General features: G+C 43.4%; 44 protein-coding genes, 1 pseudogene and 1 riboswitch (1 of these 46 only partly in view). Of the genes and pseudogenes, 23 read left to right on the top strand and 22 right to left on the bottom strand.

Annotated elements, in window-relative coordinates; all coding sequences use genetic code 11:
- The 4 genes from mukB to cmoM form a co-directional block, all read right to left on the bottom strand.
- Positions 1 to 3,111 carry the 5' portion of a chromosome partition protein MukB gene (gene mukB, locus MED222_RS14430; RefSeq protein ID WP_009846360.1) on the bottom strand. Its footprint begins 1,344 nt before the window's first position, so only the first 3,111 of its 4,455 coding nucleotides appear in the window; it begins with the start codon at positions 3,109 to 3,111; the stop codon falls past the left edge of the window.
- Positions 3,108 to 3,914, bottom strand: a complete 807-nt coding sequence (gene mukE / locus MED222_RS14435) for a chromosome partition protein MukE (protein WP_032555182.1) — start codon at positions 3,912 to 3,914, stop codon at positions 3,108 to 3,110. Before mukE ends, mukB begins: the two co-directional genes overlap by 4 nt.
- The gene (gene mukF / locus MED222_RS14440; RefSeq protein WP_009846358.1) at positions 3,895 to 5,232 is read right to left on the bottom strand and encodes a chromosome partition protein MukF; all 1,338 of its coding nucleotides are present in this window, start codon (positions 5,230 to 5,232) and stop codon (positions 3,895 to 3,897) included. The genes mukE and mukF overlap by 20 nt, the downstream gene beginning before the upstream one ends.
- Before the next feature lie 124 nt (positions 5,233 to 5,356).
- Positions 5,357 to 6,142, bottom strand: coding sequence for a tRNA uridine 5-oxyacetic acid(34) methyltransferase CmoM (cmoM, locus tag MED222_RS14445; protein WP_009846357.1), 786 nt, complete (start codon positions 6,140 to 6,142; stop codon positions 5,357 to 5,359).
- A gap of 115 nt (positions 6,143 to 6,257) precedes the next feature.
- Between cmoM and elyC the strand changes: the two genes are divergently transcribed.
- The gene (gene elyC / locus MED222_RS14450) at positions 6,258 to 7,064 is read left to right on the top strand and encodes an envelope biogenesis factor ElyC (protein WP_009846356.1); all 807 of its coding nucleotides are present in this window, start codon (positions 6,258 to 6,260) and stop codon (positions 7,062 to 7,064) included.
- Between the two features lie 89 nt (positions 7,065 to 7,153).
- On the opposite strand, the gene torR is transcribed toward elyC, so the two are convergent.
- The gene (gene torR, locus MED222_RS14455) at positions 7,154 to 7,867 is read right to left on the bottom strand and encodes a two-component system response regulator TorR (RefSeq protein WP_009846355.1); all 714 of its coding nucleotides are present in this window, start codon (positions 7,865 to 7,867) and stop codon (positions 7,154 to 7,156) included.
- A 287-nt stretch (positions 7,868 to 8,154) separates the two neighbouring features.
- On the opposite strand from torR, the gene torD reads away from it, so the two are divergent.
- From torD to MED222_RS14480, 5 genes are all read left to right on the top strand, one after another.
- On the top strand, positions 8,155 to 8,802 hold the full coding sequence (gene torD / locus MED222_RS14460; protein ID WP_009846354.1) for a molecular chaperone TorD: 648 nt from the start codon (positions 8,155 to 8,157) through the stop codon (positions 8,800 to 8,802).
- 318 nt (positions 8,803 to 9,120) lie between these two features.
- On the top strand, positions 9,121 to 10,125 hold the full coding sequence (purR, locus tag MED222_RS14465; RefSeq protein WP_009846353.1) for an HTH-type transcriptional repressor PurR: 1,005 nt from the start codon (positions 9,121 to 9,123) through the stop codon (positions 10,123 to 10,125).
- Between the two features lie 170 nt (positions 10,126 to 10,295).
- A riboswitch (cyclic di-GMP riboswitch) is annotated at positions 10,296 to 10,381 on the top strand.
- A gap of 127 nt (positions 10,382 to 10,508) precedes the next feature.
- Entirely contained in the window at positions 10,509 to 11,099 is a 591-nt protein-coding gene (locus tag MED222_RS14470) for a TfoX/Sxy family DNA transformation protein (RefSeq protein ID WP_009846352.1), read from the top strand.
- 153 nt (positions 11,100 to 11,252) lie between these two features.
- Entirely contained in the window at positions 11,253 to 11,933 is a 681-nt protein-coding gene (locus MED222_RS14475; protein ID WP_009846351.1) for a TVP38/TMEM64 family protein, read from the top strand.
- A gap of 90 nt (positions 11,934 to 12,023) precedes the next feature.
- Positions 12,024 to 12,341: a putative signal transducing protein gene (locus MED222_RS14480; protein ID WP_009846350.1), complete on the top strand. Its 318-nt coding sequence runs from the start codon at positions 12,024 to 12,026 to the stop codon at positions 12,339 to 12,341.
- 129 nt (positions 12,342 to 12,470) lie between these two features.
- On the opposite strand, the gene MED222_RS14485 is transcribed toward MED222_RS14480, so the two are convergent.
- From MED222_RS14485 to topA, 4 genes are all read right to left on the bottom strand, one after another.
- Positions 12,471 to 13,268: an alpha/beta fold hydrolase gene (locus MED222_RS14485; protein WP_009846349.1), complete on the bottom strand. Its 798-nt coding sequence runs from the start codon at positions 13,266 to 13,268 to the stop codon at positions 12,471 to 12,473.
- A 282-nt stretch (positions 13,269 to 13,550) separates the two neighbouring features.
- Positions 13,551 to 15,005 carry a glycogen synthase GlgA gene (gene glgA / locus MED222_RS14490; RefSeq protein ID WP_009846348.1) on the bottom strand — a complete coding sequence of 485 codons (1,455 nt, stop codon included), beginning with the start codon at positions 15,003 to 15,005 and terminating at the stop codon, positions 13,551 to 13,553.
- Positions 14,995 to 16,224 (bottom strand): glucose-1-phosphate adenylyltransferase, encoded by a 1,230-nt coding sequence (gene glgC / locus MED222_RS14495; protein ID WP_080518005.1) that lies wholly within the window; start codon positions 16,222 to 16,224, stop codon positions 14,995 to 14,997. The genes glgA and glgC overlap by 11 nt, the downstream gene beginning before the upstream one ends.
- A gap of 554 nt (positions 16,225 to 16,778) precedes the next feature.
- Positions 16,779 to 19,409, bottom strand: coding sequence for a type I DNA topoisomerase (gene topA, locus MED222_RS14500; RefSeq protein WP_009846346.1), 2,631 nt, complete (start codon positions 19,407 to 19,409; stop codon positions 16,779 to 16,781).
- A gap of 439 nt (positions 19,410 to 19,848) precedes the next feature.
- On the opposite strand from topA, the gene MED222_RS14505 reads away from it, so the two are divergent.
- Positions 19,849 to 20,094 (top strand): YciN family protein, encoded by a 246-nt coding sequence (locus MED222_RS14505; protein ID WP_009846345.1) that lies wholly within the window; start codon positions 19,849 to 19,851, stop codon positions 20,092 to 20,094.
- Positions 20,095 to 20,172: 78 nt separating this feature from the next.
- On the opposite strand, the gene aroA is transcribed toward MED222_RS14505, so the two are convergent.
- Together aroA and MED222_RS14515 are read right to left on the bottom strand one after the other, a co-directional pair.
- Positions 20,173 to 21,453 carry a 3-phosphoshikimate 1-carboxyvinyltransferase gene (aroA, locus tag MED222_RS14510; protein WP_009846344.1) on the bottom strand — a complete coding sequence of 427 codons (1,281 nt, stop codon included), beginning with the start codon at positions 21,451 to 21,453 and terminating at the stop codon, positions 20,173 to 20,175.
- A gap of 162 nt (positions 21,454 to 21,615) precedes the next feature.
- Positions 21,616 to 22,071 carry a glycine zipper 2TM domain-containing protein gene (locus MED222_RS14515; RefSeq protein ID WP_009846343.1) on the bottom strand — a complete coding sequence of 152 codons (456 nt, stop codon included), beginning with the start codon at positions 22,069 to 22,071 and terminating at the stop codon, positions 21,616 to 21,618.
- A gap of 53 nt (positions 22,072 to 22,124) precedes the next feature.
- Between MED222_RS14515 and aat the strand changes: the two genes are divergently transcribed.
- The 3 genes from aat to infA all read left to right on the top strand — a co-directional run bounded on the left by aat (position 22,125) and on the right by infA (position 23,833).
- Positions 22,125 to 22,835 (top strand): leucyl/phenylalanyl-tRNA--protein transferase, encoded by a 711-nt coding sequence (aat, locus tag MED222_RS14520; protein ID WP_009846342.1) that lies wholly within the window; start codon positions 22,125 to 22,127, stop codon positions 22,833 to 22,835.
- Positions 22,835 to 23,533: an arginyltransferase gene (locus MED222_RS14525; protein WP_009846341.1), complete on the top strand. Its 699-nt coding sequence runs from the start codon at positions 22,835 to 22,837 to the stop codon at positions 23,531 to 23,533. The genes aat and MED222_RS14525 overlap by 1 nt, the downstream gene beginning before the upstream one ends.
- A gap of 81 nt (positions 23,534 to 23,614) precedes the next feature.
- Positions 23,615 to 23,833, top strand: a complete 219-nt coding sequence (infA, locus tag MED222_RS14530) for a translation initiation factor IF-1 (protein ID WP_009846340.1) — start codon at positions 23,615 to 23,617, stop codon at positions 23,831 to 23,833.
- A 238-nt stretch (positions 23,834 to 24,071) separates the two neighbouring features.
- Here infA and clpA read toward each other — a convergent pair.
- Positions 24,072 to 26,344 (bottom strand): annotated as a pseudogene (gene clpA / locus MED222_RS21455) (ATP-dependent Clp protease ATP-binding subunit ClpA).
- A 39-nt stretch (positions 26,345 to 26,383) separates the two neighbouring features.
- Positions 26,384 to 26,704, bottom strand: coding sequence for an ATP-dependent Clp protease adapter ClpS (clpS, locus tag MED222_RS14535; RefSeq protein ID WP_009846337.1), 321 nt, complete (start codon positions 26,702 to 26,704; stop codon positions 26,384 to 26,386).
- Between the two features lie 589 nt (positions 26,705 to 27,293).
- On the opposite strand from clpS, the gene cspD reads away from it, so the two are divergent.
- Positions 27,294 to 27,515, top strand: a complete 222-nt coding sequence (cspD, locus tag MED222_RS14540; protein WP_009846336.1) for a cold shock domain-containing protein CspD — start codon at positions 27,294 to 27,296, stop codon at positions 27,513 to 27,515.
- A gap of 366 nt (positions 27,516 to 27,881) precedes the next feature.
- On the opposite strand, the gene MED222_RS14545 is transcribed toward cspD, so the two are convergent.
- Positions 27,882 to 30,107 carry an NADP-dependent isocitrate dehydrogenase gene (locus MED222_RS14545; RefSeq protein ID WP_009846335.1) on the bottom strand — a complete coding sequence of 742 codons (2,226 nt, stop codon included), beginning with the start codon at positions 30,105 to 30,107 and terminating at the stop codon, positions 27,882 to 27,884.
- Between the two features lie 339 nt (positions 30,108 to 30,446).
- On the opposite strand from MED222_RS14545, the gene MED222_RS14550 reads away from it, so the two are divergent.
- On the top strand, positions 30,447 to 31,175 hold the full coding sequence (locus MED222_RS14550) for a pseudouridine synthase (RefSeq protein ID WP_009846334.1): 729 nt from the start codon (positions 30,447 to 30,449) through the stop codon (positions 31,173 to 31,175).
- A gap of 81 nt (positions 31,176 to 31,256) precedes the next feature.
- Here MED222_RS14550 and MED222_RS14555 read toward each other — a convergent pair whose 3' ends face one another.
- Entirely contained in the window at positions 31,257 to 31,919 is a 663-nt protein-coding gene (locus MED222_RS14555) for a YccT family protein (RefSeq protein ID WP_009846333.1), read from the bottom strand.
- 94 nt (positions 31,920 to 32,013) lie between these two features.
- A complete protein-coding gene (locus MED222_RS14560) occupies positions 32,014 to 32,982 on the bottom strand; it encodes a porin (RefSeq protein WP_009846332.1) in 969 nt (322 codons plus the stop codon).
- 513 nt (positions 32,983 to 33,495) lie between these two features.
- Between MED222_RS14560 and dinG the strand changes: the two genes are divergently transcribed.
- The 5 genes from dinG to MED222_RS14585 all read left to right on the top strand — a co-directional run bounded on the left by dinG (position 33,496) and on the right by MED222_RS14585 (position 38,381).
- Entirely contained in the window at positions 33,496 to 35,571 is a 2,076-nt protein-coding gene (gene dinG, locus MED222_RS14565) for an ATP-dependent DNA helicase DinG (RefSeq protein WP_009846331.1), read from the top strand.
- Positions 35,572 to 35,699: 128 nt separating this feature from the next.
- A complete protein-coding gene (locus MED222_RS14570) occupies positions 35,700 to 36,479 on the top strand; it encodes a sulfite exporter TauE/SafE family protein (RefSeq protein WP_009846330.1) in 780 nt (259 codons plus the stop codon).
- 23 nt (positions 36,480 to 36,502) lie between these two features.
- Positions 36,503 to 37,051: a primosomal replication protein gene (locus MED222_RS14575; protein WP_009846329.1), complete on the top strand. Its 549-nt coding sequence runs from the start codon at positions 36,503 to 36,505 to the stop codon at positions 37,049 to 37,051.
- Positions 37,041 to 37,211 carry a pleiotropic regulatory protein RsmS gene (gene rsmS, locus MED222_RS14580; protein ID WP_009846328.1) on the top strand — a complete coding sequence of 57 codons (171 nt, stop codon included), beginning with the start codon at positions 37,041 to 37,043 and terminating at the stop codon, positions 37,209 to 37,211. The genes MED222_RS14575 and rsmS overlap by 11 nt, the downstream gene beginning before the upstream one ends.
- A 36-nt stretch (positions 37,212 to 37,247) precedes the next feature.
- Positions 37,248 to 38,381: a ribosomal protein uL16 3-hydroxylase gene (locus MED222_RS14585; RefSeq protein WP_009846327.1), complete on the top strand. Its 1,134-nt coding sequence runs from the start codon at positions 37,248 to 37,250 to the stop codon at positions 38,379 to 38,381.
- Positions 38,382 to 38,525: 144 nt separating this feature from the next.
- Here the strand turns inward: MED222_RS14585 and MED222_RS14590 are convergent, their stop codons facing one another.
- Positions 38,526 to 40,643, bottom strand: a complete 2,118-nt coding sequence (locus tag MED222_RS14590) for a methyl-accepting chemotaxis protein (protein WP_009846326.1) — start codon at positions 40,641 to 40,643, stop codon at positions 38,526 to 38,528.
- 512 nt (positions 40,644 to 41,155) lie between these two features.
- Between MED222_RS14590 and emrD the strand changes: the two genes are divergently transcribed.
- From emrD to xthA, 3 genes are all read left to right on the top strand, one after another.
- Positions 41,156 to 42,361 carry a multidrug efflux MFS transporter EmrD gene (emrD, locus tag MED222_RS14595; RefSeq protein ID WP_009846325.1) on the top strand — a complete coding sequence of 402 codons (1,206 nt, stop codon included), beginning with the start codon at positions 41,156 to 41,158 and terminating at the stop codon, positions 42,359 to 42,361.
- Positions 42,362 to 42,691: 330 nt separating this feature from the next.
- Positions 42,692 to 44,782: a S9 family peptidase gene (locus MED222_RS14600; protein ID WP_009846324.1), complete on the top strand. Its 2,091-nt coding sequence runs from the start codon at positions 42,692 to 42,694 to the stop codon at positions 44,780 to 44,782.
- A 169-nt stretch (positions 44,783 to 44,951) separates the two neighbouring features.
- Entirely contained in the window at positions 44,952 to 45,758 is an 807-nt protein-coding gene (gene xthA / locus MED222_RS14605; protein ID WP_009846323.1) for an exodeoxyribonuclease III, read from the top strand.
- A 90-nt stretch (positions 45,759 to 45,848) separates the two neighbouring features.
- On the opposite strand, the gene MED222_RS14610 is transcribed toward xthA, so the two are convergent.
- The 5 genes from MED222_RS14610 to MED222_RS14630 form a co-directional block, all read right to left on the bottom strand.
- On the bottom strand, positions 45,849 to 48,584 hold the full coding sequence (locus MED222_RS14610; protein ID WP_009846322.1) for an ImpA family metalloprotease: 2,736 nt from the start codon (positions 48,582 to 48,584) through the stop codon (positions 45,849 to 45,851).
- Positions 48,585 to 48,783: 199 nt separating this feature from the next.
- A complete protein-coding gene (locus tag MED222_RS14615; protein WP_009846321.1) occupies positions 48,784 to 49,461 on the bottom strand; it encodes an ABC transporter permease in 678 nt (225 codons plus the stop codon).
- Between the two features lie 2 nt (positions 49,462 to 49,463).
- Positions 49,464 to 50,204: an ABC transporter permease gene (locus MED222_RS14620; RefSeq protein ID WP_009846320.1), complete on the bottom strand. Its 741-nt coding sequence runs from the start codon at positions 50,202 to 50,204 to the stop codon at positions 49,464 to 49,466.
- Between the two features lie 79 nt (positions 50,205 to 50,283).
- Positions 50,284 to 51,054 (bottom strand): ABC transporter substrate-binding protein, encoded by a 771-nt coding sequence (locus tag MED222_RS14625; RefSeq protein WP_009846319.1) that lies wholly within the window; start codon positions 51,052 to 51,054, stop codon positions 50,284 to 50,286.
- A 136-nt stretch (positions 51,055 to 51,190) separates the two neighbouring features.
- A complete protein-coding gene (locus MED222_RS14630) occupies positions 51,191 to 51,961 on the bottom strand; it encodes an ABC transporter ATP-binding protein (protein ID WP_004736532.1) in 771 nt (256 codons plus the stop codon).
- Between the two features lie 799 nt (positions 51,962 to 52,760).
- Between MED222_RS14630 and MED222_RS14635 the strand changes: the two genes are divergently transcribed.
- From MED222_RS14635 to MED222_RS14645, 3 genes are all read left to right on the top strand, one after another.
- The gene (locus tag MED222_RS14635; RefSeq protein ID WP_009846317.1) at positions 52,761 to 54,302 is read left to right on the top strand and encodes a DUF3360 family protein; all 1,542 of its coding nucleotides are present in this window, start codon (positions 52,761 to 52,763) and stop codon (positions 54,300 to 54,302) included.
- A 315-nt stretch (positions 54,303 to 54,617) separates the two neighbouring features.
- Positions 54,618 to 56,894, top strand: coding sequence for a formate C-acetyltransferase (gene pflB / locus MED222_RS14640; RefSeq protein ID WP_009846316.1), 2,277 nt, complete (start codon positions 54,618 to 54,620; stop codon positions 56,892 to 56,894).
- Positions 56,895 to 57,095: 201 nt separating this feature from the next.
- Positions 57,096 to 57,671 (top strand): lipid A-modifier LpxR family protein (locus tag MED222_RS14645; RefSeq protein WP_009846315.1); only part of this gene is annotated, 576 nt, incomplete at its 3' end.

Here is a 57,671-nt window from a genome sequence, read left to right as displayed (position 1 = left end):
TTGAACCGTTTCTTGCTTCGCTTGATGTGAGCTCTTCAGTGCCGCCAATACTTGGTTGTATTGGTTCATCTGTTCGCGAGCTTGCTTCAAGCCATCGCGGCCTTTGGTTCTTGCTTGTTCAGCTTGAACCAACTTCGCTTTTAACTGCTCGCTCAGTTCACTGCTCTTGTTAAGCAAATCAACAGAATCCGCGTAAGCAAAGTAGTGACGACGCTCAATCAGATCAGACAGCGCGAACACTTTGCCTTTTAGCGTTTGTAGCGCGTTGTCTGCTTGACGATATTCAGCTTCCAAAGCTTCGAACTGCTCTGGGTCAGCCTCTAGTGCAGATACGATTTGCTCTAGAGAAGTAAGCGCTTTGCCGTGCGTATTCAAGTAAGACTTAGCTTCACTTAAACGCTCTAGTTGTGCTTCTAATTCTGCTAAGCGCTCAGCCAATGTTTCGTCTTCTAAAATACGAACCATTGGCGCTAATTTATCTAGCGCACCGAGTGCCTGCTTGCTTTGTAGAAGCTGACTACGTTGTTGCTGCTCTTTAGAGTTAAGCTCAGCCAGAGAACGAACAATTTGATTACGCTTATCACGAATCGCAGCAAGTGCTTGTTCTGGATCTGCGTTAAACGCAACGTGCAGATGCTTAGCAACAAAGCTGTTGAATGCTTGGTATAGGCGATTCAGTTTCTGAGAGTCAAACGCAGCTTTGGCGTGGTTTTCTACCACAACGTCACGCTCTTCACGCAATTTCTCTAGGCGTTGCTCACGAGCTGCACGACCAAACAATGGAATCTCAGGGAAGCGCGAGTAACGCATTTGACGATCGTTCAGTTGAACACACACCGCACCTTCAAGCTCATCGGCATTGAATGAGCTGTCATCAAACGCATCTACATCACCTTCTAGGATGTAAAGGTCTTCTGGACAATCATCAAGATCCACCAGCTTCTCTTTAATGCCATCAAGGTCCGAAACCACAATTGCGTGACGAGCCGGGCCGTACATCGCACTGAAGTACGGCGCATCGCCAATCGTGATGTCATCGTAGATCTCAGAAAGCAGCACGCCACCAAGCGTATCCGCTAGACCTTTCAGGCGAGGATCGTTAGAACCACCTGGAGAAGCTAAGCGTTCAATCTCTTGCTCAAGTTCAGCTCGGCGCGTAGCCAACTGATCTTTTGCTACCGCTTGAGATTTCTCGTCTTCAAGCACTTGCTGCATTTGAGTCATTACTGCTTGGCTATCTTCTAGCTCAGCTTCTGTGTGATCTCTTAGGGCTTCAAGTGCATCGTTCGCCGTGATCCACGCTGGAGCAATAGACTCAAGTTTTTGAATCTCTTGGTCTTGGTTTTGTTGCACACGACGTTGCTCACTCTTCGCTTCACGCAGCTCTTCTTGAGCATACTCAAGAGATTCGATCTGGATTGCATGGCGTTCACGTTCTTCATCGAAAACCGTTTCGTCAGTCAGTGAGATGTTGTGTTGCTTTTGGTATTCAGTCGCAAGCTCTTTTGCTTGACGCTGCTGCGCCACATCACGAGCCATGTCGCGGTGCTGAGCACGCCACTGCTGTTCGTTTTCAACAACGTGTTTTGCGTTACGGCCTTTTTCTAACGCTTGCTTAGCACTGGTAGACGCTTCTTTACGCTCAACATCACCAACAATGCTTTTAACAAGAGACAGTGCTTTGTCGAACTGTGCAGACGCAGCAGAGGACATGTCTAGCTTATGTTTAGTCGACAGTAGCGTTTGAGTGCTTGATTCTTCTTGTGCTTTTAGCTCAGAAACCAGAGTTAATGCGCTTTCTGCCGTAATAGACTCATCACCAAGTAGCTGTTTAGTTTTCTCTAATGCTTGAACCGCTTGCTGGTATTGAAGCGCACGAGTCTGCTGAACATCCAACGCTTGTTGGTAGTCAGCAAGCTGAGTTTTCAGGCTATCCACTTCTTCTTCAGTTATGGTTGCCTGTTCTTCAGCAAGAAGTACTCGCTCTTGAGCTTCTTCAACCACCATAATCTGCTCTTCTAGACGCTCATTAAGCTCTTCCAGATCTTCGCTGTAACGAGCGATTTTCTCTTGCTGACGAAGTGCTGTTTGAACCAATTGAAGATGATCCGACGCCGCTTGATAGTCTTGCTCTAGTGCCGATTCTTGATCGACCAACAACTCAAGCTCTTCTTGAACGCGGTTCAACAAGTTGTTTTGATCAAGCAAGGTCTCGCGAGAACCAAACAGTTCACCACGAAACTTCATGGTTTGATCAAGCTTGTTACGACGATCGTTGGCATGGCGCATGTAATCTGCTGCCACGTAGTTCGTAGATTCAGTGATCAAGTGCTTGAACAGGTCACGATCCGACTGAGTCGTTTTGATCGCTTCTAGCGTCATGCGGTTTTCACGCAGTGCTGATTCCATATCTTGGAATGCTTTCTTCACACCGCCATTTTGCGGAAGAAGGTAATCACGCAGAGAACGTGTAATCGCACTTGAGATACCGCCGTAAAGTGATGCTTCAATCAAACGGTAGAACTTAGAACGGTCGCTGCTGTTACGCAGTTTCTTAGGAACAACACCGTACTCAAACATCTGTGAGTGGTAATCAACAATCGAAGAGAAGGCTTTAAAGTGCGCCCCTTCATATTGCGCTACCGCTGCTTTCACGTCGTTCAGTTGACACACACGAGCGTGGCTGTCTGAAACGTTCTGAATCAATACATCCGTTGGCTTCACATGGCTTGGAAGGCCTTGGATTACAAACGGTTTGATGTCGACCTTCTTATCACGACCCGCAACTTGCTGCAGTTTTACTGCAAACAATAGGCGTTGATTACGAGAGTTCACAACATCTAGCGCGGCATAACATGCGCCTGGCTGAAGCTTACCGTAGAGACCTTTATCACGAGATGACTGTGAGCTACCCGCTTCCGTAGTGTTACGGAAATGCAGAAGGCTTTGGTCAGGGATAAGTGCTGTAATGAATGCCGCCATTGTGGTCGACTTACCTGCACCGTTACCGCCAGAAAGCGTTGTAACCAATCCATCAATATCAAAAGTACGCGCGAAGAAGCCGTTCCAGTTGACCATGGTTAATGATTGATATTTACCTCTTTCAATCATGCTTCACCTTCTACCTTTGTTTGTTCGCTGTCGTTTGACTCAAGGTCAAAGTCAGCTTGATCGTTAAAAATGTCTTGTTGACCGTTTTCGTCTACGTCTAAATCTATTTCTGATACGGCTTCTGCTTGTTCTTCATTCAACAAGCTACCTTGGTTAGGCTCTTGAGTATGAACAACAGCTTCACCATCACGAATAAGTCGTAATTGCGCTTCTTTCATATCATCGCCAACACGAACATCCGCACCAAAACGGAACACCGCTTCGCTGATACGGAATTTACCTGTTTCACCAATCACGATCAGCATGCCGATACGACGTAAACGGCGTAAAGAAGTACGTACTTTTTCAAACAGCTTTTCTTTGTCTAAGTCAGAACCAGACGCACGGTTGGTTGCTAGCTTCATGAGTTTTTTCTCATCCGCTAACGACATCAGTTCATCAAACAACTCTTGATTGGTGAAGATGCCTTCATGAGCCAAACGCTCTGGGCTTAGGTATAAGAAACACAATACTTTACCAACTAGCATGTCGAGCTCAGACAACACACTACGCCCAATTAAAGACGTAGAACGCGGACGCAAATAAAAGAAACCTTCAGGCGCTTTTACCAGTTCCGTATTGTAGCGTTGATAAAAATGCTGAAGCTCAACTTCAAAATCAGAAAGCAACGCATGGTTATCGAGGTCTTCTGTTGAAACATGCTTGCCTGAACGCAACATGCTATCTAGCGCAGGAAACAATGGGTTCGCTATCGCTTTTACCAGTTTCTCTGGCATGTAATCATCAGTACTTGTTAATGACATTTGCTTGTACCTTTGCACCGAAATCGTTGATTGCCTGCCAATCTGGCTGAATAGCCTGATAGTCAGACTCTGAGTAACCTAAGCGAACGGCTTGGTCGACAACAATTCTGGCTAAATCAAAATGGTGTGTGCGAGGGTGCGCTGCGAGGTAATCACGCAGCACAAGGCCAAGATCAATTGGCGCGCCTTGCTGTTTGTGAGCTTTCAACATATCTGCGATTCGTTCTGAAAGTAGATCGTTCACTTGCTCAAATTCTTCGTATTCTACGTCGATTGGGGCTTGCCCCATCACTTCGTCATCACGGAGCACAAGTGCTTCATCACGAAGATCCGTGAGTTTTTCTGCGTCTGCGTAGGTCAATAACCAAGGCGCATCAAAGTAGTCAGTGACTGACTGACGCAAACGTTGGCTAAAGGCACGGTTTTTATCCATATCGATCGCGGTACGGATAAATTTATGCACGTGGCGATCGTAGCCGATCCACAAATCAATCGCTTGTTGGCCCCAACTGGTGATTCGGTCTAGCTTCATTTGCAAACCAAATAGGGTTTCACCTACAAACTCGAGCTCATCGTCACCATAAACAATTTCTTGAATATCAAGAATCTGGGTTTGCAGTTCATCGCCCGCCGCTTGCAAGGTGTCTTGCAACTCTTTTAGCGTGGCTGAGGTTTCCGATAGCAAAGACTCACAGTTGTTGATTGCTTCTCGCCAATCTTTATTTAAAAGATCCGCAATTTGCTGTTTGACGGTTTGTTGCTGTTCATCCATAACCCGTTGGTTAAGATCGATCTGATCAAAAATTTCGCCAACAGAATACTTGAGCACGCCGTACACATTCCTTCTCCAATGCCCCGGAGTTCCACCTTTCTGGGCGGCTTCAATGGCTTTTGCCATCTCATCGGCAACCATAGAAAGCTGGATAGACAGTTTTAATTTAGAAAACTGGCGGTGACGTAAGTAATAATCTGAGATACCAATCGCCAATGGCGATAAGCGATAAATGCTTGCACCATCTGTGATTTCGCTGGTAAAGCGGCTGATCAGCTTCTGTTTAACCAACTCATTGATAGCGTTGTTGGCACGAAACGCGGACGCTTCGCCAGTATCTTCAAACAGTCGAGTGACAATAGTGAATGCATCGTGCAGTTCACCCTCGCCCAACTCTTCATCGAACCTTTCATTGCTTAGTACGGCGATAGCAATCAAAAATGCTAAGCGCTCTGGTGGCAAGTTTAATGAAAAATCATGCTGCTTGACCCAGCCCACCAACTCATCAATTGGCTGCTCTTCGGCAGTTTGAGTCATTTCACTCATTGTGGTTCCTGTTACTGTTGTTCGTCATATCGAACGTATTAGATATGACGCCTATTTCTTTATGACGCGGCTTCTTACGATGGCATAGCGCATGTTGTGGCTTCTTTTACCACATTCACCGCTGTTATTGCGCAGGTTTTTGAGCCCAAACGTGAATATAACGGCCTAGCGACAGATATGGCTCTTGGCGACATAGCTGTTTCTCTAGTTCCAACACATCTTCAAATTGGTAATCGCCCATGTACTCCATATTGCCTATGTAGTCACTGAAAGAGCGAATGCCTGATTTACCACAGATATCTAGACCAGCGTCTTCTATCCATTGATAAACCTCTTCAGGCTTCAAGCCTTTTTGTGGTTGCAGCTTAAACCTTTTTCGATGTGGCATCCCATTCAATACATGAGGAATGTTGCCACAAATCACATTTTTCAGGACTAAACCATGGTGGTTGTAAAACATTATCGAGGCAATACCACCGGGTTTTACTTGTTCCAACAATAAATCAAGTGCCTGTTTAGGGTCTGCTAACCATTCCATTACGGCATGAAACATCACAAAATCGACTTTCTCTTCGAGATGCTCTGCCACTTTTTGTACCGGAGAATGAATAAATCGATATTGCTCGAGCAAACCCGCTTCGCTGATACTTTCTTCTGCGAGCTTCAACATTTCAGAAGAAAGGTCGCACAGAGAAACGTTGTGGCCTAGTGTCGCAATTTTTTGTGACATCTGTGCAAGCCCACCACCGGCATCAAGCACATGCAGCGGCGAAGCGGATTGATCAAACTTGCTCAAAGCTTGTTCTAAATCTTCCCATACGATGCACTGACGGATCTCTCCTTTGTCAGAGCCGTAAATGTTTTTTGCAAATTTGTGGGCAATATCGTCGAAATTACGGTCTTCAGTCACGGCTACTTGAGTTATTATGTCCTGTCGTGCCTGCTATTCTGTCACAGGAATTTCAGGAATAAAGAGGCGATGTCTCTTTTTACTACTAAGTGATGTTTTTTCGGACTATTCGGATATGTTTGAGCTGAAAAAAGTAGTGTCTTCGTTACTGATGCCACTGCCAGCAATGTTAATTCTCGCTTTTCTGGGTTTAGCCCTAGTGATGTTTACTGCAAAAAGGAAGACAGGTTGCCTAATTACCCTTTCAGCCCTCTGTGGTATTTTCCTAATCGCTTTCCAGCCTGTTTCTAGTCAACTTTTAATGCCAATGGAAAGGCAACACACCGCTTTTTTACCTATCGATGATACCGTCGATTACATTATGGTTCTTGGAAGTGGTCACGTTGTTGATGACCAAATCCCACCAACATCAGAACTTAGCCGCACCGGTCTGATGCGCTTAAGTGAAGGGATTCGTATCTTACGTCTTTACCCTGGAGCTAAACTCATTTTGTCTGGTTATGGCGCAGGCACTGAGGTGAGCAACGCAAAAATGATGGCTAAAGTAGCGCTAGCACTCGGCGTGGCAAAACCCGATATCATTCTGCTTGAAACTGCGAAAGATACGTGGGAAGAAGCTCGCCAAGCCGCTGCATTTGTTAAGAATAAGAAAATGGTGCTCGTGACATCAGCTAGCCATATGACTCGCGCACTTAATGAATTCAATGCCGCGGGCATGAAACCATTACCAGCTCCAACCAACTACCTTGCACAAGAAGGGATTGTTGAACCATGGAATAAGTATATGCCTAAGGCTATCTATCTCGAGCAGACTGAGCGCTATTGGCATGAGACGATGGGATTAGTTTGGCAAAGCTTGCGAGATTGGCTAGACACAAGTAATGACCCTGTCGAGAGCAGTACTCCGACGGTAAACAATTAAAAAGTTCAGTAAAAAAAACCGAGGCATCATTGATGTCTCGGTTTTTTTACGTTCAAGTATCGTTACTGAAATCAGCTTTCCACAGGAAATTAGTCACCAGCAAACATGTAACCTTCACCGTGAACCGTCACAAAAATTTGTGGATTCTTAGGGTCAAACTCCATTTTTGCACGCATACGACGGATTAACACGTCGATAGTGCGGTCATTCGGCGCGTCTACTCGATGGCTGATCATATTCAAAATACGTTCACGGCTTAATACTTGGTTAGGGTAAGAAGAGAGTGCAACCAATAGTTCATATTCAGCTTTGGTCAATTTCACCGGCTCGCTGTTCTTGCTTAGCGCACGGCGAGGTATATCAAACGTCCATTCACCAAAACGAACCACAGATTCGTCTTCTGTTTGTTCTACCGCAACCGCTGCAGTTTTACGAGCAGCCGAAATACGCCACAAGAGGTTTTTAACTCGAACCAACAACTCGCGAAGTTCGAAGGGTTTAGTAACGTAATCGTCTGCACCCATTTCAAGGCCAACGATCTTGTCAATGCTATCCGTGCGTCCAGTAACTAAAATTATTCCAATGTCTGATTGACTGCGTAATTCGCGAGTTAGCATCAATCCATCTTCGCCTGGCAAGTTGATGTCTAACATAATGAGGTCAACGTTATTTTCTTCTAACATTTTTCTCATTTGAGCCCCGCTTTCAGCTTCGCTCACTGTGTAACCTTCATTCTGGAAATATCCAACCAGTTTACTTCGGGTTACCACATCATCTTCTACGACTAATACGTGATAGCTCATCTACACCACTTTTCTTATTTAATAGTTTCAGTGACCATTCTATTCATAACTCGTAACAATTCTAGTACTACAGAAGATAAAAGCCAGAAACATGATTTTTTTTTGATACAAGACAATCTTAAACCTTGCTATTTGTCGCCCATCGCAATTCAATATAGGCATTACTACTAACGAGTAACTTTGCGTTTCGCAAATAACCTTGTTATTCAGCCTTGGTGTGCCTATACATAAATCACTCGACGATGCTAGGTATACACACACCACAAGACTAAATCAGGATCTAAGAAATGAAAGATACGAAAGCATTCAACGAACAACGATCAGAAATATACTGGTGGCTATCAAGCTTGTTCGCTAAAGAGCTCACTCAAGAAGAACTCGATCACTACCACTCTGTTGAAATTCGTTCTTTCCTAACTGGTTTAGGTGAAAATGAAACACTAAAGCCGGCGATTGATAGCTTAGTGGATGCGCTCAACCGTCTACAAACACGTGAAGATGCTCAATTAGAATTGTCTGCTGACTTCTGTGACTTATTCTTAAAGACTGATAAACATGGCGCACTTCCTTACGCTTCTATGTATATCGGCCAGACTGGCCTATTGAACGACAAGCCAGCAAAAGATATGGAAGAGATCATGGCTAAACACAACTTAGTGGTTAACCAAGACCTAAAAGAGCCAGCTGACCACATTGCTATCGAACTCGATTTCCTAGGTAATCTAATCATTCGTTCGAACGAAACTGAACTTGAAGAAGAACTAGAGAAATCCTTCGCTGTTCAACAACAATTTATCGAACAGCAACTGCTTACTTGGGTACCAAAGTTCAACGCCAAATGTCATGACATTGACACATTCGGTTTCTACGCTTCAATCTCATCCCTGCTATTGGCATTCTGCAAATTGGACACTCAATACCTAGCTGGCGAATAAGCTTTTTTTGACGACTCGATAAATAAATTCAATAGAATTGTGACCATTCACCCGGATTTCTGGGTGAATTTTATTGCGAGTAATTTCTAGTCAGTCTAAAATTGTGACCGCAAACGATAAAATATGAAACATTCACGAAATGCTACACTTATTGAAGTTCAGAGCATTTCGGTGTTAAGACAAGCCGCTCAATAGCGGTTTTTTGTTTTTTAGCACTTTAGTACCCAAAGAGCCCTACAAATTTAAGCTCTTAGTTAGGTAGCTTAACGGCTACTTCATTCCGTACTTTGGGAAAGTAGCTTCTAATAGGATAAAAACATGGCCACTATAAAAGATGTCGCACGCTTAGCCGGCGTATCAACAACAACCGTTTCTCACGTAATCAACAAAACTCGCTTTGTTGCTGAAGCGACTCAAGAAAAAGTAAACAAAGCCGTAGACGAACTGAACTATGCGCCAAGTGCCGTTGCTCGTAGTTTGAAGTGCAATACAACACGCACCATCGGTATGCTAGTGACTCAATCAACTAACCTATTCTTCTCTGAAGTTATCGATGGTGTTGAGAGCTACTGCTACCGTCAAGGTTACACTTTGATCTTGTGCAATACGGGCGGTATCTACGAAAAGCAACGTGACTACATTCGAATGCTTGCAGAGAAACGTGTAGATGGCATCTTAGTTATGTGTTCTGACCTGACTGAAGAACTAAGAGAGATGTTAGACCGTCACGCAGACATCCCTAAAGTTATCATGGACTGGGGCCCTGAAAGCTCTCAGGCTGATAAGATCATCGATAACTCTGAAGAAGGTGGCTACCTAGCAACCAAATACCTCATTGAGCGCGGTCACTCCAAGATTGCATGTTTAAGTGGCCACTTAGACAAAGCAGCGTGTGTTGAACGCATCTCAGGTTACAAGCGCGCACTCAATGAAGCGAAGATTACTGCCGATGAAAATATGATCATCGAAGGCAACTTTGAATGTGACACAGCTGTGATTGCTGCTGACCAAATCATTGAGATGGAAGATCGCCCTACCGCAGTATTCTGTTTTAACGACACCATGGCATTAGGACTGATGAGCCGATTACAAGAAAAAGGCATTCGTATTCCTGAAGATATCTCAGTGATCGGTTACGACAACATAGAATTGGCTGAATACTTCTCTCCACCGTTAACGACGGTTCACCAACCTAAGCGCCGTGTTGGTAAAAATGCATTCGAAATACTACTAGAGCGTATAAAAGACAAAGACCACGAAAAACGCGTCTTCGAAATGCACCCTGAAATTGTTGAGCGAAGTACAGTTAAAACGTTAAATTAATTGATGTAATGAGTTTAGTTTAATCAAGCGCACCTTTAGGTGCGTTTTTTTTCTCAACAAACAAAGTGCACTTGCATGCATATCTCAAAGATCATTAATTGAAGCAATATCACATTTTGAAATAAGAAGTGTGAGCCTAATTCAACAAAAACTTTATTCTAATAACCCAGTCACGCACAGGGCAAACCACTTGAAAAAGTGGGACGCAAAGCTTCCGGCCTAAACCACTCGTTGGTATGGTAGCGGGGTTACCGATGGCAAAATGCAGTAACTGCTAATACTTTAGTAATTTACAGCCTATTGACAATTTAATTGCAACATTTTGCTAATCTCTCGGACCTGCTTATTTGGTGGCGTAGTTCAAATACACCGAGATAAATAACATGGATAAACCGATACTAAAGGACTCAATGAAATTATTTGAGCCCCTAGGAAAAATTAAATCACGCTCAATGTTTGGTGGATTCGGGCTTTTTGCTGATGACACTATGTTTGCCCTGGTTGTGAATGACCAGTTGCATATACGAGCTGACAAATGCACAACACAACAATTCGAACAACAAGGATTTCAACCGTACGTCTACAAAAAACGTGGTTTTCCTGTCGTTACTAAATATTTCGCTTTACCTGAAGGCTTATGGCAAGACCAAGAGAAAATCTTGCAGCTTGCGACTACGTCTCTAGGTTTTGCTAAAGAAGAGAAAGCTGAACAATCTTCTGCTAAACCAACTAGACTCAAAGATCTGCCTAACCTTCGACTCGCTACAGAGCGGATGTTGAAAAAGGCAGGGATCGATTCTGTAGAACGTTTATATGAATCTGGCTCTGTAAACGCATTTAACGCCATCAAAGAATCGCATGCGTCTTCTGTCAGTATTGAACTGTTATGGGCGCTAGAAGGCGCGATCAATGGTACACATTGGTCTGTTATACCGCAGCAACGTCGTGAAGAGCTTATCAATCACGTCAATTAACATTGTCAGTGCAAACTATATAGATAACTAAGCCGCATTTTTGCGGCTTTTTTATATCTGGTGAAAGTTATTCTATGCTTTGCCTGTCTATCTATACTAGTGGTATACATTGAAAAACTAATGGTATGCATTGAAAATTTAGAGGAAGTATCAATGAGTAAAAAAATGATATTGGGTATTGTGTTGGTCATAACCATCGTCTTGTTAGGCGTCAATTTCGGCCAGTACTTAACGCTTGAAAATGCAAAAGCCCAGCAAGCTGTTTTGAATGACTACATCGAGAGCAATTTCATTGCCGCTGCCGCTATCTACTTTGTCGCGTATGTCATGATTACGGCTTTCTCAATTCCTGGCGCTGCCGTTGTTACGCTGTTAGGCGCTGCGCTGTTTGGGTTTTGGAACAGTTTACTGCTGGTGTCTTTCGCGAGCGCTATTGGCGCAACCCTCGCCTTCTTAAGTAGCCGTTACTTGTTGCGTGACTGGATCCAAACCAAGTTTGGCGACAAGTTAGCCACCATCAATAAGGGCGTTGAGAAAGACGGTGCATTTTACTTATTCTCGCTACGTCTAATTCCTGTTTTCCCATTTTTCCTTATCAATCTATTGATGGGTCTAACACCGATGTCGGTGAGTCGTTACTATATTACTAGCCAAATCGGTATGTTGCCGGGTACCGCCGTTTTCTTGAATGCCGGAACTCAACTCGCAGAAATTGATTCACTTTCGGGCATCGTGTCTCCCTCAGTACTGTTGTCATTTGCCTTACTGGGTGTGTTCCCAATTATTGCTAAATGGTTGATGAACAAATTTCGCTCAGCACCTGTCGCTGAGTAACGTATATAGCTAGCTAGATAGCTAAATAGCTAAGTAGCTAAGTAACTAAGTAACTTAATAACGCATGCAGCCAAATAAGGTTCTATTTCAATGAAAATCTTCAGTGCATCGAATCCAACAGAAGCTCATATCATCTGTGGATTGTTAGAAAGTGAGAATATTGCGTGTGAAGTCCGTGGTGAGGGTTTGTTTGGTTTAAAAGGTGAAATCCCATTTACCGAAGATACAGACCCTTACGTATGGTTATATGAGCCAGAACTCGCTAGTAAAGCCCGCACGATCGTCAATGACTACCAAAAACAGCAAGATTCGATCATCTATGAAGAGTGGCGTTGTGGTGAGTGTCATGAAATCAATGAAGCACAATTCGGGTCTTGTTGGCAGTGCGGCGCTGCTTCGCCTGAATAGCAAAGTTTCAGTTATTACAGACACGATTCGGTCAAATACCTCCTCCAAATAAAAACGGGAAGCTAAATTAGCTTCCCGTTTTTATTTTAATTCTATTGGATCATCGAGCCTGATAACCAACCCAGAGAATCACTGAATTTGCTTTTGGATAAAAGCGATAGATTGTTGATTGAATTCTTCAGGATTTTCTACATTACATACATGCCCACAGTTGGCAATTTCTACCAACTCGCTCGACTCGTGCGCTTCTACCATTTCTTTAACGGGTTTGATGAACATGTAATCGCGCTCGCCCATCAAATACAAAGTCGGAATCGGCAACTCCCTGTCTTTAAAGTATTTCATCAATGGGTTCACATCAGCCGTGAGGATAAACCAGCGCTTGAACTCTTTTTGGCACAGCTTTTTCGCTTCGCGGATAAACAGGTGACGTGATTCTTTCTGACTTTTTTGCGGCATCACAACATAAGCAAAAAGGCTGTATAGCCACATATAAGGAATGATGTGCTTACTCAGGTTTCCTAATTTGATTAAGACTTGAGATCGAGTGTTGAGTTTAGTGACAGCACCACCAAGCACCATCGAACGTACTCTGCTTGCCGCCAGTTCGGCCACGTTACGAACGATAATTGTACCCAAAGACATACCCACAAAGTGTGCGGATCGGATTTTTAGATGATCTAACACTTTAAGAATATCGAGCGTTACTGATTTGAACGTATAACGGTTCGAAATCAGATCTTTAAGTATGTTGTCTGATTTACCGTGCCCTCTCAAGTCAATGAGAAGCAAGTTGAAATGCTGCTTATACGCTTTGATCTGCTTAAACCAAATGGAGGAACTGCCCCCTGCGCCATGCACAAACACAACCCACTCATCACTCGTAGGGTGAGTAAATGTTTTATGAAATAATAAACTCTCAGACATACCTATCGCTTAATTTATTTATGGAGCTAAGCCTCATCACAAGGCGATGACTAAGGATATCACGCAATTAAGAATTTTAAGTGATAATAGTGTCAAACCCAACACTAGTCATGTGAATACCTGACCACCTTTTCTACCTGACTAAAATGAGTTTGCAAGCTTTGTCTTTGGAAACGTGATGTGATCTGACCAGAAAAAAAAAGGCACTCTATCAGCAGAGCGCCTTCTTTTATTATGAACAGTTGTTATTCAACAACTGTATTTTAAAGCTAAGTCAACAAGTTAAAATGCAGAATGGTACATCGCAAGATATTCTTCTGCCGCATCTTCCCAACTAAAATCTTGTTGCATCGCGTAAAGTTGAACGCGCTTAATTTCAGATGGATTTTGAGCATAAAGTAGTAATGAGCGATGTAATACCGCTAGTAATGCTTGCGGTGTTGGTTCTTCAAAAGCAAAGCCTGTTGCTATCTCGGGATCCTGATCGTAATCATTCACACTGTCCTTTAAACCACCAACAGAGCGCACAATAGGCAAAGTGCCGTAAGCCATGCTGTAGATTTGGTTCAAGCCACAAGGCTCAAATTCAGAAGGCATCAAGAAAAAATCAGAGCCCGCTTCAACCAAATGCGCTAGTTCATTATTGTAGGCTTCTACGAATGAGAACTTGTCTGAATGAAGTGCTGATAACTCTTTCAATTGACTCGCCAAAACCGGATCACCAGTACCGACAATCACGATCTGCAATTCGTTTTTCAAGAACTGCTCGATGATAGGCAGTAAGTAATGAACGCCTTTTTGGTTGGTCAGACGACAAACCATGCCATAAACCGCACAATCGGTAACGGGTAAACCAACATCTTGTTGCAGTTTTTGCTTACAAGCAGATTTTCCACGAGTCATGCTGTGTTTCGTTGCTTTGAATTTACGAGGAAGGAAAGCGTCTGTTTCCGGGTTCCAAGCTCCATAATCACAACCGTTGAGAATACCAAATAAGTCGGCCGAACGATGTTGGAACTCTGCTGCCATGCCATGGCTACCTAACTCCGTTTTCAGCTCTTCTGCATACGTTGGGCTTACTGCATTGACCTTATCGGCACACATCACCCCTGCTTTTAGCATGGTGACATGCGTGTCACTTACAGATGCTTCAGGCACATTGTAACTGTGCATCTCTGGCAGACATTGCAGTTCATCGTATGCGAACACCCCTTTGAAAACTGCATTGTGAATCGAGATAACACTGCGCGTATTTTCAAAGAATTCGTGTTGTTGATAACGTGATTTAAGCAAGAAAGGCACAAAGCCTGTGTGCCAGTCATTTGCATGAATGATATCAGGTTGGAACGCGAGCTTAGGAAGCATATCCAAACAAGCCGTACTGAAGAACGAAAAGCGCTCTCCGTTATCAGCATACGCTTGATTGTTCTCTGCGTACATTTCAGGACGGTCAAAATACTTGTCACATTCAATAGCGAAGATTTGAACACCTTCGACACTCAACTTTTTGACTTGATAAGCAGTATGAGGCCAATGATCGAGCTCGGTCGACAAAATCACTTCAGCTGAATCAATGTTTGGAATGTTTCTATAAGCAGGGATGGTCACTCGAACATCTTGTTCGAGTGTTTGTAACGCTTTTGGCAGTGCCTTGGCTACATCAGCCAAGCCACCACTTTTAATCAAGCCTTCAACTTCAGACGCTACAAAAAGTACCGAGAGAGTCTTAGTAACCAACTCGAGCTCCTTTGGAAATAACTACTACACCATCGTCAGAGACATGGTAATGCTTTTTATCTTCTTTCAGATTTACGCCAATCTGTGTTCCAGGTGCGATATCTGCATCTTTATCGACGATGACACGACGAAGTACGCAACCTTCACCCACTTTCACATCACCGAGTAAGATACTCTCACTAATATCACACGCTGATGCGATATTACTGCGGAAACCCAATACACACTTCTCAATGCGAGAGCCACGTACATAGCTGCCGTTACACACTAAGCTATCGATGATCTGAACACGGCCGTTTGCCGAATCAGTAAACGTAGCCGGCGGTAGTGGCGGATAGTATGTATGTAGTGGCCACTTGCGGTTGTATAGCGAGAATGGCGCATCTTTCTCAAGAAGATCCATATGAGCTTGCCAGTACGCGTCAATCGTACCTACATCGCGCCAATAAACTTCTTCTTTCTCACCAGTAATACGGTTAGTACTGAAGTCATAAACAAACACATCACCACGCGGAACCATGTTTGGAATGATGTCTTTTCCGAAATCATGTGTCGAGTCTTCTTTATCTGCATCTTCAACAAGTTCTGCGAACAACTCGTTAGCTTCAAATACGTAGTTACCCATAGACACAAGCGCAGACTCCGGGTCACCTGGAATTGGTTTCGGGTTAGCCGGTTTCTCTTCAAAACCAATCATACGTCCTTCAGCATCCACTTCGATAACGCCGAATTCAGATGCTTCAGCAAGCGGCATACGCAATGCAGAAACGGTTAAAGCCGCTTTCTTCTCTTTATGGAAATCAAGCATCTGCTTAATGTCCATTTTGTAAATATGATCTGATCCAAAAATACAAACTTGATCAGGTTCTTCCAACTGCATGAAGCGAAGGTTTTGATAAATAGCATCTGCAGTACCTTCATACCAACGCTTACCTGTACGCATTTGCGCAGGGATTGGGTCGATAAAACGGTCGGTTATACCACTGATATTCCAACCTTTTTTCATGTGATGGAACAGTGATTGTGACTTAAACTGTGTTAATACGTAGATCTTCATTAGATCAGCATTAACGAAGTTATTCAGAGCAAAATCAATTAAGCGGTAACTACCACCGAAAGGAACCGAGGGTTTGCTGCGAGATTCAGTTAAAGGTCTTAAGCGAGAGCCTTCACCACCAGCAAGAATCATTCCTAATACACCAGCCATTTTATTCTCCATATATTTATAGCTTGTCGATGTTAGTGCTCTAAGAGGTATCTTCCTCTGGGGGATGAGCACCAACACTTATTTCGGTACTTAACGAATATCCATCCACATGTAGTGAAAATATCCTAAGCCAAACGTTGTTAAGTGTGCACTATTGTTTGCACTTGGTTTTATATACGTTATCGACTTTCCGGTCGATTTCAATTTTTAATACGCCATTCTGTGTTATGTAAGCCGATTGCTTTCCTAAGACTTAAAGCAGCTCACATTACACTGTTTTTATGAAACATTAAGTTAACACTCGGAATACATCAGGTATACAACTAAAACCTGATCTGTGACTTACAATATTTTAATTAAGTTACAATCACGTTAAGGTTGCATAATTAAAGATTATTATCCATTTCATTTATTTCATGACCTGAATTTAACAAATAGACACAGGTAAGGCCGACGATCGAGAGACAGCATAATTAGTCATATTCAGATCAAAAAAAAAGCAGCCTAATGGCTGCTTTTTTCATCAATAAAATGTCAACCCATATCAGATCGGGTCACACATTCAGTTACTTCTCTTTAGGCTTTTTACGTTTATCCGTAACTTCCCACTTACCGTCGATGTACAAAGCGGTCCAACCTGAAGGTTTACCGTCCACTTCGGTACGAACGTAGTTTTCTTTTGTCTTACGACTAAAACGAACTACTGTCGGCTTGCCATCAGGATCAGCAACCGGTGCTGATGCCAGATACTGGAATTTAGGTGAGATACGGTCTTTAAAACGAACCAGCTCTTCCACTAATGGTGCACGTGTTTCACGTGATTTAGGGAAATTACTCGCGGCCATAAACAAACCAGAAGCCCCATCACGAAGTACGAAGTATGCATCTGAATTTTCACATGGGAGTTCAGGGAAATGCACTGGGTCTTCTTTAGGTGGCGCTACTTCGCCATTCTTCAGAATCTTACGAGTGTTCTTACAATCTTCACTCGTACAGTCCATGTATTTACCGAAACGACCATTCTTCAAAACCATGTCAGAACTACATTTGTCACACTCAACAAGCGGACCATCATAGCCTTTCACTTTGAATTCGCCGTGTTCAACCACATAACCTTCACAGTTAGGGTTGTTACCACACACATGCATCTTACGCTTATCATCGATCAGATAAGCATCCATTGCCGTTTCACAAATCGGACAACGCTTTTTCGCTCGAAGTGCTGCGGTTTCAACGTCTTCTTCAAGAACGTTGATAATACCGTCTTCATCACCAAGGTTAATGGTTGTCTTACAGCGCTCTTTTGGTGGAAGTGCATAACCAGAACAACCTAGGAATACGCCAGTCGAAGCTGTACGAATACCCATTTTACGGCTACAAGTTGGACACTCAATATCGGTTTCAACGATATGATTTGGCTTCATGCCACCAGCGTCTTCATCTAAATCGGCTTTTTCCAAATCGCCTGTAAAGTCTTCGAAGAAGTTATCTAGCACGCCTTTCCAGCTTGCTTCGCCTTCTGCAATTTGGTCTAACTTCTGCTCCATACGAGCCGTAAAGTCATAGTTCATTAGGTCATTGAAACTGCCATCTAGACGGTCAGTAACAATTTCACCCATCTTCTCAGCATAGAAACGACGCTGTTCAACTTTTACATAACCACGGTCTTGAATCGTAGAGATGATTGATGCGTACGTTGAAGGACGACCAATACCACGCTTCTCAAGCTCTTTAACTAGCGCCGCTTCAGTAAAACGGGCTGGCGGCTTAGTGAAATGCTGTTTAGGGTCTAATGCGATTAGGTCTAGCTTTTCACCAACCTGTACAGCAGGAAGAATCGTATCTTCATTTTTACCCATTGGACGTTGAACGCGAGTCCAACCATCAAACTTAAGAATACGGCCTTTCGCTTTTAACGTGTACTCATCAGCTTTAACGCTTACCGTCGTTGAATCGTATTGCGCAGGTGTCATTTGACATGCAACAAATTGATTCCAAATCAGCGAGTAAAGCTTGTGTGCGTCCGCGTCTACGCCGTTTAGGTCTTCAGACTTAACATCGACACTCGAAGGACGAATCGCTTCGTGAGCCTCTTGTGCGCCCTCTTTGCTGCCGTATACAAGCGCTTTCGGTGGAAGATATTGTGCACCAAACTCAGAACCAATGTATTCACGTGCGGCTTCTACAGCTTCTGAACTCAAGTTGGTCGAGTCAGTACGCATATAAGTGATGTAACCCGCTTCATACAAACGTTGAGCCAACATCATGGTTTTCTTTACGCCGTAACCAAGACGTGTGCTCGCCGCTTGTTGCAGAGTCGACGTGATGTAAGGTGCAGACGGCTTACTCTTAGTTGGGCGGTCTTCACGTTTACATACTTCGTATTGCGCTTTTTCTAAAACGCTTACTGCAGCTTGTGTTTGCGCTTCATTATCAGGTTTAAACGCAACACCGTCTTTTTGAGCGACTTGCAGTCTGAAATCTGTTTTCTCTGCCGTTTTGGTATCAGCATGCACATCCCAGAACTCTTCAGGGATAAAAGCGTTGATCTCGCGCTCACGTTCAACCAGTAGTTTTACAGCTACAGATTGAACACGGCCAGCGGATAGGCCTCGTGCTATTTTTTTCCAAAGCAGTGGTGACACCATAAAGCCAACAACACGGTCCATAAAACGTCGTGCTTGTTGTGCGTTTACGCCGTTGATATTTAGCTCGCCTGGAGTTTCGAAAGCTTGCTGAATAGCATTTTTAGTGATTTCGTTAAAAACCACTCGTTTGTATCGCGTTTCATCACCACCGATGATCTCACGAAGGTGCCATGCGATAGCTTCTCCTTCGCGGTCCAAATCGGTTGCGAGATAAACATGGTCTGCGTTCTCAGCCAGTTTTTGCAATTCAGCAACGACTTTTTCTTTGCCCGGTAAGATTTGGTAATTCGCTTCCCACTCTTGATAAGGGTTGATACCCATCTTTTTAATAAGCGCTTTGCGATCTTTTTCTTTCTTGATACGAGCTTTATCTTCTGGGCTCATACCCTTGGTTGAAACTGCAGCAGCCTTTTGACCTGTACTTTGACCCGCCGTTGGTAAATCACGAACGTGACCTACACTCGACTTAACGACAAAGTCTTTGCCAAGATATTTATTGATAGTTTTAGCCTTGGCTGGCGACTCCACTATAACGAGCGATTTACCCATATTGACTCTAACGTCCTTAATCACGATGCTTCAACACCAACAATTTTACTTGTGGGCTTTTACGCATGATATTCTAAATTCATTGCTTCTTTTTTTACTATTGTGCGAGATTACTAGAAGATCAACCGCTTTTTTCAAAATTGGATCTGATCGCTCGACAATTCGACGACTCATAGAGAAAAGAGTCACAATACAAAGAAGCTATAAAGTACTCACTAAGAATACTTGCAAGAGCCTATTCATCAGGCATTACGTCTAAACGCGCTCATACTAAGCTTGTCGGCGAATCTAACGCGAGCCCCATTCAATTATTTTTGTCATAAATCACAAAATAAATTGTGGATGTTTGAAAAGACTCTCTTAATCGGTTGTGAAATCATTGAATTTCTAGTTCGACACCATAAACTCAACGTTATATTCAGTTATCAGAGATAAACTCATGACAAAGAAAGTAATAGCAGAATTTGATTTACTGCTTATCGCAAACCAAATTATCCAATCACATGATGACTACATTGAAGGCATGCGCGCAAACAGCGTAGTAGAAAAAGACGATGTACTCATTTTCAAAGGTGAATACTTCTTAGACAACAACGGAATGCCGACAGAAAATACAACCGCGGTATTTAACATGTTTAAGTACTTGGCGCATCACCTTTCGAAAGAATTTACAATTCAGCAATAATTAAAAAGCTTGCCATCTAGGCAAGCTTTTTTGTTCCTGGACCTTTATATACTTATCATTTTTATAGACTTAGTATTTTTATAGACTCAGCATTTTCAGCTTATCGAAGTAGTCAGGGAATGTCTTGGATGTACAACCTGGATCATTGATCGTCACCGGGGTGTCACTCAAAGCAACCAATGAGAAACACATCGCCATGCGGTGATCATCGTAAGTATCAATCGCCGCGTGCGTCAGTTCAGCCACAGGGTTAACAATGATGTAGTCTTCACCCTCTTCCACCTCAGCGCCTACTTTACGTAGTTCTGTTGCCATTGCCGCTAAGCGATCCGTCTCTTTCACACGCCAGTTGTAAACATTGCGGATTGCGGTTGTTCCTTTAGCAAACAGAGCCGTTGTCGCAATTGTCATCGCCGCATCTGGAATATGGTTATAGTCCATATCAATGCCTTTTAGCTCACCACAACGAGAGATAACGTAGTCATCACCCCACTCGATTTCAGCACCCATTTTCTCAAGTGCATCAGCGAATTGGATATCACCTTGGATACTGTTTTTGCCAATACCTGTCACTTTAATCTCGCCACCTTTGATAGCAGCGGCTGCAAGGAAATATGACGCAGATGATGCATCACCTTCAACCAAGAAATCACCGGGTGCTATGTAAGATTGCCCAGTTGGAATCACAAATTCTTGGTAGTCACTGTTGATAACATCCACACCAAATTGCTTCATGATATGCAGCGTAATATCGATGTAAGGCTTAGAAACCAATTCACCTTCGATTTTGATGGTCACTTCGCCTTCAGCTAAAGGTGCAGCCATCAAAAATGCCGTCAAGAATTGACTAGAGATAGAACCATCGATAGAAACTGTACCACTCTTTAGCCCAGTACCCGTGATCTTCAGCGGTGGGTAATTTTCGTTCTCTAAGTATTCGACGTTGGCGCCGGCCTCTTGCAGAGCAGTCACTAAGTGACCAATTGGACGCTCTTTCATACGTGGCTCACCAGTAAGAACGTATTCACCGCGACCTAAACAAAGTGCAGCAGCCAATGGACGCATTGCTGTACCCGCGTTACCTAAGAAAAGCTCTAGGGCTTTGTCACTTGAGAATGCACCACCAACACCTGTCACTTCACAAACTGTTTTGTCTGCAGACAACTGATAATCAACACCTAACTGTGTTAATGCATTCAACATATGACGAATGTCATCACTGTCTAGTAAGTTTGTTAGGCGAGTTGTTCCCGTTGAAAGTGCAGCCAAAAGAAGCGCACGATTAGAAACACTTTTTGAGCCAGGTAGGTTAACTTCCCCGCTCACTTTCTGAATTGGTTGTAACGTAAGGCTTTCCATTAGTTCTTATAGTCCTTGTACCACCCGAAGTCACTGGCGCGTATTTATTTTCGGGTGATGAATAATTCTTCGTACTTGCAGACTAACGAACTTTTCCGACGAACTCCAGAGCTAATCCCCTCAATAAAGGCGATTAATTAGCCAACCAAACACATTTGTATACTAGTACACTAGATCAACTCGAACGCCATCTGAAAAATAGAGAATCCGCACATCATCACCTCTATTGAACAACATCGAATTGTCAACGTCTTGAATGATGTTAACCAGATTGTCATCCTTGGTTTTAACCAATAATTCAACGAGTTTATATTCCACCCGATATTGCGTATTGCCGCGATTACGAGCGATCCCCGCCCCCGCTACAGCACCAACCGCCGTTGCGACTTCTTTACCTGTGCCGCCACCAAACTGATTACCAACCAAACCACCAATTGCCGCACCCAACAAGGTTTCCCAACCATTCGCTTTCGACTCTACGATCTCCTGTTGGGTAATGTACCTGACCGTATCAACCTCACCGTAAACGACCTCATTCACTGGTCTGGCTTGGTTTCTGTTGTAAGCTGCATTTGCCAACATGGGCAAAACAAGTAAAATCCAAAGCAACTTCTTCATGGTAAAACTCCTAAAGACCTCTTGGTCAGTGATTAATCTGTAATGCGGTACTTATGACTATATACCTAACCGAACTTGATACTACTAGTATAGAGTTTCCTTCGCCCTTCGACGCGCTTGATGAACCCAACGGTCTACTCGCGTTCGGTGGTGATTTGTCACCCATACGAATTCTGAACGCTTATAGCCAAGGTATATTTCCATGGTATGGCCCAGGTGAGCCTATACTTTGGTGGAGCCCTGCACCGCGAGCGGTATTTAATCCTAAGACATTCGAACCGTCAAAAAGTCTTAAAAAGTTTCAAAGAAAGCACAATTACCGAGTCAGCATCAACCAAGCGACGGACAAAGTAATTGGTTATTGCTCTTCACTAAGGCCCAAAGAAGAAACCTGGCTAAACAGCGACATGCAGTCAGCCTACCGCAAACTCGCTTCATTAGGTTTCTGCCACTCGGTTGAGGTTTGGCAAGATGATGAACTGATCGGCGGACTTTACGGCTTACAAAGAGGCCAAGTCTTTTGCGGTGAATCGATGTTCAGCCTGAAGACTAATGCCTCTAAAATTGCGCTATGGTACTTTTGCGAGCACTTTACACAATTCGGCGGACAACTCATTGATTGCCAAGTCATGAACCCACACTTGGAATCCTTGGGCGCTATCGAGGTTGATAGGGATGAATTCCTGAGTTCTCTTCGATTACTCAAAGAAACGTCCGTTAACGATGCATGTTTTAAAAAACAATGGCTAAAGGAAATGCCTTAATGAATCCAGATTTACAACAAATCAGAATTGGATTAACAGACAATCACGCTTGCAGTTACTTACCCCACCTCGAAGAAAGAGTGGCAGTCACGCTTGATGAACACATGCACACCGCAGATAACTATGAAGTTCTGCTTGCGAATGGATTTCGCCGCAGTGGAACAACCATTTATAAACCACATTGCGATAATTGCTCATCGTGCCAAGCGATTCGACTGTCGATTCCCGAGGTCAAGTTTTCCAAGAGCCAACGACGAATACTCAACAAGGCCAAAGCGCTGCGTTGGGAGCTGAAAGATGAAATGGATGACAACTGGTTTGACTTGTATAGCCGCTATATAACCGCTCGCCACCGTTCGGGAACCATGTATCCACCGAAGAAAGAAGAGTTTCTGCATTTCTCTAAAAATGAATGGCTTGTTACAAAGTTCATGCACATCTATGATGAGGGGCAGTTAGTCGGCATTGCCGTTACAGACATCATGTCTCACTGTACGAGCGCGTTTTATACCTTCTTCGACCCTGATATCGACATTTCCATGGGAACTCTTGGCGTTCTATTCCAGATCCAACATGCCCAGAAAGAACAAAAACAATGGTTATATTTGGGTTATCAAATCGATGAATGCCCTGCGATGAACTATAAAGTACGATTTCAACGTCATCAAAGGCTAGTAAATCAGCGGTGGCGAGGGTAGAATACGCGACAACTTTACATATTTTGATTTTAACGGCACAATCAAGCCGTTGAAAACCGCCAAATTTCGAAAGAGGATTAGATGGCTAAAGAAGACGTAATCGAGATGCAAGGCACTGTCCTTGATACTCTACCAAACACAATGTTCCGTGTTGAGCTTGAAAACGGTCACGTAGTGACAGCACACATCTCTGGTAAAATGCGTAAGAACTTTATCCGTATTCTTACTGGTGATAAAGTAACTGTTGAGATGACTCCATACGACCTTTCTAAAGGCCGCATCGTCTTCCGTGCTCGTTAATTTTTAATTACCGAATACGATAAGAAGCGGAGCCCTCAAGGCTCCGTTTTTTATCGCCTGAACTTTTTACCACTCCAACAACACCAACCTAGCATCTAGCATCTAGCATCTAGCATCTAGCATCTAGCATCTAGCATCTAGCAAGCATAAAAAAACGCACAACCAAAGTCATGCGTTTAATATCGTGATTAACTGTACTCAGTGCTCTTTATAAGCCGTTAGTGTTTAAGAAGTATGCCTAATGCATAACCTCTTCTTTCGCACCAACATAGATGAAATCCAGTTCGTCTTTTTTCAGAGATACTTTAACCGTACCGCCGTCAACCAAACTTCCGAACAGCAACTCATTAGCAAGAGGCTTTTTAAGCTTCTCTTGAATCACACGTCCCATCGGACGAGCGCCCATGGTCTTGTCATAGCCTCTTTCAGCTAACCAATGACGAGCATCCTCAGAAACCTCTAAAGATACACCACGAGCGTCCAGTTGGACCTGAAGCTCAACAATGAACTTATCAACAACTTGACTGATCACACTTGGATCAAGGCTGTTGAACCAGATGATATTATCAAGACGGTTACGGAACTCAGGAGTAAATACCTTCTTGATTTCACTCATTGCGTCTGGCGCATGATCTTGTTGGATCAAACCGATCGATTTCTTCTCGGTTTCTGCAACACCAGCGTTGGTCGTCATCACTAGGATCACATTGCGGAAATCTGCTTTGCGACCGTTGTTGTCGGTTAGCGTACCGTTGTCCATCACCTGTAATAACAAGTTAAAGATATCTGGGTGTGCCTTCTCGATCTCATCAAGTAGCACAACAGAGTGTGGGTTCTTGATAACAGCATCGGTTAGCAGACCACCTTGATCATAACCAACATAACCAGGAGGCGCACCGATCAAGCGGCTTACCGAGTGACGCTCGCCGTACTCAGACATATCAAAGCGCAGAAGCTCAATACCCATCAATTTAGACAGTTGAACAGTCACCTCTGTTTTACCGACACCAGTAGGGCCAGCAAACAAGAATGAACCAACAGGTTTATTGTCTGCTCCCAACCCTGCACGAGTTAGCTTGATCGCTTCGCTCAATACATCGATCGCTGGGTCTTGTCCGAATACCAACATTTTCATGCGGTCATCCAGTTTCTGCAGCGTATCTTTGTCTGAAGACGATACTGACTTCTCAGGAATACGCGCCATTTTCGCAACCATTGACTCAATATCAGCCACGCTTACCGTTTTCTTACGACGACTTGCAGGCGCCAAACGACTACGAGCACCCGCTTCATCAATAACGTCAATCGCCTTATCTGGAAGGTGACGTTCATTAATATACTTAGCAGACAACTCCACAGCGGCACGTAACGCTTTGTTGGTGTACGTACTTCGTGGTGAGCTTCGTATTTTGGCTTCAAGCCAATCAGAATTTTGGTTGTATCATCTAGCGATGGTTCAACAATATCGATTTTCTGGAAGCGACGAGATAAAGCACGCTCCTTCTCAAAAATACTGCTGTACTCTTGGTAAGTGGTTGAGCCAATACAACGTAATTTACCGCTGCTTAATAGCGGTTTAATTAGGTTTGCCGCATCCACCTGACCACCCGATGCTGCACCCGCACCAATAATGGTATGGATCTCATCGATGAACAGGATAGCGTCTTCTTCTTTCTCGAGTTGCTTCAGAATCGCTTTAAAGCGCTTCTCAAAGTCACCACGATATTTCGTTCCCGCAAGCAATGAACCAATATCCAAAGAGTAAATCACGCTGCTCTGAATGATTTCAGGGACTTGGCCTTCAACGATGCGCCATGCAAGACCTTCAGCGATAGCAGTTTTACCCACACCCGCCTCTCCCACTAATAGAGGGTTGTTCTTACGACGACGACACAGAACTTGAACGGTACGTTCTAGCTCTTTGTCACGACCGATGAGTGGGTCAATGTTACCTTGCTTCGCTACTTCGTTAAGGTTGGTCGCAAAATTTTCTAGACGATCTTCTGAGTTAGCTTCTTCGGCATTCTCTGCACCACCAAATGAATCAGGAGATGAACCGCTATCGCCTTCATTGCTGCCTTTGGTAATACCGTGTGAAATAAAATTCACTATGTCTAAGCGGCTGATGTCGTTTTTCTTAAGAAGATATGCCGCGTGAGATTCTTGCTCACTAAAAATAGCCACAAGTACATTTGCACCTGTTACTTCGCTGCGACCTGAAGATTGAACATGAAAAACAGCGCGCTGAAGTACTCGTTGAAAGCTCAGCGTGGGCTGGGTTTCACGAGTCTCGTCGCTTTCAGGGATGAGTGGGGTCGTTTGGTCGATAAAAATATCGAGCTCATTGCGAAGAGCATCGAGATCAGCCTGACAAGCTTGGAGCGCTTCCTTGGCCGCATCATTTTCTAATAATGCTAGTAGGAGGTGTTCGACAGTCATGAATTCATGTCGCTTGTCTCGCGCACGAGAAAATGCGCCATTTAAACTCGTCTCTAATTCTTTATTTAGCATAAGTACCTCCTAAGGGAACAACAGTGTTGTTCGAGCAATTTACACTTGCTCCATTGTACATAGTAGCGGATGCTCATTTTCCTTTGAGTACATCGTTACCTGCGCTACCTTTGTTTCCGCTATTTCAGCACTGTATGTGCCACAAATAGCTTTACCTTCATAATGAACCTTGAGCATCACTTCCGTTGCTTTTTCGATATCTAGTGAGAAAAATCGCTCTAGGATCTCGATTACAAAGTCCATGGGCGTGTAGTCATCGTTATGTAATACAACGTTATACATTGCCGGTGGCTTTACTTTCGTTCTCTCTTTCTCCAGTAAATCTGAGCCTGGAGATGCCCATTCAAAGTTTCTGCTCATATTAGCTTTGCTAAGGGTTATTTTTCGGAAGTAGTGAATGTTTAGTTAACTCAAATTTACCACATTCACGCATTACGGTGTACTAAGAAACTGCACCAAGAAACAGTACCAAAAAATATTCCTCTATACTGAGCCTAATCCACCATTTCCATCGCTGCAAATAAAAGATCTCGATTAACAGGATTAACATATGTGATTGATTAAAAAGACACCACAACTATTGATGGTGACGATAAGATCGTCGTTAAGTTACTATTTAGTTAATAGTATGCAGCCAATCTCGAATGTGATTTGTTATTAAAATTGATCATTTTTATACCAATTTGCTATTGACTGTACTCAATCATTAGCTACATTGGAGCTAAAAGGTTTTTCTGATACAACTTCGTAACACGATTCTAAACCTAGTAATAAGCGTTAAAAATTTATAATAAGGAATAATTACGCAGGGTAGCGTTAATTTCCGTAAGCAATGTATGAGATTCAAGCTATCAGCTGAAATTGTTTAGTTGATAGGAATAATATCAATCGAACTTACATTGATTTGATATAACAACGTTAGTAACAAAATGCATGAGGGATGTATAGCATGGCTACAGGTACAGTAAAATGGTTTAACAATGCCAAAGGGTTTGGTTTTATTTGTCCAGAAGGTGAAGATGGCGATATTTTCGCGCACTACTCCACAATACAAATGGAAGGTTATCGAACCTTAAAGGCAGGTCAACAGGTCGATTATGAAGTAGAAAGTGGACCTAAAGGCTCCCATGCTAGCTCCGTTGTTCCTGTAGAAGGCAGCGCCGTAAAATAGGCGATTGCCAAACATGTAGACCTCTATCAGTCTTAATAAACGACTGTCAGGTAAGCAGAACATTGAAACCGCTCATTTCATACCTGTAATACAGGCTTAAATGGGCGGTTTTTCGATCTGAGAGCTAAAAGCTATTCACCAGTACAAATCGTCCGAGAGATCCCTTTAGCAGGTCTAGGTCTAGGTCTAGGTCTAGGTCTAGGTCTAGGTCTAGGTCTAGGTCTAGGAAGCATTATGAATAAAAAAAGACGCTTTAACGTTATCATTAAAGCGTCTTTCGTTTTGACTTTATCTGTGACTTAACTGCCAGACCAAGCAACTCGTTAGTAAATCATGTTCATGACTTACTAACGATGAGTCCAATCACTATGCGTCAATAAATGCGTTTAGCGTTGAGCTTGGGCGCATTAGTGATGAAACCAATGCATCATCAAGTAGGTAATAACCGCCTAAGTCGCCAGCTGGACCTTGAGCGTTATTCAGCTCAGCAACAATAGCTTCTTCACTTTCAGCCAATTGAGTTGCAACACCTGCGAACTCAGCAGCAAGGTCAGCGTCAACCGTTTGCTCAGCCAGCGCTTTCGCCCAGTATGCTGCAAGGTAGTAGTGGCTACCACGGTTATCAAGCTCACCCACTCGACGTGAAGGAGACTTGTTGTTATCTAGGAATTCACCCGTCGCTTTATCAAGCGCGTCAGCGAGAACTTGTGCCTTAGCATTCCCCGTTACTACGCTTAGGTGCTCTAGAGATGCCGCTAGTGCCAAGAACTCACCAAGAGAGTCCCAACGCAGGTGGTTTTCTTTCTCTACTTGTTGAACATGCTTAGGCGCAGAACCGCCAGCACCTGTTTCAAACAGGCCGCCACCGTTCATAAGTGGAACAATCGATAGCATTTTAGCTGACGTACCAAGCTCTAGAATCGGGAACAAATCCGTTAGGTAATCACGTAATACGTTACCTGTAACCGAAATAGTATCTAGGCCTTCTTTGATACGAACCAGTGAGTACTGAGTTGCTTCTAAAGGAGCAAGGATCTTAATTTCAAGACCATCGGTATCATATTCAGGAAGGTAAGCGTCAACTTTCTTAATAAGCTGAGCATCATGCGCGCGAGACGCGTCTAGCCAGAATACTGCAGGAACACCCGAAGCACGAGCACGAGTTACCGCTAGCTTAACCCAGTCTTGAATCGGTGCATCTTTAACCTGACACATACGGAAGATATCACCTTCCTCTACGTCTTGCTCTAGAAGCACAACGCCTGAAGCGTCAACAACTTGAACCTGACCAGCAGCTTCAAGGATAAAAGTCTTATCGTGAGAACCGTACTCTTCGGCTTTTTGAGCCATCAAGCCAACGTTTGGTACACTACCCATTGTTGTTGGATCGAAAGCACCATTCTCTTTGCAGAAATCAATAACTGCTTGGTAGATGCTTGCGTAGCTGCGATCAGGAATCATAGCTTTCGTGTCTTTTTGCTTACCTTCTGGATCCCACATTTGACCTGAAGAACGCAGCATTGCAGGCATAGATGCATCAACAATGATGTCGCTTGGAACGTGTAGGTTAGTAATGCCGCGATCCGAATCAACCATCGCTAGTGGTGGTTGAGTCTCGTATACCGCTTGTAGGTCAGCTTCAATCGCTTCTTTCTGCTCTTGAGGAAGCGCAGCAATTTTTGCGTATACATCGCCGATGCCGTTGTTTACATCAACACCAAGCTCTTCAAACAGTTGACCGTGCTTAGCGAATACGTCTTTGTAGTAAACCTTAACTGCATGACCAAAGATCACAGGGTCAGATACTTTCATCATCGTCGCTTTCATGTGAAGAGAAAGCAGTACACCTTGCTCTTTAGCTGATGCGATCTCTTTCTCGAAGAACGCAACCAAAGCGGCCTTGTTCATCACTGACGCATCAATGATCTCTTTATCTTGCAATGCAAAAGCGGGCTTCAGAGTTTTCTTCGCACCATCTTTACCAACGAATTCAATGCTAACTTCTGTAGCACCTTCAATTGTTACTGACTTTTCGCTGCCGAAGAAGTCTTTGTCGTCCATACTTGAAACGTGCGACTTAGAATCCGCAGACCAAGCACCCATTGAGTGTGGGTTCTTCTTCGCGTAGTTTTTAACAGAAAGTGGAGCGCGGCGATCCGAGTTACCTTCACGTAACACAGGGTTTACAGCACTGCCTTTGATTTTATCGTAAGTCGCTTTAACGGCTTTCTCTTCGTCAGTGTTTGCTTCTTCTGGGTAATTAGGAAGTGCGTAACCTTTTGACTGAAGCTCTTTGATTGTTGCTTGAAGTTGAGGAACAGATGCAGAGATATTTGGAAGCTTGATGATGTTCGCTTCAGGTGTCTTAGCTAACTCACCTAATTCTGCTAATGCATCACCAATACGTTGCTCTTCGTTCAGGTAGTCAGGGAAGTTGGCAATAATGCGCCCTGCAAGTGAAATGTCGCGAGTATCAACGTTAATACCAGAAGAAGCCGTAAAAGATTGAATGATAGGCAGCAGAGAGTAAGTTGCTAGCGCCGGAGCTTCATCAGTAATGGTATAGATGATCGTTGGTTTTTCAGTAGGCATGAAATTTCCCTATAGTTCTTACAAGCTCACTTAAAGCAGTGAGAGTGTTATAAATTGACCAGTAAGCCACTCTGAGAGTGAAAACTGCTTACTCGATAGTCGTACTCTATCTTATTTTTCATGCAATCTTGATGACAGCATGAGCCAAATCCGTGAGTGCATTGTTTTAATAAAAGAGCCAGTTATAATAAAACACGAAGGTATAATTAAACAAATCAGGCTTAAGAGTCCATCAACTTGTTCTATTTTGTGTCTTTTAGGCGCGCAAATGATAGCTCAATTCCGTTTCTATGAAAACTTTTCGGCACACTTCGTTTACATTTTTGCAAGGTAGTTAACATGTCTACTCGCTCACGCAGCGCATCTCGTTCAGACAAACCGGCTCGTTCTGGTACCACATTAAAACAAAGCGGTAATAGACAGAATCAACACAGTGGCAAAAATGACACTGGCAGTTCACACAAAAAACCGCACTCCAGCAAACACCGATATAAAGGCAAACCTACCAACGCAAAGCCTAAGGTAGCGCCCGAAGATCGCAAAGTGATTCTATTCAACAAACCTTTTGATACTCTCAGCCAGTTCACTGATGGCGAAGGTAGAAAAACGCTAGCGGATTTTATTCCCGTAAAAGATGTTTATGCTGCTGGTCGCTTAGATCGAGATAGTGAAGGTTTATTGGTCTTGACTAATGATGGCATCTTTCAAGCTAAGTTGACTCAGCCGAACTCAAAATCGACCAAGACTTACTGGGTACAGGTTGAAGGTGCGCCTTCTGAGAAAGATTTAGATAAATTGAGAAAAGGTGTTGAGCTAAAAGATGGTATGACATTGCCTGCAGAAGTAGAAGTGATGCAAGAACCTCAGGTTTGGGAAAGAACTCCTCCTGTGCGCTTCAGAGCGGCGATACCAACAACATGGTTAGCGATTACCATCATCGAAGGACGTAACCGTCAGGTAAGACGAATGACGGCAAACATAGGCTTCCCTACCCTGCGTCTAATCCGCTACTCAATGGGCAATATGGATGTGGGTCAGCTTCAGCCAGGTGAATGGAAAGATATTTAGCTGTTACTGATACAGAAAAAGTACTAATATAGCAAAAGCGAGACTCTTATTAGTCTCGCTTTTTTTGTAGATGAAGATTGATTACTCTTGGTCAATCATCCATTTACGGAATTCTTTACGTTCTTGCTTAGAAGCTTTGATGTACCAAGCCTGCAATTGCTCAATATTCTGAGTCTCAGCCAGTTTCACTGGTTTCTGAGCTTTGCCGCTTGTCTGTGCTGTCGTATTATCTACCACAGAAGTTAATACTACCGCTTCAGCTGGCTTATCAAGTAACACGCCATCTTTAAAATAGACTGCCTTACTTGCATTGTACTCAGCCAGTCGAGACTCTAGCCCGCCAAATGGCGCAAAACCGGGTTTGCGTTCAATAACATCTTGCTGATATTTAACAGTCACATCATCCTGAAAAACTACCCATGATGGATTCACAGCTTCAAAGGTCTTCTCCGCTTCCATATAGCTACGTACTTTTGGAGCCTTAATTTCAACCTCTTCACCAGTAACATCAAAATTCAATACATAAGGTGCCGAAGAGTAAACACCGCTGTTACCAAATTTTTTATCAAAGCGAACTAAAACCTGGTTAAAACCTTCATTAATCTGATTTTCACTGATTTTATTCGGAGCTGCTTGACCATTAATGTATAGGATAGATACGCCTTTCTGAGGCGTTAGGGTTGCCGCACTTACACTGCCAATAACAGTTGTAAATAAACCTAAAACTAGTAATGCTTTCTTCATCATGTCTCTCTTTCAAATCGAATAAACTACTCTTTATACTAACAAAAAAGCCACCCTAAGGTGGCTTTTTTTCTAAAACTCGATTACGAGATCATTAGAATGATGCTTCAACACCAATTGCTAGACCGTTATCAGCTTTGTATGTAGCTTTATCATCTGAATCGATACCACCAACTTCCGCGTACACTTTAGTGTTAGGTGCGATTGCGTAAGTAGAGTTAACGAACCAACGATCTTCGTCTTTAAGAGCTACATCGTGGTCACCGATTGAGTAACCAGTGTTGAAGCCCCAAAGACCCATAGTGTAACCCGCAGCAAATGCGATTGTTGCGTTGTCATCGTTCGCTGTATCAGAGTTTACACCGTAGTATGCTGTAGATAGGTAAACGTTCTCGATACCAGAGAATACTAGCTCAGCACCGTAACCTTGGTGATCGCCTTTTGCCACGTTTGTGTCGAAATCAGCAACGAAAGCAGAAATATCAAAATCAGCAAAACGGTAACCCATACGAGCGTCGAAGTACTCAGTATCTTTACCTTTCTCTTCTTTGTTGTTTGCGCCACTTACTTTGTCTTGTACGTAACCTAGAGTTGCGTAAAGAGCACCATTGTCGTAGTCGTAACGAACAGCTTCGTCAGCACACTCGTTAGTTGCATTATCTAGAAGTGTAGAGATGCCGTAAGCTTCATCTTTACCAATGCCTAGATCATCAACAGCAGTACATAGGCGACCAAACTTAATTGAACCTAGAGTATCGTTGTATGCTGCTACGTATGTATCACCGTTACGAGTTTTTTCAGCATTTGCGTTCTCAGAACCGTTGAATTCCCAGTAAGCGCCTACTTTCCACTCTTCGTTTACCATGTACTTGATATCAAAACCGAAGTCAGCATCTTCGATTTTTTGTTCCATTGAAGAACCTTTTTTGTACTCGTTGCTGTATACAACTTCGATGTCGCCTTTAAGGTCAACAGAAACGCCGTCTTGGTTGTAAATTTCGATTGCTGCGTTTGCAGAACCAGCTGCTGTCATAACTGCTAGAGCTAATAGAGTCTTTTTCATAATAAATCCACTGCCTTTTCTAAGAATGGGAGATCCTTGCCCGGTTCCCTTTTATTTTTTATGACTGGTCATTACTACTCTTTGGTAGTTAATCACCGCCACTAAATTTCGTGGTCTAGATTGCAAAAGATTATCCTGCGTGTCAAATAAACTAAAAACAAACCTAAAAAAAACAAAAATACATAAAAATCATAGGTTTACATTTTTTTTCATCATTTTACGAGCAACTTACCCTTAAATTTAAAGGGAAATATAATAGCCCAAATAAAGAACAATTAAGTATAATACTCCACTCATTTAGGTTTAAATCGTGATTCACAGAACTTAACACCTGCATCGTGCGATTTTTTAATATATATATTTCGTAACATAAATAAAATCGTTAAGTTCCTGAAGGTTCAGTTTTTTTTTGTGAACGAGATCTACCTTTGATTCAAAAGCAAGCTATTTTGCGGTAAATGTACCGACTAGTGATATGTGCTACTATCCTCGCTCCGTTACGTAGGTCACAGTATGCTAACTACTAAAATTCAAAATTCTATACGCACCAGTTATCAAAACCTCCAAGATCAGTTGGATAACTTTGTACCTCGACGTGCTCAAAATTACCTTGTTGCAGAAATAGCGAAGACACTTTGTGGTCAATACCACAAAAGTAATCGCATGATTGTTGCTGAAGCAGGTACCGGGATCGGGAAGTCACTGGCTTATTTAATGGCAACAATTCCTGTCGCCGTGCTCAACAATCGTAAAATCGTCATTTCAACAGCGACCGTTGCGCTACAAGAACAACTCGTCAATAAAGATCTCCCTCTATATAGACGACTTACTGATAGAGAGTTTTCTTTCATCTTAGCGAAAGGAAGACAGCGTTATTGTTGTACAGAGAAGTTGGCCGCTGCGTGTGGGGTTGATGGTGGTCAAATGGCCATGTTCGATTCCAAACCAAAAAAGAAAGACATCGAGCAACTGCAAACCATGTACCGCAGCCTCACCCAAGGTAAATGGGATGGCGACCGTGATTCGTGGCCAAAACCTATCGACAACATGATTTGGCAGATGATTGTCAGTGATAAGCACAGCTGTAACAACAGTATGCCTACGCACAGAGACTGCCCTTTCCAAAAAGCACGTTCAGAGCTAGATAAAGCAGACGTGATTATCGCCAATCACAGTTTAGTGATGGCTGATGCGGACCTAGGCGGCGGTGTGATACTGCCAGAACCAGAAAATAGCATCTATATATTTGATGAAGCTCACCACTTGCCACACGTAGCGAGAGATCACTCCTCTGCTGCCGCAAGCTTAAAAGGTGCTGCCTCTTGGTTAGAGCGTTTGAATCAATCGATCACTAAGCTTTCGGGGCTAGCAGACGAGAAACGTGTTCATAGATTTAGAAATGAGTTGCAAGACTCAGTACAACAACTGATCCCGACTCTGACTCAAATGAGCAAACAGTTTGACGCTAGCCACTTCGAAGATGGCTTGTATCGCTTCGAGCATGGTGACTTACCTGAATGGTTAGAAAGCGAATCGAAAGATCTCAAACAATTAACGCAAAAGGCGAGCCAAGCCGTAGCAAAAATTGCAGACTTGATTGCAGAACGAGTTAAAGACGGAGAGCTTTCAGCAAAGCTTGCAGAGCCTGCGCTTGCAGAAATTGGCTTCTATATACAAAGAACAGAAAACCTTGCTCAAGTATGGCGATTAATGGCTGAACCTAAGAGAGAAAAAGGGGCGCCTTTGGCTCGTTGGCTTGAATTAAGCAAAGAAAGCGAGGGAGACTTTGTTGTTAATGTCTCACCATTAGAAGTCGGTTGGCAACTGGACCAACAGATTTGGAGTCGTTGTGTTGGTGCAGTGTTAGTATCTGCGACCATGAGAGCACTCAACTCTTTCAGCTTTTTTTGTCATCAATCAGGTATCAGCCAAAAAGCAGAAGATGGCGTACAATTTCTTGCTTTGGCATCGCCGTTTGATTATCAGAACCAAGCTGAATTAGTGGTACCTGCAATGAAGTACGAACCACAAGCACCTCAGTTTACCGAATATCTTATTGAAATTTTGCCTAAGGTAATAGAAGACAACAAAGCCAATCTCATTCTATTCTCTTCTTATTGGCAAATGAACCAAGTGGCCGAGGCTTTGGCAACAGATTTCGTTAAAAAGTCGTGGGCGTTACAGGTTCAAGGGGATACCTCACGAACTGAAATCCTAAAAAAACATAAAAAGCTCATAGACCAAGGTAAAACCAGCGTTCTTTTTGGAACGGGTAGCTTTTCTGAAGGTCTTGATCTGCCTGGCGAGCTGCTTGAAAACCTTGTTATTACCAAGATCCCTTTCGGTGTTCCTACCTCTCCTGTAGAGCGGGCACATTCAGAATATATTGAATCTCGTGGCGGTAATCCTTTTATGCAGATTACTGTTCCAGAAGCGAGTAAAAAGCTTATTCAATCTGTGGGTAGATTGCTGCGTAAAGAACGAGATTCTGGTAAAGTCACGATCCTTGATAGACGCATAGTCACGAAGCGATACGGAAAGTCCCTACTCGATTCGCTACCGCCTTTTAAAAGAACAATAAAATACTAATTTTCCTACCCTCGTGGTAGTTATGGGCCTGCCATCGCTAGGCCCTTGCATTCACAACCCAGCATGACTAATCCCTCGATTCTTCATGTGGCTGCCCGAACGGCCGATAACGAGAACACTAGCTATTTATGGAAATGATTGAGCCAACCATGTTGGTCATACTTGCCTTGGTTGCATTTGCTGCAGGCTTTATTGATGCTGTCGCCGGTGGCGGAGGGATGTTAACTGTACCAGCTTTGCTATCGCTTGGTTTACCGCCACACATTGCACTCGGCACTAATAAGCTGGCCGCAACATTCGCCTCATCAACAGCCGCTTTTACTTACTATCGCAAGAAGCTGTTCAAACCTGAATGTTGGGTCAATGCTTTCATATCTACTTTAATAGGTGCAACAATCGGCACCCTGACTGTTGATGCCATAAGCACAGAGTGGTTAGAGAAGGTATTACCGCTAGTCATTCTTGCAGCAGCGGTCTATACCATTTTTCATAAGACTCCAGATGTGAGCCATAATGTGTCTCCTAAACCGTGCCCGGTACTCAAGAGAAAGCAAAAGTACCAAGGATTCATTCTCGGCTTTTATGATGGTGTTGCTGGCCCAGGAACCGGCGCTTTTTGGACTGTGAGCTCGATGGCGCTTTATCGTCTCAATATCTTACTTGCTTCAGGTCTATCTAAAGCCATGAACTTTACCAGTAACTTTACGTCTTTGGTTACCTTCGCAATTCTTGGTCATATTGATTGGGTTCTTGGTTTAACTATGGGTCTTTGTTTGATGGCTGGAGCATTTGTTGGGGCACATTCTGCTATTCGTTTCGGTGCTACATTTATACGACCTGTTTTTGTTACTGTTGTAAGCGTACTTGCGATTAAGCTGGCTTACGAAGCTTGGTTTGTAACCTTATAGCCCAGTCGCCCAAGGTAAGTAAAATGAATCACTTCTCTAAATTAAAAAGCGTCATTGATACCTTAATTGGCCATTGCTCGCAGGTTGATAAATCTCGAGGGGCTTATCATCAAGCCTTGTTCGATAGAACCTTGTTTAAGTGCAGCTCTTCTATTTTACTGCCCTACGCACTCGAAACTCAGGCAACGTACAACACTATTGTTCGAGAACAAGCGACAAACCAACTTACTGCTTCTCGGGCCAACTACCTGACAGAAAAACTCACTAATCAGATAGCTGCAATCCAAAGAGAACTAGCCAACCATGATTTAAGGTTAGATCGAAAAAGTAAGTCAGGAAAAAACCTTAACGACCTATACAACGAACTCGCTCAGCACCAAGATTGGCAAAAGCGACTGGTTGATTTAGTACGAGTACGCAAGTTAGCGTTTGATTCTGCGCCTCGCCACAGTAAGAAAAAAGCGGACGAGGCTTGGCAATTAGCAAAAGAACGATTAGAACGCTGCGAAGACTCAATGAAAAATATTGAGAGACTGATTAACTTAGAGAACCCCAAGCGAAATGAACACTGATAACCCATCATCACCACTGGATAACGCCCCAGAAGAAGTTAAGTTAGCTGTCGACCTGATCTATCTGCTCGAAAGCAACGAAATCGACCCAAAGGTTGCGTTAGAAGCAATTAAGATTGTCCAACAAGATTTACAAGCCAAACTAGCATCTAGCATCTAGCATCTAGCATCTAGCATAAAAACATACAGGATTCACATGTACCAACTTAGCTTTTCTATGCCCGAGTTTCTTGAAAACTACTGGCATAAAAAACCAACCATCTTGAAAGGTGGCTTCCAAAACTTCATCGACCCAATTTCGCCGGAAGAACTTGCTGGTTTATCGATGGAAGAAGAAGTGGATTCTCGCTTTGTCTCTAACCTCAACAACCAATGGACAGCAGAACATGGTCCATTCTCAGAAGAGAAATTTGGCGAACTCACTGAAACACATTGGCAATTGATCGTTCAAGCGGCTAACCACTGGCATCAAGGTGCCAATAAGCTGACTGAAGCGTTCCAAGCTTTACCAAACTGGTTATTCGACGACCTAATGATCTGCTACTCAGCACCAGAAGGCGGCGTAGGCCCCCATATTGATCAATATGACGTATTCATCATTCAAGGCCAAGGTAAACGTCAGTGGAAGGTTGGCACGAAAGATGTCGGCCAATACAAAGAGACAGTCCAAGCTTCTGCACTTCGTCAAATCGAAGGTTTTGAACCGATCATTGATGAAACTTTAGAGCCGGGCGATATCCTTTATATCCCACCGGGTTTCCCGCATGAAGGCAACACGTTAGAGCCGTCAATGAGTTACTCTATTGGCTATCGCTCCCCTAAAGAACAAGAGCTAATCAGCAACTTCGCCGATTTTGTACTTGCTCATGATATGGGTGACGTTCATCTTCACGATCCAGAATTCAAAACGCAAGATGGTTACGGCAAGATTCGTTCATCGGATTTAAGCAATCTAACTGACATGTTGAAATCTGCACTAGAGCAACCTGAAACCATCAGCGAATTCATGGGGTGTTTGCTAAGCCAATCACGCCACCAGCTTGATATCGTCGCTCCTGAGCCATTATGGACAGAAGAAGAGATCGCTCAGCACTTAGAGTCAGAAGGCGAGATTTGTCGAGTATCGGGCTTAAAAGCGCTCTACCATGAGAATGAAAGCAACACAGCTTACATCAATGGGGAAGTCGTTAAAGTTGAACAGGCTGATTCTTCGCTACTAAACGTACTGTGTGATGATTCGGTAATTAACTCAACAACTAATCTTTCTCCTTCAGGTGTAACCGTCGTGACGGAATTGGTGAATAAAGGTTACTGGTTTATCGAAGACTAACATCGTTAATCGGTTTCGCGGATATCGCCAAGCCCTAGAGCCTTGGAGCCCAAGAAAAATAAAAGGGACAAATGAAATCTTCATTTGTCCCTTTTTCTATTCAATTGTTAACTAAGCTTAAAAGCTATACAGTGAACAACTAGGCTAAACCTTGAACTGATTAACCAATTTCTGCTGCTGTTGGGACAGTTGATCAATTTCGCTACCCACTTGTTCAGAAGCTGCGGCTTGATCCAAGATCTTCGCACTCAAATCACGGATATTAACGACACTTTGGTTCACTTCACCGGAAACCGATTGTTGCTCTTCTGCCGCTCTCACGATCTGGTTGTTCATATCACTGATCGCTTCTATAGAAGTAAAGATCGAACCCAGATCTTCGACCGCTTTTTGAACATGTAATGCCGTGTCGTTAGCGAGAATATTACCTTCTTGTATCGCTTCAACGACATCTTGAGTGCCCGCGTGGACCTTGTCGATCACGGTTCTGATTTCACCAACCGATGACTGTGTGCGACTTGCGAGGTTTCTTACCTCATCAGCAACGACGGCAAAACCTCGACCTTGCTCACCTGCACGAGCCGCTTCAATCGCCGCATTCAATGCCAGTAAGTTGGTTTGCTCAGAGATCCCTTCAATCACACTTAAGATCTCAGTGATGTTACCGTTATTTTTAGCCAACTCTTCAACAATAGGCACGGCGCTCGACATACGATCCACCAGCTTTCTCATTTCACCGGCAGAAAGTTCGATAACCTGTTGGCCTTGCTGAGCAGAACGATTCGCTTCACAAGCGGCATCAACGGCTATTTCAGCATTTTGTACCACTAAGCCCGAAGTCTGAGTCATCTCTTCTGCCGCGGTCGCCACAAGATCCACTTCTTTAAACTGAGACTCACTACTTTCACGAGTACTTGATGCAGAGGCCTTCGCCTGGCTTGTCGTGCTCGCCACTTGCTCAGTGGTCTGAATCACCTCTTTAATAGTGTGTTGAAGCTTGTCTAAGAACAGGTTAAACCCTTGTGACAACTGACCAATTTCGTCTTGAGATTTCACTTCCAAGCGTTGCGTTAAATCACCTTCACCAGAAGCAATATCGTTCAGTCTTTCAACTACCTGTCGAATAGGCTTAACAATGGACAGTGAAGCAAAAGCGATGATCGCTAGACCGAAAAGAATAAAGCTAATACCCGCAATCACTTCAGTCTTAATACCTTCACTTAGCTTAGTACTAATAATGGCATCCAATTGATTCGCGTCAGCAACCACACTCTCTCTTGGAATCTCAAACAGCACACCCCAAGTTTGGTTGGCGGCAACAACAGGTGCAAATGCGAGTAACCACTCACCATTCTCACTCCATTGAGTCGTGACTTCACCACCAAAGATAAAGTCCGTCATTAGATCGCTACTTGTATTGTTGCTTTGAAAACTCGAACCAACCGCAATACTTTGATCATCAGAAGCGATAACGGAACCATCTAAACTCACGACGTAAACCGCCCCTGCACCTTCAAACAAGCTTTGATCCGATTGAGTGACAACATTGGTCAAACCATCGAGCCTTAAGTCGATGCCCAAGAAACCAATCGCCACATCATCAACGATGATAGGCACCGAAATCGAAGACGTAAGCAGTTCTTGACCAACGCTACTCACAACTCTTGGCGTACTAATACACGTTTGGCCAGATGACAAAGGACAGAAAAAGCGTTCGCTATTGCTGTTATCACTCAATGTTGATTCTGATAACACGTTTGGAAGAACGTTCTCGCCATTATCTGCGACCTTCCAATAAGGAGCAAAACGCCCTCTTTCATTCGAGCCGACATAATCCGCATCGACATAATTCGCATCTTCAGCATCAAGTAAATCGGGCTTGAAGACTAGGTAAGCTCCTTGAATAGAATCAAAGTTCAAAACAGAACGACGAACCATTTCATCTAACGCAGTACGAAGCTCTTCACTTGGGGTAAAGTTTTCGTCTGCGTTGTTCTTTAGAAACTGAGCACTAGAAGCCAACATTTCTGCTCGATAAATAGCTTCATCGACATAACGTTGAGTTTCCTGAGCATTAAGCTGAGAAACGGATGCCAACAACTGTTGAGTTTTGTTAATCACCGATTCTGAGCTTTGAGATTTTATGACCTGTTGATTGCTCGTCGCGTTGTAGATCGAGAAACCAATGAGAGACAGTGACGTAATGATTAAACAACAACCTGCTAAGAGGGTTATTTTCCACTGTACTGATAGAGAGCGCATTTAATATCCTTATTTAAGCCAAAAGACTTCCATAACCGTAACCATCACATTAGTAACAAACTGCTATGCACAATGTGAATGAGTTAGACGAATAGCTTAGCGGATAATTACAGCACAAATTACGTGCATATAAAACGAAAGTTTATAGAAATGTTAATAAATCGTGTACTTTGTCTGTTATTGCTTTGATTTCAAGAGCTTTCAGCTTGTCAGACTTAGGCTTCTTTGTGCCTACGCTTCCGGTCATGAATAACGCAAATTGATTCAGAGTAATGCAACATTTTAAGGAAGCCAATGACTCCTTATTATTTTATAACCCCAATAAAATCGGATTAGTTTTTATAATCCAAGCTATAGATTTTTATCTTGATCAACTTCACACTTTTTGGTTGCTAAGTAGACGCTCAATCTCTAATATCTCGCGCCTAGATTCCCAGGTTACTTTACTTATTTGGCTCTCCTTAATGGAACGCCAAGGCTTTTTACGTCCTAATTTTTGGAGAGATACGCAAATGTCCGCCACGTTTCCATTAGCGAAACTTACCTTTTTAATCGCTATTCTGACTGCCGTGGGTCAAATGACTCAAACGATGTACGTGCCTTCTATCGGTCATATGGCGGGTGAGTTCTTGGTTTCAGCATCTTCGCTTCAAGCTGTGATGGCGTGCTACCTGATCCCTTATGGTCTGTCGCAATTTGCATACGGTCCACTTTCTGATCGCCTAGGTCGCAAACCAATCATCGTTGTCGGTTTGATCATCTACATCATCGGTACTTTGGTGGCATTGTTTGCTCACGAATATGAATGGTTCTTAGCAGGTAGCTTTATACAAGGTTTGGGCATCGGTTGTGGTGGTGCGATGTCTCGTACATTGACTCGCGACTGTTTTGAAGGCGCAGAACTGCACCGCGCAAACAGCTTAATTAGCATGTGTGTGATTTTCTCACCATTGATGGCTCCTGTATTAGGTGGGTACTTAACAGAAGCTTTCGGTTGGCGTTCTAGCTACTTGTTCCTGGCGCTGTTTGGTATCGCAGTGGTGATCACCATGATGACGAGCATGATGGAAACTCTGCCAAAAGAACGACGCAAACATGAATCGGTTGCCAACAGCTACAAGTTCGTTCTATCTGACAAACGTTTCCAAGGTTTCTTATTGGTATTGGTCGCAACATTTGCAGGTGTAGCGGTATTTGAAGCTGCGGCAGGTGTATTACTTGGCGGAGTACTTGGCTTGCCAGCAACCACAGTAAGCTTGTTGTTTGTATTACCCATTCCAGGTTACTTAGTCGGTGCTGGCCTATCCAGTTACATCGCACAACGTAGCAGTGAGCGCCGCGCTCTGAATGTTGGACTAGTTGCTATCTTGGTAGGGTCTACCGTGGTGTTGATACCAGGTCTATTTAGTCAAACAACAGCATTAACTTTGATCGGTGGTGCTACGATTTACTTTTTGGGCGCTGGTATCTTATTCCCGGCGGCAACAACAGGGGCGCTTTCGCCATTCCCGTACCACGCAGGTACTGGAGGTGCAATTTTGGGTGGTATGCAAAATCTAGGTGCTGGCATCGCAACACTACTGGCCTCGTTCTTCCCAGCTCAAGACCAACTTCCGCTCGGTTGCTTGATGATTGCAATGTCATTCATCGCCATGCTTGGTTTACGTTGGGTTAATCGTAAACCTGACCATTCAAACGAAATGCCATTGGCTATCTAAAGTAAACTCTACCTCAGCTCAAACAACGAAGAGGGACAGACTGAAAAGTGTGTCCCTTTTTCATTGCACGTTTCCCCCAGCTCACATCTACCATCGATTCCATTAAACATTACTTTGATTTATTGAAAACAATAACAGACACTTACGCTGAAAGTACCAATCCAGAATCCCATTATAAATAACATCACTGGAAGAAAACTAACCACTAAAGGATGCTGGCATTAAAACGAGTAAGGTACACAATAGGATATACAGATGCGTTTCGCTTTAACCACATTAGCCGTATCGGCCGCACTTGTCGCCGGATGCAGCAATCAAGGAATAACAACCATGGACCACAACTCTCCATCGCAACTCATCGCACATCAAACCCAAGCTCCCGTAGCTAAGAAAGTCCCTCATGCAATGACGATTCATAGTGATACCCGAATCGATGGTTATTACTGGATGCGTGATGATGAGCGCCAAGACCCAGAGATCTTGCAGCATCTTGAGCAAGAAAACCAGTACGCAGAGGCCGTGCTGAAACACACTGAAGCATCACAAGAACAGTTATTTGAAGAGATCAAAGGCCGAATCGCAAAAGACGACCATTCGGTTCCAGTTCGCAAAGGCAGCTACTACTACTCGAATGAAGTCACAGGTGACAACGAATACCCAGTTCACTTGCGTGAAAATGACTTTTTAGGTACAGACAAGCAAGTCATCTTAGATGTTAACGAACTAGCAAAAGACCATGAATTTTTCAGTATTGGTGGCTTAACGATCAGCCCAAGCGAAAACTTGTTGGCCTATGGCGAAGACACGCTGAGCCGCCGTATTTACACCATCAAGATTAAAGACCTCACGACAGGTGAATACCTAACAGATGAAATTGAAGGAGCTTCGAGCGCTATTGCATGGCAAAACGACAACCAAGCCTTTTACTACATCAAAAAAGATCCACAAACATTACTTGGTTATCAAGTTTACCGCCATGTGTTAGGCACACCTCAAACAAGCGATGAGCTAATCTACGAAGAAGCCGATAGCGCTTATTACACCTCTTTAAGTAAAAGCAAAGATGGTGAACAGGTCTACATTTGGCACTCGAGTACAGAAACCAGCGGTGTTTCAGTCATAGATGCCAACAACCCAAACGCTAAAGCTGAAGCTTTCTACCCACGAGAAACGGGTATCGAGTACAGCATCGCTAAGCTAGGTGATTGTTACTACATCTACACCAACTACCAAGCGGTCAACTTCCGTTTAATGAAAGTCACTGCTGAAGAGATGCATGACCGCTCTAAATGGGTCGATGTCATTCCTGCTGACGAGAATACTCAGCTTGTTGACTTCGAGCTGTTTGATGACCATCTGGTTTACGAGCAACGTGCGAATGGCTTGTCTACAGTGAAAGTTCGTCAACTCTCAACAGGGAAAGAGTTCCCACTTGAATTTAACGACACTGCTTTTGCTGCTTACCTAACAAGTAACTATGAATTAGATAACTCAAAAGTTCGCGTCTATTACAGCAGCTTAACCACACCAGGTACTTACTATGATTTCGACCTAAGTTCAGGAGAATCCGAAGTCATGAAACAAACACCTGTATTGGGTGATTTCGAAGCGGATAACTACCAATCAGAGCGAATTATGGTAACGGCTCGCGATGGTAAGCAAGTACCTGTCTCTCTGGTTTATCGCAAAGATTTATTCAAGAAAGACGGCACTAACCCAATCTACCAATACGGCTATGGCTCTTACGGATCTACGATCGAACCTACCTTCAGCTCAACTCGCCTAAGCCTACTGGATAGAGGTTTTGTTTTTGCGATCGCTCACATCCGCGGTTCAGAGATGCTCGGGCGCCCTTGGTATGAGGACGGCAAAAAGCTAACCAAGCAAAACACGTTCAACGACTTTATCGATGTAACCAAAGGGCTAGTTGAAGAAGGCTACGGCGCACAAGATAAAGTGTTCGCCGTTGGTGGTTCTGCTGGCGGTCTATTGATGGGCGCAATCATCAACCAAGCACCAGAACTGTACTGTGGCATCGGAGCACATGTTCCGTTTGTGGACGTTGTCACAACCATGCTTGACGAATCGATTCCTCTTACCACCAACGAGTATGACGAATGGGGCAACCCGAACGATAAAACCTATTACGATTACATGCTAGGTTACTCACCATATGACAATGTGAAGGCTCAAAGCTACCCGAACATGTTGGTAACAACAGGCTTGCATGACTCACAAGTACAATACTTTGAACCCATGAAGTGGGTGGCGAAGCTGCGTGAGATGAAAACAAACAACAACGTGCTGCTGTTCAAAACCGATATGGAAGCCGGTCACGGTGGCGCTTCTGGTCGATTTAAGCGATTAAAAGAAGACGCACTTGAATACGCGTTCTTTTTAGACTTGCTAAAGACTCAGTAGATTCTGCGTAAAAGTGAGTATTCACACCATTTTGTCGCCATTTAGGGGCGACAAAATGGCGACAGAAATTATTAAGCATGCTTAAATACGATTAATCATGAAACCCACCAAATCAGCAAGCCCTTGAAAAGCAAGCAATCACAAGGGTTTACGAGAGGTATAAAAACAAATGAAAGTAATTAGCTTCAACATCAATGGCCTTAGAGCCCGTCTTCATCAGCTTCAGGCTATTATCGATAAGCACCAACCTGATGTGATTGGTCTACAAGAGATCAAAGTGCACGATGAAGCCTTCCCACTAGCCGATGTTGAAGCTATGGGTTACAAGGTTTACTTCCACGGCCAAAAGGCTCACTACGGTGTGGCTATGCTGTGTAAGCAAGAGCCGATTTCGGTACAAAAAGGCTTTCCTACAGACAATGAAGACCATCAAAAACGCATGATCATGGCGACGTTTGAAGACGACAATGGTGAGAAGATCACTGTGCTAAATGGTTACTTCCCTCAAGGCGACAACATCAAGCATGAAACCAAATACCCGTACAAGCGAGAGTTCTACAAAGACTTAATGACGTACCTGAACGATTACCACAACAAAGATGAACAAGTGATCGTAATGGGCGACATTAATATCAGCCCTACCGATATTGATATCGGTATTGGTGAACCTAATGCGAAACGTTGGTTGAAAACCGGTAAATGTTCTTTCCAACCAGAAGAACGCGAATGGTTGAAAACATTGATGGATTGGGGCTTTGTGGACAGCTTCCGTTTGCTACACCCTGAAGTGAACGATCAATATTCGTGGTTTGATTACCGCTCAAAAGGTTTCGTGGACAACCGTGGCCTGCGTATTGATGTAGTCCTAGCAACTCAAAAGCTTGCTGATAAGTGTACTGAAGCGGGCATCGACTACGAGCTACGCGGCATTGAAAAACCGTCAGATCACGCTCCGATTTGGTCGACGTTTAAGTAGTTACTTTTAGGTAACAAAACTTAGCCATATAAAAAAGAGAGGAGTTAATATCTCCTCTCTTTTTTCTTCGTGACTCGATCTGCCATATACCTAATTAAGCGGCCAAGCGGTCGTGCCGTCAACATCTAACGGCGTCTTAGCAAATTCATCTAAGCAATAGCCTTGATTAGATGATGCAAAATATGTCAAAGGCATGTTACTTAGACTAAGAGCAGTGACTTGTTGCTTCGCTTTATCACTGAAACTGAATCCCCACATATCTAAGTATTGTGTCATATCCCTTTCTGCAACGTAGCTTAATGCGATAAGTAACCAGTCATTGTTGGTGATGCCTTCGGCTTCCTGTTTGGTGTAATCTGAAAAACCAATCGAGCCTTTACCGTTGTTCCAAAGAGTATCACTGGCTTTCAAGCGATTAAACTCGCGTTCAATCAAGTGTAAGCGCCCTAGTAAATGCCAACCTGAATTCAATACACCTTGCTGCTCAGTCAACATCATCATTTGAATGAACATACGAGCCCCCCAACTCCAACCCGTTTGATTTTGAGCCGCCATAAAAGCGTTTGGATCTGGTTGAGTTCGGCTCTGCTGTAAAAGTTGATACTGCCCTTTAAAGTCTAGGCTTTGGCAAGACGATACCTTTGTCGTGTCTTTGTAATACTTTGATTTACTAAAATACGAATAATAGTTGGTTGTTGAGTGGCCTTCCCATCCAGCGAATCTAAAACGTCCTCTTTCCAGTCCATGACCAAGCTCGTGCAAATCACCATGCCCTAGAGGATGAAAAGACCAATAAGCATCGTAAGGGTTTCCTGAACAACCGTAACCACAAGTCGCTTGATCGGCATTCATGTGCTTCACAATATCAATGTTCGCAATTTCCCAACCCTTTGCCTCTCCGTATTGATGAATTTCAGCAATTTCATCAATTCCTGGCCCTTTGAAACCTGCAAGTGCATGAGGAAGGTTGTGTACGTAACGCTCAGTGGCGAGAGCCATATCATGCGGCTGTGCCCAATCAGAAGCTCCAATAGACTCTTTCATCTTGTCTAGCTTAGAGTGAACTTCAAATCCGGGAGTCACCAACTCAGCCCAATCAAACTTTCCTTCTTCAAGCTGCGCGACAAAGCTATCGTTGTCCGCTTTACTTCGCCAAACAGGGTGTTGGGCAACATTTTCAAAACGGAGCTCTACATCGATATCGTTGGTATCAAAATGAACTTGTAATGTCCCGCCATAGGCAGAGGTCAGGTATATCGTTTCTCCATGTTTTACGGGGTAAGTTACCGAAGTCAAAAACTTCGGCCTTGCATAGCCGTCTTTACCCGAAAACTCATGAGTCGCACCACTACGTAGTGTGTTAAGGGCAATCGACGTTGCCACTTTGTTATTATCTAATCGCGTCACTTTGATCGTCTTACCCGGTAAGGCGTATACACCCGCCGCACGGAAATTTCTCTTTGACTCTAAAGTAATATTCTTGCTGATGAGAGGGACATTCTTAAAGTTCTTGGTGCTGAAGTTCCCTAAACTCGGCTGTGCTGCATTATGTTGTCGAGTGTTGTATGTCGCGTAATCACTGTAATACGATCGAAGAAAGTCGATTCTATCTGTTACGTCTTTACCCATTGGGTACTTAACGTCTTGTCGGTAGCGATCAGCAAGTAGCAGTAACAGCTTTTCATATTCGTAGTTCTTGGATGCAAAGAGATCAATTTTTTTGCTATCAAGCGTCGTTAGGTGTGAACGAATACTGTTCGCTGCCTTATAGAACTCTTCATCCATGTTGGACTCATCTGGGCAAGATTTGTCATCACATAAATTTAAGTCAACAGTGAAACTATCGAGTTTCAGGCGCTGTAAAAGTGCTTGCTGTTTGACGATATTATCTGGCATGCGATCAATCAGTTGCGTTGAATCCCAATTTGACAGCCCTAGCCTGCGCCAATAGTTATCACCAACATACGTCATATGCATTTCTGCAAATAGTGCGTTGCCTAAGTCCGTCATACCGCCATCAAGATGCAAGTACAGCACGGGAATCTTTCTGTTGAACGCCAAACGTAACCCCGTCATTACATCGTTAATTTCGTCACCATCATTTAACTTTTGAGACAAAATCAATAAATCAGGGTTGTTCGTTTCAATACATTGGCTTAATTTGCTGCCGTCACAGGCGTTATCATCATTGATAACCATCGAAGGATTGATGTTGCTCGTTAGCCAGTTTCGCGTTGCTTTGTCATCAGGAAAATAATAAGACTGATCCATCTGAGCCAAGACAACATTCTTAGGTGAACTTGTGCCTGATGCCCAACCCACCAAGTTTTTCAACCACACTTCCATTTCTGCGTTGACTGAATCCGTTGAACGTTGCTTAGTTCGAAATGGGTTACTTGCTAACGCAGCGTAACGACTACCGCTCGATGTATAACCTGCAATACCAATCGCAAGCTCTTGGTCAGTATATCCACTCTGCATCGCTTTATTGGTTTGCAGGATGACATCGTTGAAGCCGTAAGTTGGTAAGATTATCGCGGCATCGTGTGTTGGATCCCAATGAAGATTGCGCAGCGGCGTGCCGTCTGAATTTTTAGACAGAGACTGTTTAATTTGACTGTAATCAGATTTGTATTGGGCAACGAGCGTTTGGCTGGCGTCAATAAACTCATTGGCATTAGATACAAGGGATGCATCTCCGGATTCAAGCGCTTTTTGTACCGCCGTTTTACTCGGAGGTTGAGCGGAATCACTAGAACCACCACATGCAGAAAGTAGTAGAGACGGCGGCAGAATTAGACACAAAGATAAGATGTTTTTTTTCATTGTTATACGACACTCAAAAAAATTGGAGCAAGTGTATCTATGGGTTTACTTAAGTCAATTGATTCGACTAATGGGTTCGTAATTTATGGAGTGAATTTAACAAATACCACTTAAACTTATTAGAACCCGAACAATTGAATTGAAATTAAAAACGGCGCTACAAGAGCGCCGTTTATCTAAGAAAATCTGTATCGTAGAGTTAACTTAACGGCCTTAAGTAAGCAAGGAAACGCTTCTCTGCAAATTTGAAAATCGCAATGATGATAAACGTTAGCGCCATGTAGAATAGACCTGCAGTTAGAAAAGACTCGAATGGAGCGTAGTAGCGTGAGTTGACCAAACGTGCTGCGCCAGTTAGGTCCATAATGGTTACGATACCTGCTACTGCAGAGCCATGAAGCATAAAGATAACTTCGTTACTGTAAGCCGGTAATGCACGACGCAGAGCACTTGGCAAAATGATGCGGCGGTAAGTCTTTGGTGTGCTCATGCCGTACGCTTTTGCTGCTTCAACTTCACCTTTCGGTAAGCCATTAATAGCACCACGAATGATCTCTGCAGTATATGCTGATGTGTTTAGAATAAACGCAACTAAAGCACAGAACCACGCGTTTTCCCATAGTGTATCTTTTACTGGGAAGAATTGGTCCATACCGTAGTAAATCAGGTACAACTGCACCAATAACGGCGTACCACGGAAGAAATAAATGAACGACCAAGCTGGTGCATTAATCATCATATTTGGACTGTTACGAGCGATAGCTAATGGTATGGCTACGAATAAGCCAACAATCAAAGCGACACAAACCATCCAAGCCGTTGTCCACAAACCACCAAGGTAAATCGGCAGGCTTTCAATTATCAATGAAAAGTCCATAACTACCTCGCGTGGATACTGAATTTACGTTCAACCAACTTAAGTAAGCCCGTCGAAACACTGGTGAAGAATAAGAAGATGATTGCTACCGTCATATAGAAGGTAAATGGCATTTTGGTTGAACCCGCCGCCAGAGAGCTAACACGTACCATGTCTTCAAGGCCAATAATAGAAACCAGCGCGGTAGTTTTTAGTAAAACCAACCAGTTATTACCAAACCCTGGCAGTGCGTGACGAATCATTTGCGGTAATAGAATACGACGGAACGCTAAAACAGGGCCCATGCCATAAGCCTTTGCCGCTTCCATCTCACCGCTGTCGACAGCCATTATTGCACCACGGAAGGTTTCTGCCATGTACGCGCCAAAGATGAAGCCAATGGTTAAGACACCAGCAATAAATGGGCTAACATCAATATAATCAGGTAGGTAAGCGGTCCATTCGTGGTTAGGGTCACTTGATGTGAACCACTCATTGAGCCACTCATTGATGGAATACAAACTGTTGTTTAAAAGGATTTGTCCACCAAAGAAAATCAGCATCATCAATACGAGATCGGGGATACCTCGAATAACGGTTGTGTAGAGGGTTGCAATAGCACGAGCCCAGCGGTAAGGCGCTAGTTTTGCTAAGGCACCTAGCATACCAAGAACCATAGCTAAAATTAGCGACAGTAAGGCAACTTCGATTGTAAGCACCGCCCCTTTCAGGATCGACGCTTCATATCCTTGTAAATCAAACATAATGAATTCCAACAGAACTGCGAAAAAGTTGGTAAGACAGGGAGAGGTGAGCCTCTCCCTTAAGAAGTGACGCTAGAGATTACTTACCGTATACGTCGTAGTTGAAGTATTTAGCAGCGATATCTTGGTAGATGCCTTTTTCACGTAGCGAAAGGATTGCAGCATCTAATTGCTTAGTCAGATCTTTGTCTTGCTTACGTAGAGCAATACCAAAACCTTCACCGAACCACTTAGGATCAGTTAGTGATGGACCAACAAACTCGTAGTCTTCACCACCCGCTTTGTTTAGTACACCTTCTTCTAGAGCAGATGCATCACCCAGTACAGCAGCAACACGACCGTTAGCTAGATCAAGGTAAGCTTCGTCAAATGAACCGTAACGAACGATTTCTACTGTGTCGCCGTAGTTATCTGTTAGGTACTTGTCGTGAGTTGTTGCACGTTGAACGGCAATTTTTTGACCACTTAGATCATCAAAGTTAAGGCCTGCACCTTTTTTAGCGATGAACTTGTTTGGGATAAGTGCGTATTTACCTGTGAAATCGATCTTTTTCTTGCGCTCTTCCGTGATAGACATTGCTGCAATGATCGCATCATATTTACGAGCAAGCAGAGAAGGAATAATACCATCCCAATCTTGTGCAACGATCTTACACTTCACCTGCATTTCAGTACAAAGCGCGTTAGCCATATCGACATCGAAGCCTTTCAGCGAACCGTCAGCTTCTGTCCAGCTAAATGGAGGGTAAGCACCTTCAATACCGAAACGTACTGTTTTCCATTCTTTTGCTTGAGCTACGCCCGTTGCAGCAGTTGCAGCAAGTGCCGCGACTAATAACCACTTTTTCATATCCCTACTCCTGTGATTTAGGTTTTTATGTTTTGCTAATTTTAATATTGTGTTTGTTGTTACTTATTAACTTACTTGTTGTGTTTCATTGTTAACACTGTCGCCATTTACCTTAGCAACAGCATTTCAATTCTGATTAGTAAATCGATGAGATAAATTGTTGTAATCGCTCAGATTCAGGCTCAGTAAACAGTTTAGCTGGATCGCCCTGTTCTTCCACCAAGCCTTGATGTAAGAACATCACATGATTTGATACGTCACGAGCAAAAGCCATTTCATGTGTTACCACAAGCATGGTTCTTCCTTCTTCTGCTAGATCGCGCATTACACCAAGTACTTCCCCTACTAACTCAGGATCAAGTGCCGATGTTGGTTCATCAAATAGCATTACTTCAGGATCAACCGCTAACGCTCTTGCAATCGCCGCACGCTGTTGCTGTCCGCCAGATAAATGACCCGGGTAGTAATCTTTGCGTTCATATAGCCCTACTTTCTTCAGTAGCAGCTCAGCATTTTCAATCGCTTGTGCTTTAGGTACACCTAAGACGTGAACAGGCGCTTCGATAACATTTTCGAGAACGGTCAGATGAGACCACAGGTTGAAACCCTGAAAAACCATCGCCAGACGAGAACGGATTCGCTGTACTTGTTTTTCATTGGCAGGAACAGAAACACCTTGGCGGTTGTTTTTCATTTGAATTAATTCACCATTAACCCAAATCTCGCCAGCAGTAGGTGTCTCTAAAAGGTTGATACATCTAAGGAAAGTACTTTTACCCGACCCTGAAGATCCGATAATCGATACTACATCGCCTTTATGCGCAGAAAGTGAAATTCCCTTTAAAACTTCATTTTGACCAAACGTTTTGTGTAAATCCTTTATGTCCAGCGCTGGTACATCTTTCATGCGCTTTCTCTCCCAAGTTTGTGAAAATGCAAGGTACTCCGACCTTTTCATGCGATACAAACTAGCACCACACGAAACAACATGCAACAAATTATTAACCTAATAATTGAGAATAAATAGCGATTAACTCTGACTTATTATGCAATGAATAGCGTTTTAGTCTCAATTTACTGAATGAAATGTATCAACAAGCTGTAATTGCGACTCTGACATTGTTTAAATAAAGTTAATCAAAATGAGATTCTCGTAGCTTGATGCCTCACAAGAAAAACACGTTTTGTGAACTTAAAAACTGCGCTTCCGACAAAATCTAACACCCGCAGTAGTACACCAAACTCACTATACGAGAACGTCATTTAAAGGCCGTTGAGTGGTTAAAACTCCATAGGCAACTAAGAGACCAGTTGCTAATAGTAAAACCACTCAGTAAGTCAGAGGTATCCGGCTGATGCTATGTAGAGCAAGGCATGAAGAAGATAGCTAACGTCAATTTGTGAAAACTAATTACACAATTCATCAACGGTACGTTAATGAATCGCTTCGTTTTGTAGCTTTCTTTCACATAAACTCATAAAGTGATCAAGATCAATCACCCTAAAGGGTAAGCTTGTTAGACTCAGCAGCAAAGAATAAGGCGTTAAAAATGCCAAACATTTCTTTTAACTTAGCTGCATAAAGCACATCAAAACCGTGCAACATAATATTAATAAGTTATAACTAAGAAATAACGCAATTACGCAATTACGCGAAATTTTATAATTCAATTTTAGAATTACTAACATAAAAATATGAGGAATCTATGTCAGACGTTGTGAATAATGCGAACTCTGAAGTAGAAGAGAAAAGCTATAAAGAGCTACACCGCCCTGCTTCTGAATTTGAGAGCCGCTCAGATTACTTAGATCACGAACTTCAAATCATGAAGCCTCGTCGTTTTGGCCTAAACCTTCCAGGCCGTGATTTCCGTTTTGAACTTGAAGATCTTGTTCCTGCACTTGCTGGTACCATCGGTATCATCGCGATGTACTCTGCAGTAATGATGTCTTGGGCTGATGGCCTAACTCAAGCTTGGGATCACGTAAACCTAGGTAAAGACTTCGCGATTGAAGTTGCTCGTGTAGAAATGCTGATTCCTGCACTGCTGTTCTGTATCCTTGCTTCTGGTTTCTTCAACCCGAAAGCAAACCTTGCCGGTAACCACGGCCCAATGATTCCTCTTATTGGTACCATCGCTCTCGCTGGTGCTCACCCTCTTGCATTGGCTATCCTTATCGGTGTCTTCGGTCTAATCCTAAGTTTCCTAAAAGGCGGCTCCAAGCTGGTTAACCTGACTTCGGAAGGTACCGCTGGTGGCTTGCTCATTTTCTTAGGCCTAACAGGCACCATGAGCCAAATTAACTCAATTCAAGCATGGGCGGTTGGTCTTCAATCTTCTACTGTTGAAGCGGGTAGCATGGGTTACGTTGGTTTAATCGTTCTTGCTATTACTATTGCTATCTATGCTTTCTTAGCAAAAGTGAACAAGCGTTGGTTAGCTATCCCAGTTTGTGCATTCACAGGCCTTGCTATTGCATTAGCATTGGGCGCTGGTTTCGATATCGTATTCGAAACTGAAATGGGTATCCCAAACCTAAACCCAGTTTACTGGTGGGGTTCGACTTCTGAAGGTTGGATGCTTGGCTTGCCAAACGTTGAACACTTCATCGCTTCTCTACCATTTGCAATCCTAGCGGTAGCGATGTGGTCACCTGATTTCCTAGGTCACCGTATCTTCCAAGAACTAAACTACCCTAAAAAGTCTGAAAAAGTTCTGATGGACGTTGATGACACTATGACTATGTGTTCAGTTCGTCAAATGGTAGGTACAGCGGTTGGTGGTGGTAACATCACGTCTTCTTGGGGTACTTACATGATCCCAGCAGCAATCGCGAAACGTCCAATTCCTGGCGGCGCAATCTTGCTTGGTTCTCTATGTATTATTGTTGCGATTCTTGGTTTCCCAATGGACGTTGCAGTATGGCCACCAGTGATGCGTGTTGCGCTACTTGTAGGTGTATCTCTACCTCTACTTGAAGCGGGTATGCAAATGGTTAAGGATTCAAAGGATTCTCAAGCAGCTGGTATCTGTATCTTCGGTTCAGCGGTTGTTAACCCTGTATTAGCATGGGCTCTGACTATGCTTCTTGATAACAACGGTCTAATTGGTGATAAAGAGCGCGCGAAGCGTCTATCATTTGTAGACAAGATTGTAATCCCAGTTGGCGTTTTAGTTATCTGTTTAGTAGCAATGCTTGCAGTTGGTATGCTAGAAAGTCAGTATGGCCTAAAAGCTTGGCTATAATGCTCATTACTACACAAAAGTAGTATCGGGATTAAAAAAAAGTTTGGGTGGCAACCCCTGCCACTCAAATTTTTTCAACTTTTTTTGGCATTTATTGATTTAGTTTAAGGTTTGCAGAAATTTTTTAGCGTAGTCTTGAATACATAGAGTAAAGACAACATATAAAAGGTAGTGACAATATATATAACCATATGACGCTCATATACTCATATGCTCATATATATTGTTATTAATAAGAGTGTACTACCCTTACGAGGGGCGCTGGCTCAACAGTGTTAATGTACGTATTTTTTCTACTAAAAAGGTAGGTATGTCATGGCAGAGCAATTTGCTAAAGCTTGGGAAGATTTTGCTGCAGGTGAGTGGCAAAGCGAAGTAAACGTTCGTGATTTCATTCAAAAGAACTACACGCCATATGAAGGCGACGAGTCTTTCCTAGTTTCTGAGGGTACTGAAGCAACTAACAAGCTTTGGTCTTCGGTAATGGAAGGTATCAAACAGGAAAACGCAACTAAAGCACCTGTAGATTTCGATACTTCTGTTATCTCTACCATTACTGCTCACGATGCAGGTTACATTGAGAAAGATCTTGAGACTATCGTTGGTCTACAAACTGAGAAGCCACTAAAACGTGCAATCATCCCTAACGGTGGTGTACGTATGGTTGAAGGTTCTTGTAAAGCATACGGTGAAACTCTTGACCCAATGGTTTCAAAAATCTACTCAGAATACCGCAAAACACACAATGCTGGCGTTTTCGATATCTACACTCCTGATATCCTAAAATGTCGTAAGTCTGGTGTTCTGACTGGTCTTCCTGATGCTTACGGCCGTGGTCGTATCATTGGTGACTACCGTCGTGTTGCACTTTACGGTATCAACTTCCTAATGACAGACAAAGCTGCTCAATTCGCTTCTCTACAAGAGCGTTTCGAGAACGGCGAAGATCTTGCTGCTACAATGCAATTGCGTGAAGAGATCTCTGAGCAACATCGTGCTCTAGGTCAAATCAAGCAAATGGCTGAGAAATACGGTTTCGATATCTCTGAGCCAGCTCAAACTGCTCAAGAAGCTATTCAGTGGACTTACTTCGGCTACCTAGCTGCTGTTAAATCTCAAAACGGTGCTGCAATGTCTCTAGGTCGTACTTCGACTTTCCTAGACATCTACATCGAGCGTGATATCGCTGCTGGCAAAATCACAGAAGACCAAGCACAAGAGATGATCGACCACTTCGTAATGAAGCTGCGTATGGTTCGTTTCCTACGTACTCCTGAGTACGATGAGCTATTCTCTGGCGACCCAATCTGGGCTACAGAGTCTATGGGTGGTATGGGTGTTGATGGTCGTACGCTAGTAACGCGTTCGAACTTCCGTTTCCTTAACTCTCTATACACTATGGGTCCTTCTCCAGAGCCAAACATCACTGTTCTTTGGTCTGAGCAACTACCTGACGGCTTCAAGCGTTTCTGTGCGAAGGTATCTATCGATACTTCTTCTATCCAGTACGAAAATGATGACCTAATGCGTCCTGACCTTGGTTCTGATGATTACGCAATCGCTTGTTGTGTATCACCAATGATCGTTGGTAAGCAAATGCAGTTCTTCGGCGCTCGTGCTAACCTTGCAAAAACTATGCTTTACGCAATCAACGGCGGCGTTGATGAGAAGCTTAAAATGCAAGTTGGCCCAGTTGGCGACAAGATCACTGACGAAGTACTTAACTACGATGACGTAATGGGTCGCCTAGACACATTCATGGATTGGTTAGCTAAGCAATACGTGACAGCTCTAAACAGCATTCACTTCATGCACGACAAGTACAGCTACGAAGCGTCTCTAATGGCTCTTCATGACCGTGACGTTCGTCGTACTATGGCTTGTGGTATCGCTGGTCTGTCTGTTGCAGCTGACTCACTGTCTGCAATCAAATTCGCGACTGTTAAACCAATCCGCGACGAAGATGGCATTGCAACTGACTTCGAAATCGAAGGCGATTACCCTAAATACGGTAACAACGACTCTCGTGTAGATGACATTGCTTGTGAACTAGTTTCTACGTTCATGAACAAGATCCGTAAGCTTAAGACTTACCGTGATTCAATCCCTACACAGTCAGTTCTTACTATCACGTCTAACGTGGTATACGGTAAGAAAACAGGTAACACTCCAGACGGTCGTCGTGCTGGCGCTCCTTTCGCTCCTGGTGCAAACCCAATGCACGGTCGTGATGAGAAAGGCGCTGTAGCTTCACTAACGTCTGTAGGTAAACTACCGTTTGCTGATGCTCAAGATGGTATCTCTTACACTTTCTCTATCGTGCCAAACGCACTAGGTAAAGAAGAAGATAGCCAACGTGCTAACCTTGCAGGCCTAATGGATGGTTACTTCCACCACGAAGCTGGCATTGAAGGTGGTCAACACCTTAACGTGAACGTTCTTAACCGTGAAACTCTAGAAGACGCAGTTAAGCACCCTGAGAAATACCCTCAGCTAACGATTCGTGTTTCTGGTTACGCTGTACGCTTTAACTCTCTGACTACAGAGCAGCAAGCTGACGTAATCGCACGTACATTTACTGAGTCTCTATAAGCTCACGCTCAATAGACAGTAAAAACTATTAGCCTCGCCAATGTGCGGGGCTTTTTTATATCTACTCTAAATCTCATCAATACCCCCTCCCCCAAGAAAGATTAGATTGGCCACAAAAAGCACACTCGCATTCACTTTTTTTCTACAAATCCACTCAAACTACGGTACTATTTCTGTTCATCATTTTAGAGTAACCGCTACATGAAATACCTTCGTTATTTACCACTGATTCTCCTCTCTTGTTCATCACTGGCATCTGAACGCTCTACGTTAACTTTTGCGTTAGACAACGATGGTATCTTTGGTGTCGATCAAGACTATACCAACGGTTTATTTCTGGGTTACACATCGTCAAGTATTACGCCATACGCTTGGGTAAAACCATTGAGCCTTTCCTATTGGGGCGCAAGCTCTTTAGATAAGTGGGAAATCACCATTGGTCACAAGATGTACACGCCTTCTGACATTGAATTAGAAAAACCATCAGCCAATGATCGTCCATACGCAGGTTACCTACATACAGAATTCAACTACATCAGCTTGAACCCACAACAAGCCCAGCGTTTTAACATCACGTTTGGTACTACAGGCGAGCGAGCACTTTCCGAAGACGCTCAAAAACTGGTTCACTCAATCACTAAATCAGACGAACCTATGGGTTGGAAGTATCAAGTTGATGATGAGTACGCACGTAGCCTTGGTTACTTAAGTCATTTCAACCTAATGCGTAATCAAGCATTAGCGAATACTGACTTCGAGATATCTAACGTATCAGAG

The sequence above is a fragment of the Vibrio sp. MED222 genome (genome assembly GCF_000153005.1).
Taxonomy (GTDB): Bacteria; Pseudomonadota; Gammaproteobacteria; order Enterobacterales; family Vibrionaceae; genus Vibrio; species Vibrio tasmaniensis_A.
This window is presented reverse-complemented; position numbering and strand designations above follow the sequence as displayed.

Excerpts from the sequence above, each read along its gene's own strand:
- mukE (WP_032555182.1), bottom strand. The coding sequence starts at position 3,914 with ATGTCATTAACAAGTACTGATGATTACATGCCAGAGAAACTGGTAAAA.
- mukF (WP_009846358.1), bottom strand. The coding sequence starts at position 5,232 with ATGAGTGAAATGACTCAAACTGCCGAAGAGCAGCCAATTGATGAGTTG.
- elyC (WP_009846356.1), top strand. The coding sequence starts at position 6,258 with ATGTTTGAGCTGAAAAAAGTAGTGTCTTCGTTACTGATGCCACTGCCA.
- torR (WP_009846355.1), bottom strand. The coding sequence starts at position 7,867 with ATGAGCTATCACGTATTAGTCGTAGAAGATGATGTGGTAACCCGAAGT.
- torD (WP_009846354.1), top strand. The coding sequence starts at position 8,155 with ATGAAAGATACGAAAGCATTCAACGAACAACGATCAGAAATATACTGG.
- purR (WP_009846353.1), top strand. The coding sequence starts at position 9,121 with ATGGCCACTATAAAAGATGTCGCACGCTTAGCCGGCGTATCAACAACA.
- MED222_RS14470 (WP_009846352.1), top strand. The coding sequence starts at position 10,509 with ATGGATAAACCGATACTAAAGGACTCAATGAAATTATTTGAGCCCCTA.
- MED222_RS14475 (WP_009846351.1), top strand. The coding sequence starts at position 11,253 with ATGAGTAAAAAAATGATATTGGGTATTGTGTTGGTCATAACCATCGTC.
- MED222_RS14480 (WP_009846350.1), top strand. The coding sequence starts at position 12,024 with ATGAAAATCTTCAGTGCATCGAATCCAACAGAAGCTCATATCATCTGT.
- MED222_RS14485 (WP_009846349.1), bottom strand. The coding sequence starts at position 13,268 with ATGTCTGAGAGTTTATTATTTCATAAAACATTTACTCACCCTACGAGT.
- glgC (WP_080518005.1), bottom strand. The coding sequence starts at position 16,224 with ATGGAGAATAAAATGGCTGGTGTATTAGGAATGATTCTTGCTGGTGGT.
- topA (WP_009846346.1), bottom strand. The coding sequence starts at position 19,409 with ATGGGTAAATCGCTCGTTATAGTGGAGTCGCCAGCCAAGGCTAAAACT.
- MED222_RS14505 (WP_009846345.1), top strand. The coding sequence starts at position 19,849 with ATGACAAAGAAAGTAATAGCAGAATTTGATTTACTGCTTATCGCAAAC.
- aroA (WP_009846344.1), bottom strand. The coding sequence starts at position 21,453 with ATGGAAAGCCTTACGTTACAACCAATTCAGAAAGTGAGCGGGGAAGTT.
- MED222_RS14515 (WP_009846343.1), bottom strand. The coding sequence starts at position 22,071 with ATGAAGAAGTTGCTTTGGATTTTACTTGTTTTGCCCATGTTGGCAAAT.
- aat (WP_009846342.1), top strand. The coding sequence starts at position 22,125 with ATGACTATATACCTAACCGAACTTGATACTACTAGTATAGAGTTTCCT.
- MED222_RS14525 (WP_009846341.1), top strand. The coding sequence starts at position 22,835 with ATGAATCCAGATTTACAACAAATCAGAATTGGATTAACAGACAATCAC.
- infA (WP_009846340.1), top strand. The coding sequence starts at position 23,615 with ATGGCTAAAGAAGACGTAATCGAGATGCAAGGCACTGTCCTTGATACT.
- clpS (WP_009846337.1), bottom strand. The coding sequence starts at position 26,704 with ATGAGCAGAAACTTTGAATGGGCATCTCCAGGCTCAGATTTACTGGAG.
- cspD (WP_009846336.1), top strand. The coding sequence starts at position 27,294 with ATGGCTACAGGTACAGTAAAATGGTTTAACAATGCCAAAGGGTTTGGT.
- MED222_RS14545 (WP_009846335.1), bottom strand. The coding sequence starts at position 30,107 with ATGCCTACTGAAAAACCAACGATCATCTATACCATTACTGATGAAGCT.
- MED222_RS14550 (WP_009846334.1), top strand. The coding sequence starts at position 30,447 with ATGTCTACTCGCTCACGCAGCGCATCTCGTTCAGACAAACCGGCTCGT.
- MED222_RS14555 (WP_009846333.1), bottom strand. The coding sequence starts at position 31,919 with ATGAAGAAAGCATTACTAGTTTTAGGTTTATTTACAACTGTTATTGGC.
- MED222_RS14560 (WP_009846332.1), bottom strand. The coding sequence starts at position 32,982 with ATGAAAAAGACTCTATTAGCTCTAGCAGTTATGACAGCAGCTGGTTCT.
- dinG (WP_009846331.1), top strand. The coding sequence starts at position 33,496 with ATGCTAACTACTAAAATTCAAAATTCTATACGCACCAGTTATCAAAAC.
- MED222_RS14570 (WP_009846330.1), top strand. The coding sequence starts at position 35,700 with ATGGAAATGATTGAGCCAACCATGTTGGTCATACTTGCCTTGGTTGCA.
- MED222_RS14575 (WP_009846329.1), top strand. The coding sequence starts at position 36,503 with ATGAATCACTTCTCTAAATTAAAAAGCGTCATTGATACCTTAATTGGC.
- rsmS (WP_009846328.1), top strand. The coding sequence starts at position 37,041 with ATGAACACTGATAACCCATCATCACCACTGGATAACGCCCCAGAAGAA.
- MED222_RS14585 (WP_009846327.1), top strand. The coding sequence starts at position 37,248 with ATGTACCAACTTAGCTTTTCTATGCCCGAGTTTCTTGAAAACTACTGG.
- MED222_RS14590 (WP_009846326.1), bottom strand. The coding sequence starts at position 40,643 with ATGCGCTCTCTATCAGTACAGTGGAAAATAACCCTCTTAGCAGGTTGT.
- emrD (WP_009846325.1), top strand. The coding sequence starts at position 41,156 with ATGTCCGCCACGTTTCCATTAGCGAAACTTACCTTTTTAATCGCTATT.
- MED222_RS14600 (WP_009846324.1), top strand. The coding sequence starts at position 42,692 with ATGGACCACAACTCTCCATCGCAACTCATCGCACATCAAACCCAAGCT.
- xthA (WP_009846323.1), top strand. The coding sequence starts at position 44,952 with ATGAAAGTAATTAGCTTCAACATCAATGGCCTTAGAGCCCGTCTTCAT.
- MED222_RS14610 (WP_009846322.1), bottom strand. The coding sequence starts at position 48,584 with ATGAAAAAAAACATCTTATCTTTGTGTCTAATTCTGCCGCCGTCTCTA.
- MED222_RS14615 (WP_009846321.1), bottom strand. The coding sequence starts at position 49,461 with ATGGACTTTTCATTGATAATTGAAAGCCTGCCGATTTACCTTGGTGGT.
- MED222_RS14620 (WP_009846320.1), bottom strand. The coding sequence starts at position 50,204 with ATGTTTGATTTACAAGGATATGAAGCGTCGATCCTGAAAGGGGCGGTG.
- MED222_RS14625 (WP_009846319.1), bottom strand. The coding sequence starts at position 51,054 with ATGAAAAAGTGGTTATTAGTCGCGGCACTTGCTGCAACTGCTGCAACG.
- MED222_RS14630 (WP_004736532.1), bottom strand. The coding sequence starts at position 51,961 with ATGAAAGATGTACCAGCGCTGGACATAAAGGATTTACACAAAACGTTT.
- MED222_RS14635 (WP_009846317.1), top strand. The coding sequence starts at position 52,761 with ATGTCAGACGTTGTGAATAATGCGAACTCTGAAGTAGAAGAGAAAAGC.
- pflB (WP_009846316.1), top strand. The coding sequence starts at position 54,618 with ATGGCAGAGCAATTTGCTAAAGCTTGGGAAGATTTTGCTGCAGGTGAG.